The organism is Janthinobacterium sp. TPC_1 (genome assembly GCF_056037845.1).
In genome coordinates, this window is record NZ_CP195157.1 from 3,992,322 (window position 1) to 4,049,992 (window position 57,671).

Sequence of the window (57,671 nt, forward strand, 5' to 3'; positions counted from 1 at the left end):
GGCTGTGCTCATCAGCAAGAGTATTACCAAACCACTGCAGGATGCCGTGAACATTGCCCGCATCGTCGCTTCCGGTGACCTGCGCAGCCATATCGCAACGGACTATCGCGACGAGCCGGGCGAATTGATGCGTGCTCTGAAAAGCATGACGGAGAGCCTGCGTCATACGGTGAGCCGTGTGCGTGGCGGGACTGAAACCATTTCGACTGCCTCGCAGGAAATTGCTGCTGGCAATCTGGACCTCTCGGCCAGAACGGAGGCTCAGGCCGGTGCACTGGAGCAAACGTCGTCGGCGATGCAGCAGCTAACCAGCACGGTGCAGCAGAATGCCGAAAGTGCCCAGCAAGCCAATCAACTGGTTTTGTCGGCTTCAGCGGTCGCGGTGCAGGGCGGGGAGGTGGTCGAGCGTGTCGTCGCGACCATGGGCTCCATCAAGGATAGCTCGAACCGTATCGTCGAGATCATTTCCGTGATCGATGGCATCGCGTTTCAGACCAATATACTGGCCCTGAACGCGGCAGTAGAAGCGGCGCGCGCCGGTGAACTGGGGCGCGGTTTTGCTGTCGTCGCATCGGAGGTGCGCGCCCTGGCGCAACGGTCCGCCAGTGCCGCCAAAGAGATCAAGCAGCTGATTGCCGAATCGGTCGAAAAAGTCGAGCTTGGCAGCAATCTGGCCGATGAAGCGGGCGGCACGATGAAGCAAATCGTCTCATCGGTCCAGCAGGTCGCGGGCATCATGGGCGAAATCGCCGTCGCCAGCCACGAACAAAACGATGGCATCAAACAGGTGAATCAGGCCATCAGTCAGATGGATGCGGTGACCCAGCAGAATGCCGCCCTGGTCGAGCAGGCAGCGGCGGCAGCGGCCAGCATGCAGGAGCAGGCGGACAACATGATGCAGGACGTGCGCGTGTTCAAATTGCTGGCGTGACCTCAGTGTCCGGCCTTGTGCCACCGGACAGGCGGGGGACTCAGGCCGGCGTGCTGGGTGAAGGTTTCGGCACGGCAACAGCAATCGGGTCGCTGGCCGGAAAGCTTTCTTTCAGCGCTTCATCGAGCGCTTCCTCGGCGTGGCTTTCGCCAGCCGGCGTGGGCGAATCGCGCTCCGGTGGCGGGGCGGGCGTGGTGGCGGCGTTGGTGCTCGAATGCATGGTGATCCCCTCGCGGTGGTGCGCCAGGTTGCCGGGAGGCGATGGCGCGGGCTGATGCTTTCAGCCTAGCACATCGCGCAGAAATAGCGCGCCCGCTGCGCCCGCAGCAGGGACGGATGGCAGCGTCTGCTACACTGCGCTCCACTTTGACCGATGGAACCGCCATGACCTCCCTATCCCTGCCATACCGCGCCACCGCAACCGAAGCTTGTGCCTGGCTGGCGCAACAGACGGGCACGCCATGGAGCCTGGCGCGCCTGCTCGAGCAGGGCGGCTTGCCGTACGTCTGGCTCGACTACAGCGAGGCCTGGGCCGAGCTGTTCCATGACGGCGTGACGCGCTATGCGGCGCCCGTCGTGTTTATCGGCGACAAAGAACACCTGGCCTCGGGCGCCGGCGACGTGTGGCTGCGTTTGACGCGCGACTCCGGCAACATCGCCATCGAACTCAAGGCGCCGGGCTTGCGCGTGCCGCTGGACGGCTTGCACTTCCAGGAGCGCGATCTCTTGCGTTTGCTCAAGGAGTTGCAGCATCCGCAGCCGGCAGAAGCGGAAGCGGACAAGGCACCCGTGGTCTTGCCCAGCGCCTTGAAGGGCCTGGGGCGTGAACAGATTCTGACTGCCTTTGCCGGCGTGGGCAAGGTCGACCTGGACAAAGGGATGGCTGGCGGCGTGGGCATCTTTGGCGACGATGGCGCCCGCGTGCGCAAGAATTCGCGCGGCGGCAAGAATAGCCATTTGTGGCATCCGGTGACCTTGGCGTTCGGCTTGCACGATGTGCACCGCGTGCCGATGGCGCACCTGAAGAAGGCGTTCGCCACGCAACCGTTGCTGCGCGAGTGGAAGGCGGACTGGCTGGAATCGCTGCGCTTGCTGGGCGAGTAATTAGATGACTCAAGCGTGCCGCGCGCCGCACGTTGCGCCAGCCGTGCCGGCATCTTGTTCGACGGCATCGGCCTTGCGATCGATTATTCGCTTTCCTCGATCCTGCCGCCGCATTGCGTATAGCAGGCTCTGTAATCTGCCTCGCATTGCCATGTTCCAGATGCGGTTGAGGAGCAATATTGGCGTTTCTTCGAGCACAGTTCCCGCTCCGCATCTGTTTTCGCCACTGCCAGGCAGATGGACACTGTACTGACGTTGCGCATCTCACAAGCTTGTGCCTGCGCCGCAGCAACTTGCTCCTTGCCGGCAATGCATATTTGTTGATTGGTCCCGCAGCTCGTCACGCATTGACGCCCCGCATCGGAGTTCGGGGGAATAAAGCGATAGCTTGTGCAGCCCGCCAATGTGATCGCGAAACAAATCGCAGCGGCAAGGCGGAACAAGAAGGAATGGTGGATTTGCAAGGTACGCATGCTCGAAAAGTGCTTTCTCGTATAGATGAATTGGCTTGAATATCGTAAGTATTGATATTCTGACAGGCGATCATTTCAAGAACAATGCGCTGCAATAATTGTTACATCTTGGCGGGCGGCAGTTTTACAGTTCGATGGGCGCCACGTCGGTGCCGATATCGGGCGCCGCGTAATGCATGCTGAAATACACGAAGGCGCCGATATTGAGGGCGACCGTGATCCAGAACACGATGCGGAACGAGCGCTTGCTCGACTTGTGGCGCAGCCATTGCTGGGCCAGCACGGCGCACGGCGCCCGGCCAGCCGCAAAGCAGCCCCAGCAGCAGCAGGGTGCGCTCCGAGGTGCGCCAGCGCCCTTGTTTTGCGGCCGATTTGTCGATCGCATAGGCAACGAAGCAGCTGAGGCTCAGCACGCCATACACGAGGGCGACCAGGACGGGGATGTGGAAAAAGAAGGTGGCCAGCAAATACAGAACGGCAAAGAACAGGATGACAAGGTAGGGCATAGGATGGGTCGGCTTGAGCGGGGACGTGAGTATCCCACACGGGCAGCGATGCCGCTGGCTAAAATAAACAGCCTTGCGCCATATCAATGTGCACGGCGCGGCGGCGGGCGTGGCCCGTTTTCAGTGCTTCGCGGTCGCTGGACAGGGAAATGCCTTCCAGCGCCAGCAAGGTTTCCTTGGCATGCAAGCCGCCCGCAAAGCCCGTCAACTCGCCGGTGGCGCCGATGACGCGGTGGCAGGGGGCGATGATGGAAATGGGATTCCTGCCATTGGCGGCGCCCACGGCGCGCACGGCGGCGGGGCGGCCGATCTGGCGCGCGATCTCGCCATAGCTGCGCGTCTGGCCGTACGGTATCGTCAGCAGCGCGCGCCACACTTCCTGCTGGAAAGGCGTGCCATCGAAATCGAGCGGCACGTCAAAACGCTGGCGCGTGCCGGCGAAATACTCGCCCAGCTGGCGCGCCGTTTCCTGCAGCACGGCGCAACTGTCATCGACGCGCATCGCGCCCAGGCGCACGCGGTTCGGCTTGTCGTTTTCCCACAGGATGGCCGCCAGCGCCGCGCCGCGCGCCACCAGGGTCAGTTCGCCCACGGGCGAGGGCACCACGATGCAGTCGTATTCCATGTCTGTTCCTTGATCGGAGAGTGCCAGTGTAGCAGGCTGGCGGCCGCTTGCGTATTGCGTGTAGGATAGTGTTTTATCGACATGGAGCACCGGCTTTGACGACGATCCCCACCTACGAGACCATCCGCGCCATTGCCCAGCGGCTGGTACGCGAACGCTATCCCACGGCCGTGGCGGCCATCATCGGCGGCTCGTTCGCCACGGGCCGGCAAACGGCCAGTTCCGATATCGATTTGCTGCTGCTGTTCGAGCACGTCGATTGCGCCTGGCGCGACACCCTCGTTGCCGAAGGCCGCACGGTGGAACTGTTCGCGCACGACCTGGCCACGTTCACGTATTTTTGCAAGGAAATGGATGCACCGGGCGGCACGGTGCCGCTGGCGATGATGGTCGTCGAAGGGGAAAACATCGTCGCTGCAAGCGAACACTACGCGCAACTGCACGCGCTGGCGCACGCCATCGACACGGCCGGGCCGCCCGTGCTCGACGTGGAAAACCTGCAGCGCCGGCGTTACGCCATCACCACCGCGCTGGAAGACCTGGTCGACAGCACGCATCCGGGCGAGGCGCTGGCCGTCGCTTGCCAGCTGTATGCAGCGCTGGCCGACCTGAGCCTGCGCGCCGCAGGGCAGTGGAGCGGCGGCGGCAAGCACCATTCCGCCGCCTGCAGGCGTTCGACGCGGCCATCGCCGCACAGCTCGATGGCGCGCTGCGCCTGGTCGCCAGCGACTTGCCGGCTGGCCAGCGCGCGTTCGAGCAAGTCGCCGCCGCCGTGCTGGCGCCCGTGGGCGGCCCCTTGCTCGATGGCTTTACCTTGCCCGCCCCCGGGCACTGGCGTGCTTAGAACGCCGTGCGCACGGCCAGGCTGATGTTGCGCGGCTCACCCCAGAACACGCCGTCGAAGAAGCCCACGTTGCGGTAGTACTTTTTATCGAGCAAGTTATTCACGTTCAGCTGCACGCTGGCGTGGCGGTTGATGGCATAGCTGGCCATGGCGTTGACCAGCGCATAGCCGGCCTGCGGGATATTCGTCATCTCGTTCGATGGCGGGCGGCCGTACCACGATTCGCTGTAGGTGGCGCTTTGCGCCGTCATGCTGGCGCCCGCTTTCAGGCCGCTCAGGCGGCCGTCGAAGCGGTAGCTGGTGGCCAGGCGCAGCAAGTGGCGCGGCTGCGTGGTGGCGGCGCGACGGCCATCGGCCTCGGCCGCGTGCAGATAGGTATAGCCGCCGCTCGCTTCCCAGCCGGGAGACAACTGGCCGGAGACGTCAAATTCGACGCCCTTGGCCGTCACGCCCGCGCCATTGGCCACCATGGCCTGGCCGCCGTCGGGCAGCAAAAAGCCGGGCGGCACCGTGCGGTCGAGTTCCGCCAGGTTCTTTTTCTTCGTGTGGAACAGGGCGGCCGATGCATTCAGCTTGCCTTCATAAAATTCGCCCTTGATGCCCAGTTCCGCATTGTCGCCTGTTTCCGGCGCCAGGAACTTGTCGTTGCGGTCCTTGCTCGATTGCGGGTTGAATAGTTGCGTGAAGCTGGCGTAGGCCGAATATTGCTTGTTGATATCGAACACGGCGCCCACGTATGGCGTGACTTCATTGCGCGTTTCCACAAAGTCGCCGCTGCCCGTGTACACGCCTTGCGTGTTGTAGTTGCGCGTGTGTCCGTGCGGTAAGTACTGCTGCGCGCGCCGATGATCACATGCAGCGGGTCGACCAGGCTCAAACGCGTGGCCACATAGCCGCCCGCCAGGCGCGTGACTTTTTCCGTATGCGAGCCATCCGGGTGGAATACGGGGCGGGGGATGTTGCCCGTCCAGCTGCGGTAATCAGGGACCAAAGGTTCATAATCGATTTTCGCCTTGCCACCGGGGGAACGCTCCTGGCGGTTGTCGCCATTCCAGCCGATGATGGCCGTGTGTTTGCGTCCCAGCAAGGTAAATGGCCCGCTGGCGTAGACGTCGAAATTGTCGCTGTTCCTTTCTCCCGCGCCCCGTGCGCCCGTCCACAGTTTCATGCCTGTGCCGGTGGCGGGATCGGGATGACCTTCGCCCGCATAGGCGACGGTGGTGCGGTTCGTGCTTTCCGTGCGCGCATAGCCGAGGTGAAGATTCCAGTTGCCCGGCAGGCGCTGGTCCACCGACGTGAATACCGTGTGCTGCTTTTGGGCCCAGGTGCTCCATGGCGTCGTCCAGCTGGTGTTGCGCGGCAAGTTCGCCAGGCTGCCGTCCGCATTCCAGTAGGGCACGGCGCCCCAGGTGGCGCCCGTGGGCTTGTTGTCCTGGAAGTCGACGCCCGCCGTCAGCAGGGTGCCGGGACGCAAGTCCGCCTCGACGATGAGCATGCCGACCGTCTTGCGTTCGTGATACATGTCCAGGTAGGAATCGCGTTTTTGCCAGGCCAGGGCCGTGCGCGCGCGCACGCTGCCCTCCGCGTTCAGCGGCGTGGACAGGTCGGCCTCGATCCTCTGGTCATCCCAGCGGCCCATGATGAGGCCGGCGCTGGCCTGGAATTCCTTCGTCGGGCGCTTGCGTATCATGTTGATGGTGGCCGACGGGTCGCCCGTGCCGCCCATCAGGCCGGTGGCGCCGCGCACGACCTCGATGCGGTCGTACAAAATCGTGTCTTGCAGCGGCGCATTGCCGCCGCGCGCCATGCCGTCGATCTGGATATTGTTGATGCCGAAGCCGCGCGCATAAAAAGTCGTGCGCTCCGTGTCGTTCTGGCCCACCTGGATGCCCGTCGTCTGCGCCAGCGCCTGGTCCAGGCGCACGGCGCCCAGGTCGTCGAGCAACTGGCGCGTGATGACGCTGACCGATTGCGGCGTTTCGCGCAGCGACAGGTCCATGCGCGTGGCGCTGCGCGTTTCGCCTGCCGTGTACGACTGCGTGCCTTCCGTGGTGGCCATTGACTGGCCCAGCACGGTGACGGCCGGCATGGTCACGTCGGCCGGGGCGGCGTCGGCGGCCAGTGCCGGCAGGGCCACGCCGGCGGCAAGACTGAGCAGACTGATGTGTAATAAATGGGGCAGGGGGCGCAGGGCGGGCAGGCGCGAAGAAGATAGGACGGTGGTCGATTGCATTATTTTCCTGGAGTATTTTTAGTCGTGAGGGTTCCTATCTCGTCTGGCGAGTGGCGCAGTAGCTGGGGGATGGCGTGACGCTGGCCCGGGATCTGGCTCGGATAGCAGTTCCACCCGCGCATGGCAGTGGAAAGGGCGTGCATGATTCCGTTCATATTATGTGAATAAGAATCATTATCAATATAAGTGGTATTTGCCAAATAATCAAGCGTGCGCACCAAAGGAGTGCAGGCAGCCGAGTACAGGCCGCCCAAGGGCGGCGCATCGTCCGGCCTTCTGCGATAATGCAGGCGCTGACAAAATATTTTCCTCATTGAAAGAAATGCATGCGTACATGGATCGCTTGTGCCGGATGGTTGTGTGTCGTGTCGCTGGGCCAGGCCCAGGAACACGCGCCGCCGCCGGCTGTTCCCGCGCCGCTGCAGAGTGCCAGCGTGCCGCCCGCCGCCGTATCGTCACCGCTTGCGCCAGCCACCGCCGCGGCGCCAGCGGCGAGCGCGGAGGACGCCTTGCCCTCGCAAACGGTGACGATCACGGCCAGCGGCGACGCCAAGGCGCCGCGCGTGCGCTTCACGGCTTACCGTGAAAGTTATCTGACGGCCAGGAAAGTGTGGCAAGTGTCGAGCGGCAGCGTGGTCATGGCCCTGCGCCTGATTCCGGCCAAGCTCAGCGCCACCATCGACGACGTGCGCGTGGCCTTGCAAGGCAATGGCGCGCCCATGCCGATCAAGGTGTCCGACGGCGGCGTGTTTGTCGTGCCGCTCAACGAGGACATCGCCGCGCAGGACGGCTCCTTCCTGGTGAACAAGGGCAGGGGCGAGCTGACGGCGAATATCGTGTTGCAGCCATCCGTGGCGCGCGATGCCTGGAACGTCACGCGCGTGGGGCAAGTCCTGCACGACGCGCGGCGCGCCGTGCGGGCCATCACGCCATGGTACAAGCGGCCGTTCGCCGACGACGTGCAAGCGCTGGCCTTTTGCGCGGCCGAGCGGGGCAGCGCCTTGCAGTTAATGGATGGCGAGCAACTGATCGCCACCTTGCCCATGAGCGAGCCGGCCGTCAACGACATCCGACAGCCCGTGTTTTGCAAGATTTTCGACGGCGAAGACAAGTATCCGGGACATTACCGCGTGGTCTTGCCCGAGCAGGCGACGGTGCTGTTGCTGTAGAGGCTAGTTGGGCTGGCGCTGCACCAGTTCCAGCGCCGCCGCCAGGGCCAGGTCCATGGTGGCCTGGTGAAAGATCAGCCATTGCGGCAACAGCGACAGCGCATGGCGCCCCTGTTCCAGATCGCCCTCATCGACGGCGGCCCAGGCATGGTGCAAGCCGCTGAGCACGCGCGCATGCTGTTCGCGGTGGTTGGCCAGCGAGGGAAAGGCGATTTGCTCCATCAAATCCTCTTCCTCGCGGAAATCGCGTTCGACGGCCGCAACCAGCTCGCGAAATGCCACACTGAAATGCTGGTCGCTCAATTGCTGCAGCCGCGCCAGCTCCAGAAACAGCGCCTCATGCGCCTCGTCGATGGCGGGAACGCCCAGCGCCATCTCATCCTTCCAATGCGATTTACCCATGCCAATGCTCCAGGTTAAGTCCGTCGCGGTGCGAAGCGGACTGTTCCAGTGTGGGCGCAGCGAAGGGCGAAATCCATGATCTGGATCAAAAGTATGGTGAAGAGGCAAAGAGGAAAACAAGACAAAAACAAATGGACGAAGGGAACAAATTCCCACCCGCAACAAAGCGGTTTTAAACGATGCGCCGTGTTACCGAGCGCCGCTGAAAAACGCCGCTGGCAAGGCGTCTTTGACGCAGACAGTACGCTAGTACGGCAAGTCAAAGCAACGCAGCCAGCGACGTTTTCTCAGCCGCGCGTCTTATTGCCGAGGCCAGTGGGCCCACATGCCTTGCGCATCCACATTCGGCACCTGCAACTGCTGCCCGGCCGACGTCTGCATCGCATCCCTCAGCACGAGGGGCACGAGCAGCAAGGCAAGGCCGACAAGGCGAGACAGAGCAGCACTTTGAGCGTCAACATGGTCGTCTCCCGGTGTCCTGGCGGCGGCGCGGGGATGCGGCGCCTCCGGTCACGTTCTATGTACTACCATGCTTGCAGTTTAGTTCATCTGATTGAAACTTCAACTAGTTGCTGTGATGCACTGCACCAGTTGCCGATCGTGACGGCGCTTATTTTGCCTTGCGGCTGCGCCGGGGCCTGCCTGTTGGCGGAAGAAAGGAATCGAACCACACTTGCGTCAACTGCCGCGTATTTTTCGCCGCTTCGCGCTTGACGGCGGCCGTGGCGTGGCCGCGCGCCGTGTTGGCGATGCGGTTGGCGGCGCTCAGGTACATGCTCATCCAGGGGTTTTTCATGGCTAGCCTCGCAGAGAAGGGGGCGGCGCGGGTTTGCCGCCATGTCCCCACTCTAGTCCGATGGCTGGCGCCGACCGTGCGCCGGCCCACATAGCCGGGCGCTGCCGGGGGCTAGCCTGATGCAGATCAATACACGTCGCGGCGGTAGCGTCCGGCCGCCAGCAGGGCGTCGAGACCGTCCTGGCCCAGCACTTCTTGCAGTACAGCATCGATTCCCGCCGCCATGCCTTGCAAGCTGCCGCACACGTAGACGATGGCGCCTTGCGCCAGCCAGTCGCGCAGTTCGTGGGAGTTGGCGCGCAGGCGGTCCTGCACGTATTCGCGTTTGCCGCCATCGTTGCCATCGCGCGAAAAGACGCGGTCCAGGCGCGCCAGGTGGCCAGCGTCGAGCCAGCCTTGCAACTCTGCGCCGCAGACGCTGTCAAAAGCTTGCTGGCGCTCGCCGAACAGCAGCCAGTTGCGGGCCAGCCCCGCCCGCTGGCGCGCGCGCAGGTGTGCCCGCAGGCCGGCCAGGCCGGAACCGTTGCCGATATAAATGCAGGGCATGTCGACCAGGGCGGGCGCGAAGGCGGGATTGGCTTGCAGGCGCAGGCGGATGGCGGCGCCCACGGGCGCGAAGCGTGTGAGCCAGCCGGAACAGATGCCGTAGCCTTGGTTTTCGCCGCCCGCATGGCGCTCCTGGCGCACCAGCAATTGCAGTTCGCCATCGGAGGGCAGCGACGCGAGCGAATAGCTGCGCGGCGCGTGATGGGCAATGTCTGCATCGCCATCGCTACCGTCCGCGTTGCACCCGATGATTTCCGCCAGCGCACCCGCTTCCCAGCTGGCGCCGGCCGGGCCCGTCAAGGTGATTTCATGCAGTTCGCCACCCAGGCTGCCCGGGTTCAGCAGCACGCGGCGCGCCAGGCGCCACTCGGCGTACGACGCTTCTTCCTGCACGCCGATGGCGTCGATGGCGCTGCCGCTGCAGCGGGCCAGCGCCTGCGACCAGGCGGCCAGGGCGGCGGGATCATGCTTGTCGACCTCGATCAGCGGGAAGAGGGAAGTGGCGCCCAGCGCTTGTAATTGTTGCGCCAGCGCATGGCCGAAGCCGCAGAAGGCGCTGTAATGGCGGTCGCCCAGGGCCAGCATGCCGAAGTCCAGGCCGGCCAGCGGCGTGCCCGCCATTTGGTGCAACAGGCGCGCGAAGCGGCGCGTGCCGTCCGGCGCCTCGCCTTCGCCAAAGGTGCTGGCGACGATCAGGGCCCGTTCGTACTGGCGCAATTGCGCGGGATCAAACTGCTCCAGCGACTGCACGTCGACGGCCACGCCAGCCTGTTGCAAGGCGCGCGCGCTTTCCAGGGCCAGGCGCTCGGCCTGACCCGACTGGCTGGCGTAGGCCACCAGGGTCGGTAAATCTGTGCCCGTCTTGCCCGGTGCGCCGGCACCCAGCAGGGCCCGCTGCGCCTGCACAGCGCGTTTTGCCTTGCGGCGGCCCAGGTACAGCATCCAGCCCGTGACGGCGAACAGGGGCAGGCCCAGGCTGGCGAGCGTCACGATGATGCGGCCCGGCAAGCCAAAATACGTGCCCATGTGCAGCGGATAAATGATGTTGACGAGGCGCGGCCCCAGCGCCTGCTGGCTGTACGGCTCGTTTTCCGTGACCATGCCATCGGCCGGCGCAATGCTCATGCGGCTGCGCGCCCGTTCGTGCGGCGCATCGCTGGCCAGCCACGTGAATTGCACGGCTTCACCGGGGCGCGTGGGCAGGCGCACCGTGGCCAGGGTCCAGCCGGCGGCGTGCTGCTGGAAAGTGCTCCAGGCCAGGCCGATGTCGGCGGCGGGCGATGGCTCCTTCGGCGCGCCTTTTTTGCCCGGTGCTTGCGCCGTGCGGGGCGGCTTGCCGGCCCAGGCGTCGATATTGTCGCGCACCACGTCATAGCTCCAGTAAATGCCCGTCAGGGTCAGCGCCACGTAGACCACCAGGCACCAGGTGCCGGCCACGGCGTGCAGATTCCACAGGAAGGAGCGGCCTTTTAATGCCGGATCGAAGGTCAGCCAGGTGCGCCAGTCCAGCGGACGGCGGGGCCAGCGCAGGTACAGGCCGGACAGTGCCAAGCCCAGCAGGCACAGGGCCAGCGCGCCCGCCACTTGCCGGCCCGGGTCGCGCGGCAGCAGCAGCCAGCGGTGCAGCGATTCCGTCCATTCGAAAAATTCCGTCCCCATCAACGCCGGCTGGGTCGCGCCCGTGTACGGGTGCAGATAAACGGACTCGCCGCGCCGCTGGCCGTTCTTGGGCGCGAAAAACAGCCGGGGCGCCGCGCCCGCCTGCGCATACATGGTGATCGAGGCGACGCGCTGGCCGTGTTCTGCTGCGGCAATGTTGCTCAGCTGTGCCGGCGTCAGCGGCGCGCGTGTTTCCACGGGCACATGACGCACGCCGGGGTTCATGACATCGAGTAGTTCATCCTTGAAGGCCAGGGTGGCGCCGCTCAGGCCGATGATCACCAGCACCGTGCCGGCCGTGATGCCGATAAACCAGTGCAATTGAAACCAGACCTGCTTCCAGCTCCAGCGCCAGCGCCGCGCTTGCGGAGAGGCGGCATGGGCGCGCCGCTGGCGGCTTGCGGACGCGGCGTCGGCATCGGTGCCGGCGCGCAACTGGGGGAGGGAAGAACTGGTCATGGCGGCTTTCGATAGCGCTGCCATGCGGGGCGTCAGGCATGGCAGGGAAGAAGGAAGGCTGACATATTAACGCAAACGAGAATCATTCGCAAATAAGGGCCAGGTCCCGAGGCAGCGAGAATAGCCACGGAATTGAAAAATGCTGACATTGATAATTTACATCACAGTGAAATTATGTAAAAATAAAAATCATTCTCATTCGTAACTATGAGCTGATCCTGAATCGTTGAACATGCGCTGCGGATACAGGCGGACCCGCCTGGCAGGCAAGTCCGGCAGCTCCTTGCTTCGTTTTTCCGTGCAAGCCATTGACGATTTCAGCGACCAGTACGCCAGCCAGCATGGCTGGCTGTCTCACCGGCGCAGGACACTTCCTACAGCAATGACAATATCGCGCTCCACCCGGCTTGCCCCGGGCGCCGCGCATGACGGTGCTGTGGCAGTTTTGTAGTACCCAAGCAAGCATGGCCAGCCAGGCGCTACGGCGCATTCGCCAGCTATATTCAGCCCACTTGATAGATTGAAAGAACACGATGACATTGAAACACACCGCAGGCGCCGCCAAGCCAGCCGCTGCCATCCGCAGCCGCAAGCACCAGATCGCCGCCGCGCCGCGCATGCATGGCACGGCCCTGGCCGCCTTCGCCACCCTGGCCATGCCGCTGGCGCTGCACGCGCAAACGGTGGACAAGCCGCAGCAGTTGCAGGAAGTGAAAGTCATCGGCACGGCTGACCGCCTGATCCAGGCCCCCGTCAAATCGGAGAACGACAAGCTGACGGCGCCGCTGCTGGACACGCCGAAATCCGTGACGGTGATTCCCGCCGAAATCATTTCGCAAACGGGCGCCGTCTCGCTGACGGACGCGCTGCGCACCGTGCCGGGCATCACCATCGGCGCCGGCGAAGGCGGCAACCCTGTGGGCGACAATCTGTTTATCCGCGGCTACAACGCGCAAACGGATACGTATATCGACGGCATCCGCGACACGGGTTCGCAGTCGCGTGAAATCTTTGCGCTGGAACAAATCGAAGTCGTCAAGGGCCCGAACTCGGCCTACGGCGGGCGCTCGTCCGCGGGCGGCGGCGTCAATCTGATCAGCAAGACGCCGAAAGTCGACAATTTCACCAATGCCACCGTGGGCCTGGGCAGCGCCAAGTACCGCCGCGCCACCCTGGATGCGAACCGCGTCGTCAGCGACGACGTGGCCGTGCGCCTCAACGTGATGGCGCATGACGCCCACGTTGCCGGCCGCGACTACATCAATGGCGACCGCTGGGGCATCGCGCCATCCGTCACCTTCGGCCTGAAATCGGCCACGCAGGCGACGCTCAGCTACTACCACATGCAGTCGAGCGAATTGCCGGACACCGGCTTGCCGTTCAACAACCCGTTCTCGTCGGGCGCGAATGTGTCGAAAAACGGCAACGGCACGCCCGTCAACGTGCCGCGCGACACTTTCTATGGCCTCGTGAACCGCGACTTCCGCGACACGCAGAGCGATATCGGCACCATCGACGTGCGCCACGACTTCGGCAACAAATTGATCTTGCGCAACGTGACCCGTTACAGCAAGACCAGCAACGACTACGTGTGGACCCAGCCCGACGATTCCAAGGGCAACACCATGCTGTACGGCACTGTCTGGCGCCGCGCCAACACACGCACGACCGATACGGATGCGCTGGCCAATGCGACCAGCCTGGGCGGCGAATGGCTGGCTGGCGGCGTCAAGCACACGTACACGCTGGGCCTGGAAATCAGCCGCGAAGAAACGGACCGCAGCTCCTACCTGTTCAGCCCGGGGACGAACAATCCGCTGGAAAAAGTCGGCTCCAGTTGCCCGACCTCTGGCGCCGCCACCCTGTACAACTGCGCGCCGTTGCTCAATCCGAACGCCAACGACCCGTGGGTCTACACGCGCTCCGTGTCCCCGGCACGCACGAACATCGTCACCAACACGCGTTCCGTGTACGGTTTCGACACCATCGAGTTCACGCCGCAATGGCTGCTCAACGTGGGCATCCGCTGGGATGACTACAAGAGTTCGCTGAACACGCCGCAATACACGCTCGACGGCAAGACCACTGCCGCCGTCAGCGCCAATGTACATGCCACCTTCGCCAGCTACCAGGCGGGCCTGGTCTACAAGCCATCGAGCAACAGCAGCGTGTATGTGTCGTACGGCACGTCGTCCACGCCACCGGGCAATGACGGCGGCGACGGCATCGACGGCTTGACGGTCGCGATCCAGAACCTGAAACCGCAGGAGAGCAAGAGCTTCGAACTGGGCACGAAATGGGAAGTGCTGCCGGGCGGCCGTTTGTCCGTGAGCGGCGCCTACTTCCATAGCGATATGAGCAATGCGCGCGTGACGGCACCGGACGGCAGCACGCAAAACGTGGGCGACAAGCAAGTCAAGGGCATCGAACTGGGCGTGAGCGGCAATATCACGAAGGCATGGTCGGTCTTCGGCGGCTACACGCACCTGAACGCCATCGTGGAAAACAATGGCTATCTCAACACGGGCACGACGGCTGCGCCTGTGTATGTGCCGTCGCCCTACAACGGCAACCAGTTCCCCACCACACCGAAAAACAGCGCCTCGCTGTGGACGTCCTACCTGCTCACGCCTGCCATCACCGTGGGCGGCGGCGTGAACTACGTCGACAAGGTCTACGCCAACGTGGCCAACAATAAATATGCACCGGCCTACACGCGCTTCGACGCCATGGCCAGCTATGTCGTCAGCCGCAACGTGACCCTGCAGCTGAACATCCAGAACCTGACGAACAAGCTGTACTTCGACAAGGTTTCCTCGCCGCATTACGCTGGCGTGGCGCCGGGCCGCTCGGCTACCCTGACGGCCAACATGAAGTTCTGATGCAGTGATTTTGCTGTAATGCAAAAGCGCCGTTTCCACCGTAAGGTGGACGGCGCTTTTTTTTGCAGCCGGATTGACACGGGGCGGGGCGCAGTCCCGGCCATCCTCGTTTGCCTGATTAGGCGCTACAATAGGGATACTGTTCACTAGTTCCCATTGCCGCCATGACCACTTCCACACCGAATCTCGTCGTCACCCCGTCCGCCCACCCCCTGTCCGATGCCGAGCGCGCCGCGCGCATGGTCAACCCGGCCTTCGGCCGCATCTTCACCGACCACATGGTGGTGATTCCTTACCGCGACGGCAAATGGCAACAGGGCGAACTGAAGGCTTACGGCCCTTTGACGCTGGACCCGTCCGCCTCGTCGCTGCATTACGGCCAGGCCATCTTCGAAGGCTATAAAGCGTTTGCCCAGCCCGATGGCAGCATCAAGACTTTCCGTCCGGAACAAAATGCCGAGCGCTTCAACCGCAGCGCCGCGCGCCTGGCCATGCCGGCCATTCCCGTCGAGCTGTTCCTGGAAGCGGGCGATGCGCTGATCGCGCAAGACCGCAACTGGGTGCCGAAGAACACGGGCGAGAGCCTGTACATGCGTCCGCTGATGATCGCCACCGACCCCTACCTGGGCGTGCGTCCATCGGAAGAATACCTGTTCGTGCTGTTCGCCTCGCCGGCCGGCGCCTATTTCCCGAAAGGCGTGAAACCCGTCACCGTGTGGATCAGCGAAGACTTCGTGCGCGCCGCACCGGGCGGCACGGGTGAAGCCAAGTGCGCGGGCAACTACGCGGCCAGCCTGATGGCCCAGTCGCAAGCGCAAGAAAAGGGTTGCGACCAGGTCGTGTGGCTGGACGCCGTGCACCGCGAATTCATCGAAGAGATGGGCGGCATGAATTTGTTCTTTGTCTACAAGGATGGCGAAAAGGTCACCGTCGTGACGCCGGAGCTGACGGGCACCTTGCTGCCAGGCATCACCCGCCGCAGCCTGCTGGAAATGGCGAAAGACCTCGGCTACGCGACGGAAGAGCGTAAATTGTCCGTCCAGCAATGGCGCGACGATATCGCCTCGGGCCGCATGACCGAAGTGTTCGCCTGCGGCACGGCCGCCGTCATCACGCCCGTGGGCGTGGCCAAGGCCAACGGCTTTGAAATGACCATCAACAACAATGAAAACGGCGCCGTCACCCTGGCCCTGCGCGAAGCGCTGCTGGGCTTGCAGCATGGCACGGCCGCAGACACCCACGGCTGGATGCACAAGGTTTGCTGATCAGCTTGCTTGATTGATACCGCGCCGGCACTCAGTTGCCGGCGTTTTTATATCTTGAAGGAAATACGATGAAAATTCGCTCTATCCTGCCTGCCTTGGCCGCCGTTTTCCTCAGCCTGTCGGCCGGCGCCGTCCACGCGGCCGATGCCAGTTGCGCCATTCCCCGCAACGTCAGTTACTACGATTATGACGTCAAGCCGTCGGACGAGAAAAACACGTGCTACAAGCAAAGCACCAACGTGCCCACCGATTACTTCATGCTGGCGCTGTCGTGGTCGCCAGGCTTTTGCGACAGCCAGCGCCGCCGCGGCGCCGTGTCGAAGAAGGCCGCCTTCCAGTGCGCCGAGAGCAACCACTTCGGCTGGATCGTGCATGGCCTGTGGGCGCAGTCGAACAATCCGGCCAGCTGCGACGACATTTCCGCGACGCCGCCGCGCAAGACGGAACTGCACCCGCGCTATTGCAAGGGCAACTTGCCGAAGCTGGCGTCGTCGGAGATTTTGCCGTACATGTGCATGCAGCCCGGCGAAGCCTTGCTGCAGGGCGAATGGGAAAAGCATGGCGCCTGCGATTTCGATACGGCCAAGCAGTATTTCGAGAAGGAACGCGAGCTGTTCCAGGCCTTGAAGTTGCCGGACTCCACCATGCCAAAGAACGAGCTGTTCCAGTGGATGAAGCAGCACAACCCGCAGCTGAAGGGCCGCTGGCTCGGCTATGAAAAGCACTCGGGCGAGTTGCGCATCTGTTATTCGAAAGATTTTAAAGTGATCGACTGCCAGAAGTAAGCTTGCCTGTCCTGCAGCTTTCCGTCATACATGCTAGTGTATTGCCCGGATCAGCAAGATGAACAGGTAGTGTATTTATGCAGCAGCAGCACACGCAACCCGTCATGGTGGGCGGACGACGGCTTGCCGCCGAATGCCCGTTTATGGGCCATGCTGGCGCTGGCCATCGGCGTGGGCATGGCCTCGCTCGATACGGCGATCGCCAACACGGCCTTGCCGGCCATCGCCAGCGAGCTGCACACGACGCCGGCCGCTTCCGTATGGATCGTCAACGTGTATCAGCTGGCCATGGTGGCGACCCTGCTGCCGTTTTCCGCCCTCGGCGAAATCGCCGGCTACCGCCGCGTGTTTATCTCCGGCATGTTTTTATTTACTTTGGCGTCGCTCGCCTGCGCATTGGCCTGGTCCTTGCCCTCGCTGGTGGTGGCGCGCCTGTTTCAGGGCGTCGGCGCAAGCGCCATGATGAGCGTCAATACGGCGCTGCTGCGCGCCCTGTACCCTAAACATTTGCTGGGCCGCGCGTTCGGCAACAATGCGCTGGTGGTGGCCGTCGCGTTCGCCATCGGGCCCACGGCCGCCTCGCTGATCCTGGCGACGGCGTCGTGGCCGTGGCTGTTCGCCATCAATGTGCCGCTGGGCGTGGGCGGCTTTTTCCTGGCCAGCCGCATGCTGCCGGCGACAAGACTGTCCGGCCACACGCTCGATGCGCGCACGGCGCTGTACAACGTGGGCGCCTTCGGCTTGCTCATTTTGCTGTTCGGCGACGCGGCCCATCACGCGGATCTGTCGACCTTGCTGCCGGAACTGGTGGCCGTGGTGGTCTTTTTTATGTTGCTGCTGCGCCGCCAGGCGGGACATGCGGCACCGATGCTGCCGATCGACCTGTTCCGCCGCCCCCTGTTCCTGCTGTCGTCGCTGACGGCCATCTGCACGTTTGCCGCGCAGGGGCTGGCCTTCGTCTCGCTGCCGTTTTATTTTGAAGTCACGCTGGGCCGCTCTCCCGTCGAGACGGGATTCTTGATGACGCCGTGGGCCGTGCTGGTGGCCGTGATGGCGCCCGTAGCGGGGCGTTTGAGCGACCGTTATTCGCCGGGCGTGCTGGGCGGCATCGGCCTGGCGGCGCTGGCGGGCGGCTTGCTGACGCTGGTGTGGATCCCGGCGCACCCGAGCGTGTTCGACATCGGCTGGCGCATGGCCTTGTGCGGCATCGGTTTCGGCTTTTTCCAGGCGCCCAATCTGAAGGCCATCATGGGCAGCGCGCCGCCCGAGCGGGCCGGCGGCGCCAGCGGCGTGGTGGCCACCTCGCGCCTGATCGGCCAGGCGACGGGCGCGGCGCTCGTCGCGTATTGTTTTACTGTTTCCGCCAGCCGGGGCACGACCTATGCGCTGTGCCTGGCGGCAGGGTTCGCCGCCGTGGCCAGCATCGCCAGCCTGGCGCGCCTGGCGGTGGCGCAGCCGGCGTGGCTGGCCGGCAAGCGCGATTGATTTATCACAAGAATCAGACGTCGATGGCCTTGTCCGAGTGCATGCGCTTGCGCAATTCGAACTTCTGGATCTTGCCCGTCGAGGTGCGGGGCAGGGGGCCGAAATAAATGGCTTTCGGCACCTTGAGCCCGCCAGGTTGTTCTTGCAGAAGGCGATCAATTCCGCTTCCGTCACCGTCGCCCCTTCGCGCAGTTCGACGAAGGCGCACGGCGTCTCGCCCCACTTCTCGTCCGGCTGGGCGATGACGGCGGCGGCCAGCACTTGCGGGTGATGGTACAGCGCGTCTTCCACTTCCACGCTGGAAATATTCTCGCCGCCGGAAATGATGATGTCCTTGCTGCGGTCCTTCAGCTTGATGTAGCCGTCCGGATACATGACACCGAGGTCGCCCGTGTGGAACCAGCCGCCCGCGAACGCTTCCTGCGTCGCCTTTTCATTTTTCAGGTAACCCTTCATGCAGATGTTGCCGCGGAACATGATCTCGCCGATCTGTTCGCCGTCGGCCGCCACGGGCTGCATGGTTTCCGGGTCCAGCACGGCCACGGCGCTTTGCAAGTGGTAGCGCACGCCCTGGCGCGATTTCAATACGGCGCGCTCTTCCTGGCTCAGGGCGGCCCACTCGTCCTGCTCGGCGCAGATGGCGGCCGGGCCATACACTTCCGTCAAGCCATACGAGTGGATCAAATCAAAACCCATGGCTTCGATCTTCGCCACCATGGCCGCCGGCGGCGGCGCACCGGCCACCATGCCGCGCACGGTCCAGTCTATACCGTCGCGCCAGTTGGCGGGCGCGTTGGCCAGCGCCGCGTGCACAATGGGTGCCGCGCAATAGTGGGTGATGCGCAATTCGCGCATCAGGTCGAACACGAGCTTGGGTTCAAACTTGCGCAGGCACACGTTGACGCCCGCGCGCGCGGCCACGGTCCACGGGAAGCACCAGCCATTGCAGTGGAACATCGGCAAGGTCCACAGGTAGACGGCGTGCTTGGGCATGTCCCACTCTAAGATGTTCGACAGGGCATTCAGGGCCGCGCCCCGGTGGTGGTAGACGACGCCTTTCGGGTCGCCCGTGGTGCCGGACGTGTAGTTGAGGGCGATGGCGTCCCACTCATCGGCCGGCGGCTGCCAGTCGTACTCGGGGTCGCCGCTGGCCAGCAAGGCTTCATAGTCGAGGTCGGAAAACGCGTCCACTTCGGGCCCCAGCAAGTCATTGACCTGGATCACGCGCAAGCCGGGAATCTGCGCCGCCATCTGGCGCGCCAGTTCGGCAAATTCCGTGTCGGCCAGCAGTACCTTGGCCTGGCCATGGCGCAGCATGAAGGTCAGCGAGGCCAGGTCGAGGCGGATATTCAGCGCGTTGAGGACGGCGCCAGCCATGGGGACGCCAAAGCTCGCTTCCACCATGGCGGGCGTGTTCGGCAGCATCACGGCCACCGTATCGCCCGTGCCCACGCCCAGTTTGATGAGGCCGGAGGCCAGGCGGCGCGTGCGCGCATACGTTTCGCGCCAGGTCTGGCGGATGGCGCCATGTGCAATTGCCAGGCGATTGCCATATACTGCGGCTGCCCTGGCGATATAGTCGAGCGGGGTGAGGGCGGCGTAGTTGGCGCTGTTTTTGCCGAGCCCGGTGTTGAAATCAGCAGTCATGCTTGTCTCCTGTTAAATAAAATTCTGTAGCTCCCTGTTTCGGGATTGATACCGGTGAGCATAGCACCGGTGCTGGAAAATCACTGTCATCTTAGTGACAGGTCTGAAGGATGGAATGGATAGCAACGATAGTGTAGACCTTGCGATGCCCGAGCTCGACAGCCACGACTGGTTCACGGCCCTCGATGCGCGGCATCAGACCCTGTTGCGCGCCGGCAGCGTGCTGCGGCACTATGAAGCGGGCGCCTTCGTCACGCGGCGCGGCGAACCGTCGGCGCACTGGATTGGCGTGCACACGGGCTTGATCAAGCTGGCCGTCTACAATGCCGATGGGCGCGGCGCCACGTTTTCCGGCGTGCCGGCCGGCGGCTGGTGCGGCGAGGGCAGCGTGCTCAAGCGCGAACTGCGCCGCTACGACGTGGTGGCCGTGCGCGCCGCCGACATCATCCTCGTGCCCGTGGATCTGTTTCATCTGTTGCTGGCCGAGAGCCTTTCCTTCAATGCCTTCGTCATCCGCCAGCTGAACGAGCGCATGGGCCAATTCATCGCCACCATCCAGAACCAGCGCCTGCTGGCCGTCGATGCGCAGGTGGCGCAAGCGATCGCGCAACTGTTCCACCCCATGTTATACCCGCGCACGTCCAGCGTGCTTGAGCTGTCGCAGGAAGAAATCGGCTTGTTGACGGGTATTTCGCGCCAGCGCGTGAACCAGGCGCTGGGCCATCTGGCCGAGCTGAACCTGATCAGCATCGCGTATCAATCGATCCGCGTGGTAGACCTCGACGGCTTGCGCCGCTATGGCGTGGCGTCGCTGTGATGACAGACTGGGCGCGCGATGTGTGGCATGCTGGCGGCTGGCTTATGACATTGAATTGACGCATGGCACTCGTTTCCGATCATCCTCTGCACTTGCTGGGCTTGCGCTTTCCGCTCCGGCTGCGCGTTACCGTGCGCCAGGGTTTTGTCACCTTGCACAATGAAATCGCCACCAAGAAACTGGCCAGCGGCGACAGCTTCGTCGTGCCCGCCTTCTTGCGCTTCGCCTGCGACGTGATGCCGGGACGGGGCAAGCCGGCCGTCTTCACCCTGGCGCTGGAAGGCGATGAGCCCGAAGGCGGCCACGGCGGCGGCAAGCGCTGGAGCCAGGCGTTGGCGCAGCATATCTTTGATACGCCGCAAGGCAAATGGACGTCGGCGCGTCTGGCGGCCCTGTGGCAAGTGACGCCGCACAAGGCACGGGCGCGCCTGTTTGCAGAAGGCGAGGCATTGCTCAGCCTGGTGCGCGAACAGCGTCTGGCGCACGCGCTGCACACGGCGGCGCAAGCGGACGCCGAGGGCGGGCACGGCGAGCGCGACCTGGCGCAAGTGGCGGCCGGCTCCGGCTTTGCCTCGATCCCCGCGTTTTGCGACGCCTGCGTGGATGTGGCCGGCGTGCGCCCCAGCCTGTTCCTGCGGGGCCAGGCGCCCGGATAGCCAGACTCCGTTATAATCGGGGCCATGGGATCTTTATTGAAACGCAAACAGTGGCATATGTGGTTCGCCTGCCTGGCGATACTGCTCAATGCGCTGTCGCCGTCCCTGTCGTATGCGTTTGCCTCGAGGCATGCGAACGCGAACAATGCGGCCGTCGAGATATGCTCGGCCAGCGGCGCCGTCTACACGCAAGCGGATCTGGCGCCAGCCGCCAGATCCACCACCGATTCCGTACTGCACCACATCGAACATTGCCCGTTCTGCATGAGCCATGCGGGCAGCGTGGGCTTGCCGCCGTCCTCATCCTCGCCGCTGGCCGTCGTCACGGGCCACGACCACTATCCGCCATTGTTTTACCAGGCGCCCAAAGCGCCGTTCGCGTGGCTGGCCGCCAGCCCGCGCGGCCCGCCTCTGGCTGCCTGAATACACCAGTCACGCCTTCCACGTCTTAACTGTATCCACTACGCCCATCGGGCCAGAATGCCATGAAACGTCGTTTATTCCTTCTCGCCGGCACGGCGGGATTGTTCACGCTTGCCGCTTGCGAACAAGCACCGAAACCCCATTACAACGGCCTCGACCTGACGGGAGGCGATTACAAGCCCGACTTCAAGTTGAGCGGCCCCGACGGCAAGGTGTACACCCTGGCCGACTTCAAGGGCAAGTATGTGATGGTCTTCTTTGGCTTCACGCAATGCCCGGACGTGTGCCCGACGGCCCTGTCGCGCGCGCTGGAAATCCGCCAGAAGCTGGGCGCCGATGCCGACAAGCTGCAAGTGCTCTTCATCAGCATCGACCCCGAGCGCGATACGCCCGAGTTGCTGGGCGAGTACATGCGCGCCTTCGACCCCAGCTTCCTCGGCTTGCGCACGGACCCGCAGGCGACGGCGCAGACGGCCTTCAATTACAAGGTCTTCTACCGCCGCGTGCCGAGCGGCAGCTCATACACGATGGACCACACGGCCATCAGCTATGTGCTCGATAACGAGGGGCGCATGCGCCTGGGCTTGAAGCACCAGTTGACGGGCGACGAGTGCGTGCAAGACATCAAGACCTTGATGAAATCGAAATACACCTTGTAACTATCACGAAAGGAATAATCATGACCCATCTGAAAACCCTGCTGGCCACGGCCCTGACCGTGCTGTCCTTCTCCGCCGCTGCCCAGACTTCCGTGCAGATCACCGACCCGTGGGTGCGCGCCACCGTGCCGCAGCAGAAAGCCACGGGCGCCTTCATGCAGATCACGGCGCCGAAAGCCATGCGCTTGCTGGAAGTGCGCTCGCCCGTGGCGGGCGTGGCGGAAATCCATGAAATGAGCATGACGGACAATATGATGCGCATGCGCCAGGTCAAGGAAATCGCCTTGCCAGCCGGCAAAGCCGTCGAACTGAAGCCGGGCGGCTACCACGTCATGCTGCTGGAACTCAAAGGGCAGGTGAAGGCGGGCGACAAGATCCCGCTGACCCTGGTCGTCGAAGGCGAGGACAAGCGCCGCGAAACCATCGAAGTCAATGCCGTGGCGCGTCCGCTGGGCACCGCCTCGGCCCCGATGCCGGCGATGAAGCATTAAGCTGCCGATACGCCCTTGAAAAGCCCGGTTCGCCGGGCTTTTTTACGTCCGCCTGAAAGTTAAACGGCTGTTTGATATAATTCCGTACAATATTAAACAGTTGTTTAAATGATGGGAATGGCATGACGGAAGATAAAGAAAACGAACCGGCGCGCGCACGCATCCTGCAGGCGGCGGTGCAGCTGTTTGCCGACGAAGGCTACCGGCTCGCGTCCGTGCGCCGGATTTGCGAAGCGGCCCACGTCAACGTGGCGATGGTCAATTATTATTTTCATGGCAAGGAAGAGCTGTACCTGGCCGCCTTCGACCATGCGCGCGCGCTGGCGCGTGCCTCGGCCGCTGCCGCGGCGGATGCCGGCCCTGTGGTGGCCGTGGCACCCGTGGAACAGCTGCGCCTGGCAATAGAAGCGATGGTATTCGACATGCTGCGCCCGGGACCGTCTTCGCTGTTCAGCCGCCTGGTGGCGCGCGAACTGATCGAGCCGACGGCCGCCATCCACATGCTGGCAGACCGCGATGTGCGCGCGCACCATGCGCTGTTCACTAGCTTGATCCGCGGCGTGGTGGGCGCGGCCATGCCGGACGACGTGGTGCAGAAATGCGTGTTCAGCGTGATCGGCCAGGCCGTGTTCTACGCCCGGTCGCGCATCGTGCATGAATTGGTGGCGCCGGAAATCACCTATGACGAGGCGGGCACCGCCCGCATTGCGCAGCATGTCGCCGCGTTCTCGCTGGCAGCCCTCGATGGCATGCGCCTTCAATATGCCGTGCAGGCGGGCGCATGAAGGCGCGCAACCTGACCCTGGTGCTGGCCGGGCTGGCCATGCTGGGCCCGTTCGCCACGGATACCTTTCTGCCATCGTTTCCCGCGATCGGCACGCATTTCGACGTCAGCAGCGTGCTGGTGCAGCAGACCCTGAGCGTCTACCTGGCCGCCTATGCGTTCATGACCTTGTTCTACGGCACCTTGTCCGACTCGTTCGGCCGCCGTCCCGTGATCCTGGCCTCCTTGCTGATCTTTGCCGCCGGCTCCATCGGCGCCGCGTTTGCCCCGAGCTTTGGCTGGCTGCTGTTCTTCCGCGGCATGCAGGGCGCCTCGGCCGGAGCGGGCAGGGTGATCGGGCAAGCCATCGTGCGCGACAGTTTAGCTGGCGCGGCCGCGCAAAAGATGCTGGCCAACATCATGATGGTGTTCGGCATCGCGCCCGCCATCGCGCCCATCATCGGCGGCTGGCTGCACGTGGCCTATGGCTGGCAATCCACGTTCGTGTTCACCTTTTCCGTCACCGTGCTGCTGGCGCTTGCCTGCCTGAAAGGCTTGCCGGAAAGTTTAGCCGTCGAGCATCGCCAACCCTTCCACCCGGCCAACATCGCGCGCAATTACTGGCTGGCCTTGCGCCACCGGGCGTTCCTGCTGCGTTCGCTGGCGTGGCCTTCGCCTTTGGCGGCTTTGCCCTGTACATTGCCTCGGCCCCGCATTTCATCCTGGAATTGCTGCATTTGCCGGAAACGGCGTTTGGCTGGATGTTCATCCCCATGGTGGCGGGCCTGGTGGGCGGCTCGGCGCTGTCGGGCAAGCTGGCCCACGTGGTGAAAAGTACCGTGCTGGTGCGCTGGGGCTTGCTGGCCATGGCGGCCACGGGCGCGCTCAATATCGCTTACAACCACTGGTTCGTGGCCTGCATCCCGTTCGCCGTCGTGCCCGTGATGCTGTACGCGTTCGGCATGTCGCTGGCCTTGCCGGGCATGACCATGTCGACGCTCGACATTTTCCCGCAGATGCGGGGCCTGGCCGCGTCTTTGCAGAACTTCGTGCAAATGCTGGTGTTTGCGCTGGTGTCCGGTTTTGTCGCACCTTTGCTGTTCGACAGCGCTTTTAAATTGGCGCTGGGACAGGCGTCGGCCGTGGCGCTGGCCGCCGCATTCTGGTGGCTGGGCAGCCGGCAAGGGGCGGAGCAGGGTGTAACCGGGCTTGTCAAAACAACATGACCGGCCCTGAAAAAAGATGGCATGCTTTCTGCTTTGTTACACTGTGACAATCAGACCCCCGCTGCGGGCAGCACAGCACGCGCGCGGTTCTAAGCAGTTTTGCAACTTTACCTTTGGCTATCATGCACTTGATTAACTCCAGTTTGAACCACGCCTTGCGCGTGCCGCTGGCTGCGGAAATCCACTCGCGGCCGTTTTTGCAGCTCGATGCCCCCGAGCTGATCACCCATCTGGCCGTCTATAAAGATGACAGCGCGGCGCCCGGTGCGTCGAATATGGCGGCCCAGCACGCCACCCTGGCGGCCCTGTGCACGCATTTCGGCGTCACGCCGCCAAACGCTGAAGCCAAGTATTTCTATTACGACTTTGGCCGCTTCCGCCTGAAATGGGAATGCCACACGGAATTTGCCACGTTTACCTTCGCCGAGCATCCGGGCGCGGCCTTGCCGCTGGAACAGGCGTTCGAACGCATGCCCCTGGAACAGTTGCCGCAGCAATGGCTGGTGGGCTTGAAGGGCAAGCTGATGGTGGCGGCCCACGTGGTGCTGGAACAGGCAACGGAGCCGGCCGAAATCTTCATGCAGGGCTTGTCGCGCGTGTTCGAGGGCAATACCCTGGCCGGCAGCAAGGTGCTGCAGGGCGGCGAATTGTGGACGGATTTCACGATCCAGTCCGACGGTTTCAGCCGTTTCGTCATCCGCGACGCAGGCATGCGCTCGCAGCAGTCGGGCCGATTGGTGCAGCGCGTGCTGGAAATCGAAACCTACCGCATGATGGCCTTGTTGGGCTTGCCCTACGCCATGCAGGCGGCGCCATCCTTGAATGCCATCGAGAACGAACTGGCCACCCTGGCCGCCGCCATGGTCGACACGGACGACGCGCCGGGCCTGGTCAAGGCCGACGAGGGCGTGGCCGAGCAAACCTTGCTCGACCGCATCACGCGCTTGGCGGCCCGCATAGAAAAGCTGTCACTCGACAATAGCTACCGTTTTTCTGCCTCGAAAGCCTACATGGGCCTCGTCAAGGCGCGCATCGACGAGTTGCGCGAAGTGCGCATCGAGGGCATTCCGACGGTCGAGGAATTCATGGACCGCCGTTTGACGCCCGCCATGAACACGTGCGAAGCGATGGCCAGCCGCCAGGAAGCGATGGCGCAGCGCATTGCCAACACGAACGATTTGCTGCGCACGCGCGTGGGCATCGTGCAGGAGTTGCAAAACCGGCAAATCCTGCAATCGATGAACGCCCGCGCGGCGCAGCAGCTGCGCTTGCAGCAAGCGGTGGAAGGCTTGTCCGTGGCCGCCATTTCGTATTACGTGATCGGCCTGTTCAGCTACACGGGCAAGGCGGCCAAGGTAATGGGCTTGCCCGTGAACCCGGAAATCCTCGTCGGCGCCCTGGTGCCGTTCGTGGCGGCCGGCGTCTGGCTGGGCTTGCGCCGCATGCACCACAAGCTGCACGCCGACTGAGCCGTGTAAGCACCTTTGCGGCTCCGGCGGCGCGTACGCCGCGCGCCGCCAATTTTTGCTATCGTGCTGGCCTCATTGTTTGCTACAAGGAAATCAGCGTGCTTGCCAAGGTTGGAGATATCTATAGTGTGTTTTCGCACAGGCTGCAGCAGTATGTGGCTTGCCAGGTCACGGCCATCGACGATGCGGCGTCCGGCAGCGCCCCGCTGGCCGCCATTTTGCAGCTGGACTGGACGGGCGACGCCTTGCCCGATGCCGCAGCCGTGCAGGCGATGCGCCCGCTGGTGTGCGATTACTATTTCTGGAACAGGCGTCACGACCACAGCTTTGCCAGCGCGAAGGTGCCGCGCCACTACAGCCTGGTGGCCAATGTCGCGCCGCTGGTCGAGACGGCAGTGAAAAGCTACAGCGGCGGCTGGCACATGGGCGACAGTGTGTACCGCCAGCGCCGCTGGGAGCAGGTCGACCCGGCCAGGCGCCAGCGCTTCAAGGCGGCATCGAGCGAGGAAGTGATGGTCGGCGGCCAGGCCGTGCGCCAGAAGACAAGCCGCATCGGCGACGACATCCTGCAGGCGCTCGGCGACCTGTCCGAACTGGACCAGCTGCCTTGCCTGACGACCATCGAGACGCGCCACGGCAGCGCGGCGCTGGCCGCCTACATCAACGGCAACCCCATCATCAACGAAGTGCACTGGCAATCCTCGACGGAGGGCGAACTCGACTTGCGCAACAGCAATGTCAGCCGCCTCGTCGTGCATGGCGCAGGCTTGCGCTCGCTGCGCCTGAACGAGGGTTTGAGCACCCTGATACTGAATGGCGCGCCGTCGTCCGCGCTGCGTATCGACGACCCGCATGCGGGGCGCTTCCTGCGCCTGCAGTTGTCCGGCGCCCTGGCGTCATTCCATGGCCTCGACCAGCTGGCGCGCCTGTCGCTGAGCGCTATGCCGGCTGTGGATTTCGATACCGTGGCGCAACGCTTCCCCGTGCTGACGGACCTGACGGTATGGGGCAAGCCGGGCGTGGCGTCGAACCTGGCCAGCATCGCCAGACTGGACCGTTTGCAGGATTTCACCGCGTATGAACTGTTCGGTTACGGTGCCGACGACTTCCCCGCGCCGGCGCAGTTGCCGGCTTTGTCCAGCCTGTGCCTGACCAGCCTGCCGGCCGACGCCGCCAAGGCCATCAAGGCCCGCTATAAAAAGGCGGCGGCGCTGGGTCTGGACTTGTCCGTGACGCGGCCGCGCAAGCCGGAATGGCTGGCGGAAAACCTGCATAACGCGTTCCGCGACTGGGATGGCCGCGCACATATTTCGGCGGCGTATGCCAAAAAGGCCGCGCAGGCGTACAAGAAGCTGCTGGCCACGGCGCGCACGCTGGACGGCGCGAACGATGCCGGGACGGTGCAAGCCATGGCGCAGGAGATGGTCACTGCCTATGTCGGCGTATTCAACCAGATCGAGCGGCGTTCCAGCGTCATCGAGACGGTGGAGCGCGATGAAATCTATGTGGCGCTGGAGCAGGTGCTGGCACAGGTGGCGCTGCCGGATGTGGCGGCGCTGTATGCCTTGTTCGACCGCTTGCGCGATTTTTAGTGACGCATGTATTAGAAAAAAAGTTCTAGACAGGGCATTCTAGAATCGGTATTCTAGCGGCATGTTAAAAAATACCTCCACTCCCCATCCCACGGCCGCCGAACTGGACCTGCTGCGCATCCTGTGGCAGCGCGGTCCGTCCGACGCGCGCGCCGTGTACGACGCTCTGGCCGCAGAGCGTGCCGACGCCAGCTACGCCACCGTGCTGCGCCAGTTGCAATTGATGCATGGCAAGGGCTTGCTGAGCCGCGACGAAAGCCAGCGGCCGCAGCTGTATGCGGCCGTCGAAGCGCAGGAAAAGCTGCAGACGAGTCTGCTCAAGGACTTGATCGGCAAGGTGTTTTCCGGTTCCGGCAAGGCGCTCGTGCTGACGGCGCTGCGCGAGCACGTGAGCGACGCGGAACGCCTGGAAATTGAAAAAATCCTGCGCAGCAAGGATGGCAAACAGCCATGAATGTGGACATGCGCCTGGGCATCGAGTTGGGCAAGCTGGTCCCTGCGCTGGGCTGGGTCTTGCTGTATTTCGTCTGGCAGGGCTTGATCGTCGGTGCCGTGTCCGCCGTCCTGCTCTGGCTGCTGCGTCGTGCCAGCGCGCGCTGGCGCTATGCCGTCTGCGCGCTGGCGCTGCTGCTGTGCCTGTGTATTCCTTTTGTGCACCTGCTGTCCCTGCTGTCGGGCACATCGCCGGCCCGGCTGACGGTGGACGCGCCGCCCGCCTGGCGCGCCGCGCTGCAAGCGTGGATGCCGGCCCTGGTGCTGGCCTGGAGCGCCGGTGTCGCCCTGATGAGCTTGCGCCTGTGCCTGGGCCTGGCCTGGGTCGGCAAGCTGCGCCGCCAGGCAGTGGCCGCGCCCGCCATCTGGCAGGCGCGCCTCGATGCGCTGGCGCAGCGCATGGGCTTGCACGGCAGTCGGAAAGTGCCGCTGAAGCTGCACGGAGGATTGTCCAGCCCCGTCACGGTGGGATTCTGGCGCCCCGTCATCCTGCTGCCGGCCGCCTTGCTGAGCGGCATGCCCGTCGCCTTGCTCGAGGCCTTGCTGGCGCATGAACTGGCGCACGTGCGGCGCTGGGATTACCTGGTCAACCTGCTGCAAAGCGTGGCCGAGGCGCTGCTGTTTTTTCACCCCGTCGTCTGGTGGCTGTCGGCGCGCATGCGGGCCGAACGGGAACAGGTGGCCGACGCGCTGGCCGCGCAAGCGCTGCAAGACCCGCAGCAGCTGGCCACGGCGCTGCATGCCTTGTCCCTGCACGCTGCCGCGCCGCAACATGCCGGCTTGCTGATGTCGGCCAGGGGCGGGGCGCTGCTGACGCGCATCGAACGCCTGATGGCGCCCGGGCTTGATACGGCCGGCTGGAAACTGGCCGTGCCCGCCTTGCTGCTGGCCTGCGCCACCCTGCTGCTGCAGGTGCAGGGCAAGCCTGCCGTCAACGGGACGATGCTGGCCGACGCTGCCTCCGCCATGCTGGACTTGCCCGTCAGCGCGAAACACATGCTGGTATTTGACGACAGCACGGGCCAGGTGCTGATGGCGAAAGACGCGGACGCCGTCGTGCCCATCGCCTCGATCACCAAGCTGATGACGGCCATGGTGGTGCTGGACGCGGGCCTTGACCCGGACGAACAGCTGCGCATCGTGCGCGCCGATGGCGATGCGTCCTTGCAGCGCCACAGCCTGCTTGCCGATGGCGTGGCCGTGTCGCGCGGCGCGCTGTTGCAACTGGCGCTGCTGCCATCCGAAAACCGCGCCGCCGCCGCGCTGGCGCGCACTTATCCAGGCGGCAACGCGGCTTTTCAGCAAGCCTTGCAGGCGAAGATCCGCCAGCTGGGCTTGCGTCGCACCAACCTGACGGACCCCGTCGGCAGTTCGCCCGCGAATATACGTCGACGGCCAGCGAGGTGGCGAGAATCGTCGCGGCGGCCGCGCGCTATCCGGACATTGCGCGCATCACCAGCCACCCGCAAGCGAGCGTGGCCGTCAATGGCAAGGTCCGCACCCTGCGCAACACCAACCCGCTCGTCGGCGGCAAGGGCTGGGACATTTTATTGTCGAAGACGGGCAGCAGCCACGCGGCGGGCAGCTGCCTGACCATGCGCATGCGCAGCGGCGGCAAGCACGTCACCGTAGTGCTGCTCGACGCCGACGGCGCGCAGCGGCGCTCGCTAGACGCCGGACACATCCGCGACACCCTGGCCGGGAGCCCAGGCCGCATGCATTGATACCCCCCCCCCCGGGCGCGCCAGTGCGGGCGCCCATCTTTTTTACACTCTGGAGATGAAGATGACACTATTGGCGAAGTTGATGCTGGCTACGGTTGCGACCATGGCGGCAGGCACGGTGCAGGCGAAGACCCCCGCGCCGGTGCAGGATAAACCGGTTAATTGCGACAATTGCAAGGAATGGAACGCGCCCGTCAAGCCGTTCAATATCTATGGCAATAGCTGGTATGTGGGCACGGCGGGCTTGTCCGCCGTGCTGGTGACGAGTCCGCAGGGCCATATCCTGCTCGACGGCGCGCTGCCGCAATCGGCGCCCTTGATCATCGACAATATCAAGGCGCTGGGCTTTCGCATCGAGGATGTGAAATATATCCTCAATTCGCACGCCCATTGGGACCATGCGGGCGGCATCGCCGCGCTGCAACGGGCCAGCGGCGCCACCGTGATGGCCAGCGCCTCGGGCGCCCTGGGGCTGCAAAGCGGCACGAATGGCAAGGATGACCCGCAATACCAGGCCAATCCCGTCGTGCATGTGGCCAAGGTGCGCAAGGTCAGCCTGGTGGGCGAGGGCGATACCGTCAAGGTGGGTCCTTTGGCGCTGACGGCCCACATGACGCCGGGCCACACGCCCGGCGGCACGACGTGGACCTGGACCTCGTGCGAAGGCCAGCGCTGCCTGGACGTGGTGTATGCGGACAGCCTGAACCCGTATGCGAGCGGCGATTTCCGCTACACAGGCAAAGGCAAGGGCAAGGGAGGTTCGCCAGATATTTCGGCTTCGTTCGAAGCGAGCATCGCCAAGGTGGCCGCCTTGCCATGCGACATCATCATTCCCGTGCATCCGGGTACGACGGACGTGCTGGGCAAGGCGGCCAGGCGCAGCGGCACGGACAATCCCCTGATCGACGCCAGCGCCTGCCGCGCCTATGCGGCCGAAGCGGGCGGCTTGCTGGCCAAGCGCCTGGCGAAGGAACGGGACGTCGCCTTGCCTCTTGACGCGAAGGGCGCTGCGCACGCGCACTAAGCCGTTTTTACTGTGCCGCCTGCCGCTGTTTTTGCAGGCGTTTGACGAACACCGTCATTTCCTTGACGGCTTGCAAGTCGCCTTGCTGCTGGGCCACCGTCACGCCCGTGGTCCAGGCGGCTTGCGCTTCGTCCCAGCCGTCCCAGCTGGTGCAAGGCCTTGCCCAGCAGTTTCCAGGCGGCGGAATAGCCGGGCTGCTGCGCGGTGGCTTGCGCCAGGTGCAGGGCCGCTTGCTCGGCGTCATGGTCTTTCAGGCAGGCATCGCCCAGGCCAAAGCGCAGCAGGGCGTTGTCGCGCCCCTGCGCCAGCAGTTTTTCAAGTTGTTCACGCATTGCCGGCCTCATCTTAATATGCAAGTTAATTCTTGCATATTAGCGCTTGGGCGTGCAAGAAACAAGCCGGATGCCATTCTCTTGCGGGCGCTGTTCCACCCGCGCCGCATTATGATAATATAAATGAGAATTATTCTCATATGGAGTATGGCGTGGTATCGACTGCCTGGACGCGGCAACTGTCTTCCGAACTGACCTTGTCGGCCGGTTCCGTGCTGTCGCCCACTCCCATCACCGTCAATACGCCCGTGTTCGAGGGTTTGCAAGTCATCGTCTCGCTGAACGGCAAGTTGAGCGGCAGCGTGGATGGCCGTGCGCCGTTCGCCATCACCGATGCGGGCGTCTACCTGGTGCTGGCGCGGGGCCGCCACGAAGGCTGCGACCGCTTTGCGGCGAATACCTTGCAGCGCTACGTGAAAGTGGGACTCGACGCGGGCCATGCGCAGCGCAGCGGCTTCGACCTGGAGCGTCTGGCCGTCACGGGCGGCCAGCAGCTGCACCGTGATGGCGTGCTGGTGATGCGCCAGGCGCTCACGCCGGCCCTGCGGGCCATCGCCACGCAGATCCTGATGTGCCCCTTCGACGGCGCCGTGCGCGACATGTACATGGCGGGCAAGGCGCTGGAGATGGCGGCCGTGGCCAGCGACCGGGTACTGGGGCGGGCGCGGGGCGGCGCTGGCGGCGCCGATTTGAGCGCCTTCGAAATCGAGCGCCTGCAGCAGGCGCGCGAGCTGGCCGAGCAGCATTTCCAGCAGCCGCTGGGGTTGCCGGAAATAGCCAGATTAAGCGGCTTGAACGTGAAGAAGCTGACGGCCGGCCGGCTTTCGCCAGCTGTTTGGCGTCAGCGTGTTCGAGTACGTACAGGATTACCGTCTGCAGGAAGCCTATCGCATGCTCAGCGCGGGCGGCTATACGGTGACGCAGGTGGCGTGCTTTGTCGGCTATGCCATTCCGCATTTCTCCACCTTGTTTCGCCAGCGTTTCGGCATGCCGCCCAGCCAGCTGGCGCGTGCCTAAGTAACCCCCAATAAATTATTGTGATTTCTGACTGCCATAACCAGCGCTCTGCAAGGTGGCCGACGAGGCTTGCTCACTGCTAGCAGTGCCCGCACTGCGTCGCAGCGAGCGCCTTGCATAGCATCCGGTTCTGTTCGTTATAAATTCACACTAATTTCCCGAGGATTACTTAGCCGGCTGCATCTTTTCCGTCTTTCGTAAGGTGAAGGCCCGATAACGAAAGCAAGCGGAGCTTCCGGATTCTATGATGAATGATATTCATTCTCATTTAAAGCCTGGAAGGATTTACGTATGTCACGTTCGCAGCCCCACCGTTTGCCGCGCCTTGTGCGCGTCGTTCCCCTTCCTCTCGTGCTGGTCCTGGCTTGCCGCGCCGCCTATGCCGCTGCAGCACCTGATGCGCCGCAAGCCATGCAAGGCGTGACGATCGAAGCGCAGCGCCTGAAAATCGCCACGCAAAGCACGACATCGAGCAAGACCGATACGGCGCTGATCGAAACGCCCGCCTCCGTTTCCGTCATCACGCGCGACCAGATGGATGCGCAGGGCATCCAGTCTGTCGGCGAGGCGCTGCGTTACTCGGCCGGCGTGCAGGCCAGTCCGTCGATGGCCGCGTCGCAGCGTTATGATCGTTTCGATAACGTCAAGATCCGCGGCTTCGACGTGGGCAGCAACGGCATGCTGCGCGACGGCTTGCGCGGCACCACCGTGCAAGCCTGGCCCAAGGTCGAGCCGTATGGCCTGGAAGCGGTGGAAGTGTTGCGGGGACCCAGTTCCGTGCTGTATGGCCAGAATTCGCCGGGCGGCATCGTCAATCAGATCAGCAAACAGCCGCTGTTCCAGCCCTACCGGGAATTGCAACTGCAGACGGGCAACTTCCACCGCAAGCAGGTGCAGGGCGATGTGAGTGGCCCCGTGGGCGAGGGCAGCGACTGGGCTTACCGCATGACGGGCTTGCTGCGCGATAGCGATTCGCAATTCACAGGCGTGCCGGACGACAAGGTGTATATCGCGCCCGCCCTGAGCTGGCGTCCCGGCGCGGCCACCAGCCTGACCTTGCTGGCCGACTACACGCGCGACAAGTTCGGTCCGCCCGCCGTGGTGGCGCCCATCCAGGGCACCCTGTTGCCGAACCGCCATGGCCGACTTCCCTACAACCAGATGCTCAACGAAAAGGGCCTGGACAATCACCGCGTGCAGTATTCGCTCGCCTATCTGCTGGAGCACCGCATCGACGACGTGTGGAGCGTCCATTCCAAGGCCCGCTACGGGCGGGTCAACCTGATCACGGAAACCATCCAGGGCCGCCTGCTGGCCGACCAGCGCACTTTGCGCCGCACGCCCTATTTCTTCGATATCGATGGCGAGAGCTGGTCGCTGGATAACAATGCCAAGGCCAGTTGGCGCAGCGGCGGCGCCGAATTCGAGACGCTGGTGGGCCTCGACTACCGCCACACGAAAGAGGATTATGTGCTCAATGGCGGTCCGGCCGGCGCCGAGATTGATATGTATCAGCCCGTCTACCTGGGCCATATGCTGCCCACGCCCGAACGCTATGCCAGCACCGTGCAAAGCTCGGACCAGTACGGCCTGTACGCGCAGCAACAGATCAAGCTGGCGCGGCAATGGGTGCTCAGCGCGGGCGTGCGCAAGGATTGGTCGGACACGTCCACGCGCGACCGGCTGGACGGCGTCACGCCGCCGTCGCAAAAGGATGATGCGCTGACGTGGAAGGCGGGCGCCGTGTATCTGGCCGAGAATGGCCTGGCACCTTACGTCAGCCTGATGACCTCGTTCAACCCCGTGCTGGGCAACGATTTCTATGGCAAATCCTACGACCCCACCAAGGGCAAGCAGGCGGAAGTGGGCGTGAAATACCAGCCGCCCGGTTTCGACGGATTTTTCACGGCCTCCGTGTTTGACCTGCGCCAGGAAAACGTGCAGACCCTGGACCCGAACAACTCGCTGAACCGTTTGCAGACGGGCGAAATCAAATCGCATGGCGTGGAACTCGATGCGCTGGCCAATCTCACGCGCAATTTCAACGTGGCGGCCAACGTCACGTGGAACCGCCTGGAAGTGAGTAAAAGCAATAACGTCAATGAAGTGGGCAAGCGCCCCGTCGGCATGCCCGAAACCATGGCCAGCGTATGGGGCAAGTACAAACTGGTGCAAGGCCCGCTGGCGGGACTGGGCATCGGCCTGGGCTTGCGCTACACGGGCGCCACCAAGGCCGACTCCGCCAACCGTATCGACGTGCCGTCCTACCTGCTGACGGACCTGGCGCTGCTGACCTGGATCTGCTGCGGCTGTCGCCATCCCTGCGGGGCACGCAGCTGGCGCTGAACGTGACGAATCTGAGCAACAAGCATTACTACGATAGTTGTTCATCGAGCAATTGCAGCACGGGCGATGCGCGCCGCTTGCTGCTGACCGTCAAGCATGCGTGGTGATGCCATGAGAAAAATTGTATCCGTGCTGGCCGCCGCGCTGTTGTCCTGCATCAGTTTGTCAGTTGAAGCCGTCACCGTCACCGACCTGGCGGGACGCACGGTGAACGTACCCGGCCAGGTGCGGCGCATCGTGCTGGGTGAAGGCCGCCTGATCTACACCTTGTCCATGCTGGAAGGAAAAAATCCCTTTGCCCGCCTGGCGGGTTGGCAGGGCGATTTCCGTCATCTCGATGTGCAGGGCTACGCGGCCTACCGCAAGGTCTTCCCGCAAGCGGAGCGGGTGCCCCTGGTGGGCGCCACCTCGGCCGACAGTTTTAGCGTGGAAAAAGCCCTGTCCTTGCGGCCCGACCTGGCCATCCTGGCCCTGTCGGGCGGCCACGGCCCCGCGCCGGGCAGTGATGCCGTGCGCCAGCTGGAAGCGGCCGGCGTGCCCGTGATCTTTGTCGACTTCAGCAACCATCCGCTGGCCAATACCGTGCCCAGCATGCGCCTGATGGGCAAGGCGCTGGACCGCCAGGCGCAGGCCGCCGCCTTCATCGCCTTTTACGAAGAGCAAGTGGGTAAAGTCGCGCGCGCCGTGCAAGCGGCGCAGGCCAGGCCGGGCTTTCGCCGTCCCAGCATCTTCGTCGACATGCTGGCGGGCTTGCAGGGCTGTTGCGGTTCTCCCGGCACGGGCAATTTCGGCGAGATGATTGCCCTGGCCGGTGGCGAGAATATCGGCGCCGGCAAGATCCCCGGTCCCATCGGTACCCTGAACCCGGAATACATCCTGTCGCGCGATCCCGACGTGTATGTGGCGACGGGCGTGTTTGCCAGCGGACAGGGGGGCGTGACCCTCGGTTACCAGGCCACCTTGGCGCAGGCGCGCGGCAGCCTGCGTGCCGTGGCTTCGCGCACGGAAACGGCCCAGCTGAGCGCCGTGCGCGAAAAGAACGGCAGGCGTGCGCACGGTCTGTGGCATGTGTTCTATGACTCGCCCGAACACCTGGTGGCCGTGCAGGCGCTGGCCAAGTGGCTGCATCCGCAGCTGTTTGCGGACCTGGACCCGGTCCGCACGCGCCTGGAAATGTATCACCGTTTCATGCCGATTCCCGCCACGGGCGTACTGTTCGTGGACCTGCAGCCGTGAGCGCCGTGCTGACACAGGCGCTGCCTGCCATGGCGGCGGGCAGGGCGTACCGCCAGCGCCATGTGCGCCGCGTCCTGCTGGTGGGCGCGCTGCTGTGCGCGCTGGCCGTCTCGCTGGCGATAGACATCGCCACGGGGCCGTCCGGCATGGGCATGTCCCGCCTGTTCCAGGTGCTGCTGCAGCCCGATGGCGTGCCGCGCATGGAGAGCAGGCATCGTGTGGGACGTGCGCCTGCCATATGCGCTGATGGCCGTGCTGGTGGGCGCCGCGCTGGCGCTGGCGGGCGCCGAGATGCAGACTATCCTCGTCAATCCGCTGGCCAGCCCGTTCACCCTCGGCGTGTCGGCCGCCGCCTCGTTCGGCGCCGCGCTGGCCATCGTCCTGAACTGGAGCTTGCCCGGGGTGCCGCCCCAGTACGTGGTGTCGGCGAATGCCTTCCTGTTCGCGTTTGCGTCCGTCGGCCTGCTGCACCTGCTGACGCGCTGGCGCGGCTTCGGCGTGGAAAGCCTGGTGCTGTTCGGCATTGCGCTGGTGTTTGCCTTCAATGCGCTGGTGGCGCTGCTGCAGTTTGTCGCCAGCCAGGACAGCTTGCAGCAGCTGGTGTTCTGGACCATGGGCAGCCTGTCGCGCTCTTCGTGGGACAAGATCGCCATCCTGGCCGCGGCGCTGGCCGTGATCGCGCCATGGGCCGTGCGCGACAGCTGGGCCATGACGGCGCTGACCATGGGCGAGGACCGCGCGCGCAGCTTCGGCGTCGACGTGCGCCGCCTGCGCATGCTGTCCCTGCTGCGTATCAGCCTGCTGTCGGCGCTGGCCGTGTCCTTTGTCGGCACCATCGGTTTCATCGGCCTGGTGGCGCCGCATATCGCGCGCCTGCTGGTGGGCGAGGATCACCGCCTGCTGTTGCCCGCGTCCGCGCTGGCCGGCGCGCTGATCCTGTCGCTGGCCTCGATTTGCAGCAAGACGCTGATCGACGGCGTGCTGATCCCCGTCGGCATCGTCACGGCGCTGGTCGGCATCCCGTTTTTCATGCTCATCGTCATGCGCCAGCGCGGAGGTGCGGCATGAGCGGCCTGCTGGTGCGCAATGCCTGCGTGGCGTATGGACGGCGCGAGGTGCTGCGCGGCGTCAGCCTGCCGCCCTTGTTGCCGGGTAGCGTGACTGCGCTGATCGGCCCGAACGGGGCCGGCAAGTCGACCCTGTTGCGCGGCATCGCCGGCTTGCAATCGATGCAGGGCGCCGTGCTGCTCGATGGCGTGGACCTGGCCTGCGGGCCGCAAGCCCGGCGCGCGCAGAGCATGGTGTACCTGCCGCAAAGCCTGCCCTCGCGCACGCGGCTGGGCGTGTTCGAGGCTGTGCTCAGCGCCGCGATGGCGGGGCGCAGCGAAGGCTGGCTGGGCGCCAGGGTCGATGCGGGCGCTGTGGCCAGGGTGGAGGCCGTGCTGGCGCGCCTCGACTTGCTGCCCCTGGCCAGTCGCCAGGTCGAGGCGCTGTCGGGCGGCCAGCGCCAACTGGTGGGCCTGGCCCAGGCGCTGGTGCGCCAGCCGAGGGTGCTGCTGCTGGACGAGCCCACCAGCGCGCTGGACCTGTATCACCAGTTCCAGGTGATCGAGGCGATACGGCGCGCCACGCGCGAACATAGTTTGATTACCGTCATCGTCCTGCACGACATAAACCTGGCGCTGGGCTGTGCCGATCAGGTGATGGTGCTGCACGATGGCGTGCTGGCGGCGTCGGGCGCGCCGCATGCCGTGATTGACGCCGCCCTGATCGCGCGCGTCTACCGGGTACGGGCCACGGTACGCCAGCTCGATACGGCTGCCGTCGTCTGCGTGGAGGGAACATTGTGAGCGACTGGCGCGATTTATCGGCCTTGCTGGCGCCCGTGCGGGGCCGCTTGCTGGGCGCTGGCGCGCTGCAGGCGCTGGCCGCCCTGTGCGGCGTACTGCCGTACATCGCCATGGCGCAATTGGGCGCCTTGCTATTGGCCTCGGATGTCGATGCCGGCCGTGCCTGGAATGTGCTGTGGCTGGCACTGGCGGCGCTGTGCCTGCGTCAACTGACGACGGCGCTGGGCCTGCACCTGACGCACCTGGCCGATGCACACTTGCAGTGCCAGTTGCGCCTGCAATTGGCGCGCCAGTTGTCCAGGGTGCCGCTGGGCTGGTACGCGGGCAGCAATGCGGCCAAGGTCAATGAAATCGTGCAGCGTGATGTGGCGGCGCTGCACCGCCTGGTGGCGCATGCGCCGTCCGACCTGGCCGCCGTGGTCGTCGCGCCCGTGGCATGCCTGGCCTGGCTGCTGCAGACGGACTGGCGCATGACGGCCGTCACCCTGGTCGCGCCAGCCCTGGCCTGGTGGCGCTACCGGGGCATGGCCGCGCCAGCCTTCCGTGCGGGACAGGCGCAGTTGCAGCGCACTGGCGGCGCACTGGCCGCTGCGATGGTGGAACTGGTGCAGGGCATGGCCGTCTTCAAGACGTATGCGCAGGAGACACTGCCGCAAGCACGCTTCCAAGCCGTGGCGGCGCGCCATGCGCGGCAGTTTTTGGCCTGGGTGCGGCGCTGGGGCGGCATGGGCGCGCTGGTCGATGTGCTGCTGTCGCCGCCCGTCGTGCTGGCTTTTGTCGTGAGTGGCGCCTGGCTGGGTGCGCAAACGGGGGCGATGGCGCCCGCGCAGATGCTGCCGTTTGCCTTGCTGGGCATGGCCTTGTGCGCGCCCGTGGCCGCGCTGGGGCACGGCGCCGATGACTTGAAGGGAGGTTTGGCGGCGGCGCGCAGGATCGGCGCCTTGCTGGCCGAGGCGCCGATGCCGCAGGCGCAGACGCCGTTGCTGCCTGCTGGCGACGATGTGCGTTTTGAACAGCTGCGGTTCGCCTACCCGGGCGGCGCCGACGTCTTGCACGGCATCGATTTATGCCTGCCTGCGGGCAGCGTGACAGCCCTGGTGGGGCCGTCGGGCGGCGGCAAGTCGACCCTGGCCATGCTGTTGCCGCGCCTGTGGGACGCGACGGGCGGCGCCGTGCGCATCGGCGGCGTCGACGTGCGCCAGATCGATCCCGCCGTGCTGTATGCGCGTGTGGGGTTTGTCTTGCAGCACACGCAAGTGCTGCGCCTGTCCGCGCGCGACAACATCCGCCTGGGGCGGCCGGAGGCCAGCGACGTCCAGCTGGAAGCGGCGGCGCGCGCCGCGCACATCCATGACCGCATCACGGCCTTGCCGCAAGGGTATGACACCTTGCTGGGCGAAGGCCTGGCGCTGTCGGGCGGCGAGGCGCAGCGCCTGGCGATCGCCCGCACCCTGCTGGCAGATCCGCGTATCGTCGTGCTGGACGAGGCGATGGCGGCCCTCGACCCCGAGTCGGAAGCGCTGGTGCAGGCTGGCCTGTCGGCCTTGCTGGCGGGACGCACGGTGCTGGTGGTGGCGCACCGGCTGCGCACCATCGTGCAGGCCGACCAGATCGCCTTGCTCGATGGCGGACGCCTGCGTGAGCTGGGCACGCATGCGCAGCTGCTGGCCGCGCGGGGCGCGTATGCGGCCCTATGGGAGGCGCAAAGCCGGGTTGGCGAGGTGACAGCATGATCGCCACCGTGCGTTTGCTGTTGCGCCTGCTTGATGGCGCGGCCGCCGGCAAGTTGCGCCTTACGCTGGCGCTGATGGCGGCCAACAGTATCCTCGGTGCGCTGGCCCTGTGCATGCTGCTGCCGCTGCTGCGCGCGCGCTGGCTGGCGCCGCAGCCGGGGCAAGCGCAAGGTGCATGGCTGCTACTGTTCCTGCTGCTGGCAGCGGCCAGCGCCGCGCTGCGCCATGTCACTCGATTGCAAGGCTATGCTGCCGGTGCCCACTGCGCGCATGCGCTGCACCGGCGGCTGGCCGATAAAATCGTGCGCCTGCCGCTGGCCTGGTGCACGCCGCGCCGCGCCGGCGATATGCGCCAGCTGGCCTCTGGCGGCGTGATGGCCGTGATGGGCGCGCCCGCGCACCTGCTGCAGCCCCTGTTTGATGCCGTGCTGGCGCCGCTGGTGCTAGGACTGCTCTGGCTGGCCGTCGACTGGCGCCTTGGTGCGGTGCTGCTGCTGGCCATGCCACCCTTGTTATTCGTGTATCGCTGGGCGCTGGCCTGTGGCAGCCGGGCCGAGACGGCGCTGGCGGCCAGCAGCGCCGAGGCGAATGGCCGCGTGCTGGAATATGTCGCGGCGCAACCCGTGCTGCGCGCCGCGGGCCGGTCCGCGTTGGGCAGCGCCATGCTGGAACAGTCGCTCAAGGAACAGCGCCAGGCGGAACGGCGTTCGCAGCATTTGCTGTTCCCCGCCGCCCTCGGTTTTACCGTGGCGGCGCAGCTGGCATATGCACTCTTGCTGGCTATCGGCTTGCACCAGGTGTTGGCTGGCGCACTTGATGTGCCGGCGCTGCTGGCGACATTGATCGTCGCCACCGTGCTGGCCGAGGCAATGGCCGCCGTCGTGCACACGGGCGCCGCCCTGCAACAAGTGGCCCACACCCTGCGCCAGTTTGATGGCGTGCTGGCGGAGCGGGAATTGCCCGTGCTGGCGTCGCCTTGCCGCGTGCCGGAACAGGACGCGCCAGCCGTCGAGGCGCGCCATGTCTGTGTGCGGCGCGATGGACGCCCCATCGTCGATGCCGTCTCGCTGGAGATTGCTCCGCGCTCCCTGACGGTGCTGGCGGGCGCCTCCGGCTCGGGCAAGACGACCTTGCTGCAATTGCTGTGCCGTCAGATGGATCCCGACAGCGGCGTGCTGCTGGCCAGCGGCGTCGATATGCGGACCAATGACGACGCCGCGCTGGCCCAACTGGCAACACCGATGTTCCAGCATGCCTGGCTGCTGCCGGCCAGCTTGCGCGACAATCTGAGCCTGGGCCGGCAGGTCCAGGCGCAGGATCTGCTGGCGGCCCTGTCGGCGGCTGGCCTGGCATCGCTGGCGCAGTCCATGCCGCAGGGCCTGGACACGGTGGTGGGCGAAGGCGGCTGGGCCTTGTCGGGTGGGGAGCGCCAGCGGCTGGCGTTCGCCCGCGCGTTGTTGAAACCCGCGCCCTTGATGCTGTTCGACGAACCGCTGTCGGCGCTAGACGCCATCAGCGAACGGCGCGCCATCGCCACCCTGGCCGGCCTGGCGCGCGCCCATGCCGTGGTGGTCGCCACGCACCGGCTGGCGATTGCCGCTCAGGCCGACCAGATCCTGGTGATGCAGACAGGGCGCATCGTCGAACGGGGCACGCATGCGCAATTGCTGCGGCAGGGCGGCGTGTACAGCGGCATGCAGCGCCAGGCGGGCCAGGCACCGGGATGGCACTTGGAGGGGTAGGTCTTTATTGAGAGTGAATTATCATTTATAATGCAATTCATTTGCATTTAATTCTCTTTCAGGAATCCCCATGTGCCTCTTTTTACAGCGCCCGATGGCGCTGCTGCTGGCCGCTGCCAGTCCGCTGGCACTGGCGGACGGACCCGCTGTGCAGGACGTCGTCACTGTCAGCGCCGAGCGCCAGCATTACCGCAGCCTGTCCGCCACGGGCGCCACCAAGACGGACGCTTTATTGATGGACTTGCCGCAAAGCGTGCGCGTGCTCACGGGCGACCTGCTGCGCGATGCGGGCGTGACGACCCTGGCCGGCGCGCTGGACCTGGCCAGCGGCATTGCCAGGCAAAGTCCGCTGGGCGGCTTGTGGGACAGCTACGCCATGCGCGGTTTCACGGGCGACCCGAATTTCGGCTCCGACTACATGGTCAACGGCTTCAGTTCCAGCCGCGGCTACAACGGCCTGCGCGACGGCGGCAATACGCAGAACGTGGAAGTGCTCAAAGGCCCCGCGTCGGCCCTGTACGGCCGGGGCGAGCCGGGCGGCACGGTGAACATCACGACGAAAAAGCCGAAATTCGCGCCCGAGTACGGCGCCGATGTATCGCTGGGCGGTTTTCAGACGCGCCGCGCCGCCCTGGACTTGACGGGACCGTTGAGTGAGACCGTCGCCTACCGCCTGAACGCCGCGCATGAGGAAGGGCACAGCTTCCGCGATACGGTGAAGGTCGAGCGCAGCCTGTTTTCGCCTTCGTTTCTCTGGCTGGCGGGCGAGCATACGACCGTGTCCTACGAGATCGAAGCCGTGCGCCAGCGCGCGCCGTTCGACCGGGGCGTAGTGGCGGTGAACGGCAAGCTGGGAGCCGTGCCTGTCTCGCGCTTCCTGGGCGAACCGGGCGACGACGGCCCCATGACGGTCAAGTCGCTGGGCCAGCAGCTGTTTATCCACCATGCGCTGTCCGATGACTGGACGCTGCAGGCGGGCGTTTCCTACCGCGACAGTGCATTGCGCGGCTATTCGACCGAGGCGAACAAGCTGCTGGCCGATGGCCGCACCCTGAACCGCCAGCGCCGCCACCGCGATTTCTCGGCCACCGACGTCTCCGCCCGCGTCGAGGTGCTGGGCAAGTTCAAAACGGGCGCGCTGGCGCACGAAGTGCTGGCCGGCGTGGATGCCTATCATTTCGACGACCATCGGGTGCAGCTGCGGCGCAATCCATCGGCCGCGAATGCCTATGCCATCGATATTTTCAATCCCGTGTATGGCGGCAAGGCCGCTCCGCTGGCCCTGTCCATCGACACGCAGGAAGGGCAACGGGCGCGCGGCCTGTATGCGCAAGATCAACTGGAGCTGGGCGCGCAATGGAAGGCGCTGGTCGGCGTGCGCCACGATACATACACGCAGGACGTGACGAACAATCGCCTGAATGTCAGCAGTCGCCAGTCGCTGTCGGCCACCAGCCCCCGCGCGGGGCTCGTCTATCAGCCATCGAAGGCATGGTCGCTGTACGCGAGCGCGGCGAAAGGCTTCCGGCCCAACAGCGGCATCAGCATCGCCAACCAGGCGTTCCCGGCCGAGCGCAGCCGTTCGTATGAGCTGGGCGCGAAGCTGGAAACGGGCAAGCTGACGGGCACCGTGGCCGTGTACGACATCCGCAAGCGCAATGTGCTGACGACCAATCCCGCCAACACGGACTTCGCCATCGCGGCGGGCGAGGTGGGCAGCCGGGGCCTGGAGCTGGACGTGTCGGGCGAAGTGGCGCGCGGCTTGCGCGTCTCGGGCGCGTATGCCTACACCAGCGCCACCGTCACACGCGGCGACAATACGATCGTGACGGGCAGCCGCTTCGCCAACGTGCCGCGCCACAGCGCCAACGTGATCGCCACGCAGCAGTTGCGCGCTGGGTACGGGCACGGCCAGCGTGGGCGGCGGCGTGCAGTATGTGGGCGAGCGCCTGGGCGACGTGGCCGTCAGCAGCCAATTTACCCTGCCGGCCTACGCGACGGCCAGGTTGCTGGCGTCATATGCGCCCAACGCCAGACTGCGATTGGCCTTGAACTTGGAAAACCTGTTCAACCGCAGCTACTATGCGAGTTCCTACAGCCAGCTGTGGGTGGCGCCGGGGGCCGAGCGCACGCTGACCCTGAATGCCCATTACCGTTTTTAAGGGATGACGATGACCTTGACTACTCCCGCCACCCTGCGCACCCGCATCGCCGTCATCGACGTGCTGCGCGGCCTCGTCATGCTGATCATGCTGTTCGACCATGTGCGCGAGACCGTCTTTTTACACCATCAGGTCAGCGACCCGATGGATGCGGCCAGCGTCGATCCGGCCCTGTTCTTCACGCGCCTGGCCGCCCATGTCTGCGCGCCGATGTTCGTTTTCCTGACGGGCCTGTCGGCCTGGCTGTACGCGCATCCGGCCGCCGGTCCGCGCAGCGCCAGCGGCTTTTTGTTCAAGCGGGGCTTGCTGCTGGTCGTACTGGAGCTGGTGTTCGTCAATTTCGCGTGGAGCGGGGCGTTTCCGCCGGCCGTGCTGTATCTGCAGGTGATCTGGGTCATCGGCCTGGCCATGATGGCGCTGGCCGTGCTGCACAAGCTGCCTTTGAACGTGCTGCTCGTGCTGGGCGTGGCGATTGTCGCGGGACAACATTTGATGACTGGCTTGTGCGCGCAAGAGGGCACCTTTGCCTATTACGCTCTGACGGTGCTGCTGCAACGCGGTTACCTGGTGGCGGATGGCGCCATGCAGATCAAGGTCAGCTATCCGCTGCTGCCGTGGATAGGCGTGATCGTGCTCGGCTATGCGGCCGGCCCCCTGTATGCGCGGGAGCGTTCCGCCACGGCACGGCGGCGCTGGCTGCTGGCGCTGGGCGCGGGCAGCTTGCTGCTGCTGGGCCTGCTGCGCGGTTTCAATCTGTATGGCGAAACCCTGCCGTGGGTGGCGGGCGACACGGCCTTGCGCACGGCCATGAGCGTGCTGAACTTCACCAAGTATCCGCCGTCGCTGGACTTTTTGCTGTTCACCCTGGGCCTGGGGATGCTGGGCCTGGCCTGGCTGGAAAGCGTCGATAACGGGTTCACGCGGGCTTGCGCCACCTTTGGCGGCGCGCCCATGTTCTATTACTTGCTGCACCTGTATCTGCTGCTGGCCATCGGCCTGACCTTGACGGCCGTGCTGGGCGCCAATCACGGTGCCCGTTATGGCGTCGGGCACATCTGGCAAGTCTGGCTGATCGCGCTGGCCCTGATGCCCGTGCTGTACTTTCCCTGCCGCGCGTTTGCCAATTACAAACGCACCTCAACACAGGCCTGGGTGCGTTATTTCTGAGTCAATCCTATTCTATTTGCAATACAGCCTGTCAATGCTGTGGCTGGATGCCAGGTAATGCCGCGTCTGCCACGCGATGGCCACGCGGTAGGCGCACGGCGGGTCCAGCGCCACGTTGACGGGAAAACCGCCATTGTTGCCCGATAAGTGGGGGCCGCCCGCGCCGCCGCGGAACAGATAATTGCTGGGCGGTGGCGGTGGCGTGAAACTGGCGGCCGGCAGCGGTGGCGGCGGGTGCTGGATGCCGTTGTTGTTGGAAATCGTGATATTGAAAAAACGCAAATGCGGGTGGTCGATCGTGTACAGGATATGCACGAGGCCGCCCGCGATGGGGTTGCAGGCATTGCTGCGCAACTCTTCCAGGTCCAGCGCCACGATGACGGGCGAGTTGTCGAAGACGATGGAGTCGAGCCCGTCCGTGGCCACCAGTGCCAGGGTATTTCCATCGCGCACCTCGAAGCCCATGCGGTAGCGGCGTATCGGTTCGCTCTCGGCCGCCGTCAGGCTGCGGCCCGCGTCGAGGATGGGCAAGCCGCCCGGCAGCTTGGCCGGATGCAGGCTGGGATGGCGGGCGTATTCACGGTAAGCAAGTCGAACGTGCGCAGGAAGATGTTGGGTGCCACGTTGACGACGGCCGTCGTGCCGTCGCGCATGTCCACCGTGACGGGCTTGCCGTCCACGCGTATCCAGCCGCCCGGTTTCAAGTCGCCCGCGTCGACGATCACTTGCGCCGAGTCGGCCAGGCCCAGTCCATTCGTATAAAACACATAGCCGACGAGGGTGCCGAGCACTTGCGTCAACGGCACCAGGCTGGCGGGCGGCACCGTCGGGATGGCCGTCGGGTCGTCCGTGCCGCCGGGCCAGGACCATTCGCCGATGAGGAAACGGTATTCGAGCGGGTTGGCGGGGATGGCGCTGTTGCGCAGCGGGCAATTGCCTTTCAATGTGACGCCGCCGGCGAACACGTACGAGGCGCCGGCGCCGCCCGCATAGCCTTGCGCGGAAAAGCCCGCCAGCGAGGGAAACGGGTGGATGTCGAACACTTCCACCTGCTGCCAGTGGGCACGCCTTCCACGTCGGGCGGCAAGACATCTTTCGAACACAATTCCACGCAGAAACAGTGGCCCACGTTTTCGCGCCCCGGCTGGCGGCCGTTGGCTTGCGTTTCCGACAGGATGGTCACGCTGCCCAGCTGCGCCGTGAAATACACGTCGGGGCCGCTGGCAAATTCCACGTTGATGAACGGCGAAAACGGCGTCAGCGTGAAGTCGGACGTCAGGTAATCGATGCGGAAGCGCCCCGTGGCATCGGTGACGGCAACGCCCAGCGCATCGTCCTGCAGCCAGTCCGCGTCAAAGGCCCGCACGGTGGCGCCCGCGATCGGCGCATGGGGCGCATCGCAGGTGCGCAGCCGGCCGCAGATGGTCCAGGCGCCGAAGCGGGCGCGCACCAGGCACCAGAAGCGTTGCGGCAGGCAATAGTCCCAGACGGCGACGAAATCGTTGTCGGCCTGGCGCCAGCGGGGCTGGAGGGTGGTGATGGAAAATTGCAGCGGCACGGGCTCTTTCGGCCCCGGTTTCAAATGCGGCACGGTGGGGCACAGGATATCGACTTCGACGGCCTCTCCCTGGTAATCGCCTTCCAGGGTGAAACTGTAGTTGCCGTCGTCATCCGTGCGCGCTTCGGCCAGCAGGAAGGGGGCTTTCGCCTGCACTTCCTCGTCCGTGAGGATGGCGAAGGTTTCCTTGGCGCTGGCCACGGCCAGGGCCGTGACGTTTTGCGTGTCGCGCGGCCGGTACAGGCGCACGATCACGTGCGACAGCGGTTCCGGACATTCGGCACAGATCAAGCCGCACAGCTTGCCCCGCAGGATATAGGCCATGATGGTTCTCCAGCTCGGTTGGACAGTTGCGCCGCTCGCAATGGCGGCGCTGTTACCAAGCTAGCAAATGGGTGGCCGAGGGGCTTGATCCTGCTTAAACCTTGCGTGTTATTTGATGAGCGCCAATACCTCGCGGAAGCGCGGGTGCTTGCAGTCGCGCAACCATTCAAAGGCCAGCCTCGACCGTCACCAGCTGGGCGCCCAGCCTGTCCAGGCGGGCCAGCGCCGCGTCGCGGCTGGCGGCCTGGCGCGAGCCGACGGCGTCGATGGCGATGATGACGTCATACCCGAGTTCCAGCAGGCCGATGGCCGTCTGCAGCATGCACACATGGGCTTCGCAACCCGTGACGACGATCTGTTTGCGTCCGGCGGGCAGCATGTCCTGCAAGCCGTCGGCACAGGCGCCGAAATGCGTCTTGTGCAAGGTGCGTTCGCACAGCGCGGCGATCTCTTCCACGTTCGGCCCCAGCCCCTGGCGGTTCTGTTCCGTGCCCAGCACGGGCACGCCGAGCAGGCGGGCAATCTTCGCCAGGCGCAGGTTTTGCGCCAGCACCAGGCCGGCGTCGTGGATGGCCGGCATCAAACGGCCTTGCAGGTCGACAATGACCAGTACGGCCTGGTTCGCATCCATCAGCATGGCGTTCTCCTTATTAATATGTGGCGACAGTGTAGCGCGCAGTCAGCTTGGCCAGCTGGGCACGGCCGTTTCGCCCATCAGGTAGGCATGATTGAGCTCGATGGCGCCGCGCAGGTAGTTCCACAGGGCGCTGACCCGGGCGATGTTGCGCCGCTCGCTGGGCGAAACCATCCAGAAGGCGCGCAGCAGGTCGATCTCGCCGTCGAGCACGGGCACCAGCTCGTTCGACTGCTGGGCCACGAAGCAGGGCAGGATCGCCAGCGCCTGGCCCGCGCGCGCCGCGTGGTACTGGGCGATCACGCTGGTGCTGCGGAATGCGCGCAGGGAATCGGGCGCCACGTTGTCCATGTAGCGCAGCTCCGAACTGAAGACCAGGTCGTCCACGTAGCCGATGATGGGGTGCTGCGCCAGCTGCGCCACGCTGGTGATGGCCGCGTGGCGCGCCAGGTAGCCTGGCGTGGCGTATAGTTTCAGCCGGTAGTCGGACAGCTTCGTCACGACATACGGGCCGGACAGGGGCCGCTCGATGGAAATGGCCACGTCCGCCTCGCGCTTGGACAGGCTGACGAAACGGGGCACGGCGATCAGGTCCACGCTGATGTGCGGGTAGCGGCCGCAAAACTGCGCCAGGTGGGGCGCCAGCACGATGGCGCCGAAGCCCTCCGTGGCGCCCAGGCGCACCTGGCCCGACAGCAATCGGTTGTGTTCGCCCAGCTCCTCGGTGGCGGCAAACACCGTGCTTTCCATGGTTTCCGCGTATTCCATCAGGCGGTGGCCCTCGGGCGTCAGCTGGTAGCCCACGTAGTTCCGGTCGAACAGCTGCGTGCCCACCTGCTCCTCGAACTTGCGCATGCGCCGCGACACGGTGGAATGGTCGATGCCCAGCTTTTTCGCCGCATCGACGAGTCCCGCGCTGCGCGTCAGTTCCAGGAAGACCCGTACATTGTCCCAATCGAGCATGGCTTATCCTCTTTGTGCATTTTTGCAAAGGAATTATGCATTAATTCCACTTGAACGCATATTTTTACACATGCAGAATGCATCTAAACATATAAGAAAACCCGTTCACCTGGAGACACGCATGAAAAAAACCGTTCTGGCCATGGGCGCGCTGGCGCTTTCCCTGTCTTTCACCGGCGCGCACGCGCAGATTTCCGATGGCGTCGTCAAGGTCGGCATCCTGACCGACATGTCCGGCCCGTATTCGGCCATGGGCGGGCGCGGCTCCGTCGTCGCCAGCCAGATGGCCGTCGAGGATTGCCTGAAAGCCGAATGCAAGGGCATGAAGATCGAAATCCTCTCCGCCGACCACCTGAACAAGGCTGATATTGCCGCCTCCAAGGCGCGCGAATGGCTGGACCGCGACAAGGTTGACGCCATCGCCGATCTGACCAATTCCTCGGTGGCCCTGTCCGTGCAAAAGCTGATGAAAGAGAAGGGCGGCATCGCCATGTTCAGCGGCCCGGCCACGGGACGCCTGACGAATGAAGATTGCTCGCCGAACGGCTTCCACTGGATGTTCGACACGTATTCGCAGGCGGCCGGCACGGCGGCGGCGCTGACCAAGCTGGGGCAGAAATCCTGGTATTTCGTCACCGTCGATTATGCGTTCGGCCATTCGCTGGAAAAAGACGCCAGCGAAGTCGTCAAGCGCAACGGCGGCACGGTGCTGGGCGCCGTGCGCCATCCGCTGAACGCGTCCGATTTCTCGTCCTTCCTGGTGCAGGCGCAAGGGTCGAAAGCGCAGGTGATCGGCCTGGCCAACGGCGGCGCCGACACCGTCTCGGCCATCAAGCAGGCGCGCGAATTCCGCATCGGCAGCGGCAAGGACCAGCGCCTGGCCGCCTTGCTCGTGTTCCTGTCCGACGTGCACGCGCTGGGACTGGAAACGGCCCAGGGCCTCGTCTACGCGGACGGTTTTTACTGGGATTACGATGACCGCAGCCGCGCGTTCGCCAAGCGCTTCGAAGCGCTCAACAAGGGCGCCAAGCCGACCATGGTGCAGGCGGGCGTGTATTCGAGCGTCTACCACTACCTGAAATCGGTGGCGGCCGCGAAGAGCGACGACTCGAAGATCGTCGCCCAGAAAATGCGCGAGCTGCCCATCAAGGATGCCGTCATGAACAACGCCTCGATCCGCCCCGACGGCCGCGTCATCCACGACATGTACCTGGTGCAGGTCAAGACCCCGGCCGAATCGAAGGGCGCGTGGGACTACCTGAAAGTGCTGTCCACCATTCCCGCCGACCAGGCGTTCAAGCCGATGGATGGGGCGGCGTGCAATCTCGTTAAAAAATAATCACGGAGCCAAACAAATGAACCAAGCCCTCACCTCAGTCCCCGCCGTCCCCCTGCACATCGCCGGCAAGCATCACGCCTCGACCAGCACGGAATGGCGCGACGTCGTCAACCCGGCCACGCAGGAAATCGTCGCCAGGGTGCCGTTTTCCACGCCCGACGAAGTCAATCTGGCCGTCGCCACGGCCAAGGAAGCCTTTAAAACGTGGCGCAACATCCCGCTGGCGGCGCGCATGCGCATCATGCTCAAGTACCAGCATTTGATCCGCGACAATATCGGCGCCCTGGCCGAACTGATCACGCGCGAACACGGCAAGACCCTGCCCGATGCGGAAGGGGAAGTGATGCGCGGCCTGGAAGTGGTGGAGCACGCGTGCTCGATCGCCACCCTGCAGCTGGGCGAAATCGCGGAAAACGCGGCCACGGGCGTCGATGTCTACAATATCTATCAGCCGCTGGGCGTGGGCGCCGGCATCACGGCGTTCAATTTCCCCGTCATGCTGCCGTGCTTCATGTTCCCGATTGCCATCGCCTGCGGCAATACGTTTGTGCTGAAACCGTCGGAACAGGATCCGTCTTCGAGCATGTACCTGGTGGAACTGATGTACCAGGCGGGCTTGCCGGCGGGCGTGCTGAACGTCGTGCATGGCGGCGCGGACGTCGTCAACATGCTGTGCGACCATCCGGACATCAAGGCCGTCTCCTTCATCGGCTCCACCCACGTGGGCACGCATGTGTACCGCCGCGCCAGCGAATCGGGCAAGCGCGCGCAATCGATGATGGGCGCGAAAAACCATTGCGTGGTGCTGGCCGACGCCAACAAGGAGCAGGCGATCAATAACCTGATCGGCGCCGCCTTTGGCGCGGCCGGCCAGCGCTGCATGGCCAATTCCGTCGTCGTGCTGGTGGGCGAGGCGCGTTCCTGGCTGCCGGAAATCGTCGCCCGTTCGCAAGCGCTGAAAGTGGGGCCGGGCAGCGACCGCACGGCCGACCTGGGTCCGATGGTGTCCAAGGCCGCCATGCAGCGGGCGGAAAAACTGATACAGGCGGGCGTGGACGAAGGCGCGCAGCTGCTGCTCGACGGCCGTGGCCACAAGGTGGCCGGCTATGAGGGCGGCAATTTCATGGGGCCGACGATTTTCTCGAAGGTGGCCGCGTCGAACTCCGTCTACACGCAGGAAATCTTCGGCCCCGCCATGTGCGTGGTGGAGACGGACACCCTGGACCAGGCCATCGCCTTCATCAACGCCAACCCGAACGGCAACGGCACGTCGATCTTCACCTCGTCCGGCTGGGCGGGGCGCAAGTTCCAGAACGAGATCGACGTGGGGCAGGTGGGCATCAACGTGGCCATCCCCGTGCCCGTCGCCTATTTCAGCTTTACGGGCTCGCGCGCGTCGAAACTGGGCGACCTGGGCCCGAACGGCAAGCAAGCCTTGTACTTCTGGACGCAGACCAAGACCGTCACGGCGCGCTGGTTCGCCCCGGACGATGGCGGCAGCGGCGTCAATACCACCATTGCGATGAAATAAGGAGGCGGCGATGAGTACCAATATCGTTTTTATCGGCCTGGGGAACATGGGGCTGCCCATGGCGCAAAACCTGGTGCGTGCCGGCCATGCGGTGACGGGTTTCGACTTGCTGCCTGCCAGCGTGCGGCAATTTGCCGATGGCGGCGGCCTGGTCGCCGACGACCAGGCGGCGGCGATAGGCCAGGCCGACATCGTCATCACCATGCTGCCGGCCAGCCGCCACGTGCTGGGTGCTTATTTGGGTAACCCTTTGGGGGACTCCGGCATCCTGGCGCAGGCGCGGCCCGGCACCCTGCTGATCGACTGTTCGACGATTTCCACCGAGGCGGCGCGCCAGGTGGGCCGCGCGGCCGAGGAAAAGGGCATGCCCATGCTGGACGCGCCCGTCTCAGGCGGCACGGCGGGCGCCACCAACGGCACCCTGACGTTCATGGTGGGCGGCGAAGAATCCGCGCTGGCGGCGGCGCGGCCCTACCTGGACGTCATGGGCAAGGCGATCTTCCATGCGGGCGGCTCCGGTTGCGGGCAGACGGTCAAGATCTGCAACAACATGCTGCTGGGGATACTCATGATCGGCACCAGCGAAGCGATCCGCCTGGGCGTGGCCAATGGCCTCGATCCGAAAGTGGTGTCGGACGTGATGGCGAAAAGCTCGGGCCGCAACTGGACCCTGGAGGTGTACAACCCGTGCCCCGGCGTGGCCGAGAACGTGCCCGCGTCGCGCGCGGCTACACGGGCGGCTTCGGCGTCGATTTGATGCTGAAAGACCTGGGCCTGGCTATGGAAAGCGCCGAGGCCTCGGGCGCCAGCGTACCCCTGGGCGCGCTGGCGCGCACGCTGTATGACATGCACAGCAAGGCAGGATCGGGCGGGCTCGATTTCTCCAGCATCTACCGGCTGCAGGATACGCCGGCATAAGGCCGCTGTCGTGGCGATGGCGCTCCTGCGGGAGCGCTTTTTTTTTATTTGACGCAATCCAAACGTACATGCTATCAGGAGGATAAGAATATACAATCAGCAACTTGTGATCTAGGGCAAGATCGGGGATGCGCATGAACGACACGGGAAAGCATGTGCCTGGCGCAGGCCGGGCGGCCCTGGAACGGGGATTGAAGGGACTCGCCAACATCGACAGGATGCTGTGGCAGGATAGCTGCGCCTTTGTCCTTGGCGGTGAGCACTCGGCCACGTTGCAGAAACTGCGGCAAGGTGGTGCGCGCACTGCTGCCGTGCTTGGCCATCCGGGCCGCCTGAGCCACAGTTTTTTCGCCACCGGCACCAGCGACGGGGACGCGCAGCAGGCACGCGCGGGCCTGGTCGCGCGCGACGCATTGTATGCGGCGCCCGATGCCGGCGCGCTGTCGCCGGCATGCCTGGTCAGGCTGGGCAAGGTGCTGGAGGCGGCCGACCATGGCCTGTCGTTCGCACCGACGGGCGCAGATGTACCCGACTGGCTGCATTACCTGGTCAACGACGCCCTGTTCGCCACCCGCAGCCAGACGCGCGACGAAGCCACGGCCGACAACCGTCCCGCCTGGGATGTGCGACTGGTGGCACGCCTGCTGGAAGCGGACGGCCTGTCCCCCGGCCCTGCGCTGGAACTGGTGTTTGAGCGCAGGCGGATCGCCGAGCATCAGCTGGAAGGCTGCCTGCGGCGCCTGTTGGCGCCGGGCGCGCTCGATGACTACATGCAGGAGCGGCCGGAGCAGGTACGCGCGCTGGCGTCACGCCTGTCGGCGCAGGGGCGGCGTATGCTGGCCGCCCGCCTGGGCAGTGCCCCCAGGCTGGCGGGTGTTTTTGACGATGTGCTGGTGCGTTTGGCCGTCGACGGCAGCAAGGCCGTGCGCGCGGCGGCCGCGCCGTTTGTCAGCGCGATGGCCGGGGAGCGGCAACTGGCCTTGCTCGGACACTGGCTCCTGGACGGCAAGCTCGATGAGCGCGCGCGCGCGGCTGAACTGCTGGGCACTGATGCCACGCCGGCGCTGCTCAAACGGGCGCTGCTCGAACGGGCGCTGCCGCAGGAGTCGGGCAAGGCCGCCAGGCAGGCGATTGCCGCTGCGCTGGCGCGCATGGACGGGCCGCCCGCTGCCGCGGACGCGCCGCCGCCTGCGCCGCAGGCGCCCCACACGGTGCTGGGCGAGGAGGCGCTGCGGATCCTGCTGGAAAACCATGGCGAACTGCTCAAGGAATGCGATGCCGCTGCGCGCAAGGAAGAAGCGGAGAATCGTCGCCAGCATGGGCAGAATGACTACTGGCAGCGCCGCGAGCAGCAGCAACTGGCTTGCGGAGAAGCCAGCTTGCGTGGAGTGCTCCGCGCCTTGAATGGGCAGGGCGATGCGGCGGACCGGCTGCTGTTGCACGACGAAGCCATGCGCGACACGATTTGCCTGCACGGGCAGCTGTTTGACCTGGCCGATTTCGGCCTGCGTCAGCTGGCGCTGTGGTATGGCCCGCTGCGCGAGCAGCGCTTCTCGCTGTGGAATGATCAGCCATTCCAGGTCTGGCTGGCGCGTCAGGACCCGGCAGGCGTCGATCTGCGCACCATCGATGCCCTGCTGCGCGACGCCGGCGCGATGCCCGACCTCGTGGCGCTGGCCTGGCTGGCGCCCGGCTGGCACGGCCCGCCGCAGGCGCAGCACATGCTGCCGGCCGACGCCATATGGCCCCTGTTTTTCGAACAGCCGGCACTGGTCGAGCAGGCCCTGGGCCTGTCGGTGGCGCGTGGCGATATCACGCTGGAACTGGCATGGACCCTGGAGCTGCTCGAATTGTTCCCCGCGCTACCCGTGCGCTGGCGTCCGCGCCTGATGGAGCTGGCGCTGGGCGAGGGCAAGACCTATCGCCTCAGCGCCCAGCGCTTGCTGGCCAGGGTGCCCGGTATCGGCCAGCAGGTGAGCGACAATCTGGATTCCGGCAAGCAGGAAGTGCGCAGCATCGCCGCGCGCTGGCTGGCGGAACTTGGCTGCCGCGCGGCCGTGCCGTCGCTGTACCAGGCGCTGGAACGGGAAAGCCGCGCGACTGTCGGCGCGGTGCTGATGGCGGCGCTGGAAACGCTGGGTGAAGACCTGTCGCCGCGCCTGTCGCCCGAGCTGCTGCTGGCGCAGGCGCGGGAGGGATTGCGCGGCAAGGCGCCGGCTGGCCTTTCGTGGTTCCCGTTCTCGATGCTGCCAGCCTGCGCATGGCGCAATGGCCAGGCGGTCGAGGCGGGTATCGTGCGTTGGTGGCTGGTGCTGGCCTGTCAATTGAAGCAGCCGGGCGGCAATGGCTTGCTGGCGCGTTACCTGTGTTTGCTGGCGCCTGCCAGCCGGGCGGCGCTCGGCGGCATGGTGCTGCGCACGTTTATCGCCCATGACGAGAGCCGCGGCAGCGCGATCGGCGAGAAAGGCATGCTGGCGCTGGCCGCCCATGCGCCCGGCAGCGAAGCGGTCAGCCTGCTGCAGGCGTATATGCGCGATTCCCATGCAAGCCGCGCGCAGATCGAGGCCATGCTGGAAGCCCTGGCCGGCGGCGATGATCCGGCCGTGGTCCAGTTCCTGCTGGGCGTGGCGCACCGTTACCGCAACGCTGGCGTGCAAGGCAGGGCGCGTGAGCTGGTCGGACAGATCGCGCAACGGCGGGGCTGGAGCGAAGAGCAACTGGCCGATCGCACGGTAGCCATGGCCGGCCTCGATGCTGCGGGCCGGCTCGAACTCGACTACGGCGGACGGCGGTTTTATGCCACGCTGGACCCTGCCTTGAAGCCCGTGCTGCAGCGTGCCGATGGTGGCGAAATCAAGACCTTGCCCGCAGCATGCCTGGGTGATGACGAGCGCCTCGTCCAGGAATCCAGGCAGGCGCTGGCCGCTTGCAGGAAAGAGGTCAGGCAGGTGGCCGAGACGCAGGCGGCGCGGCTGTACTGCGCCATGTGCACGGGCCGCGTCTGGCCGCTGGAAGAGTGGCAGCGCCATCTGCTTGGCCATCCCGTCGTCGGGCGCCTGGCGCAGCGGCTGGTATGGCAGGCGCAGGATGATGGCGGCGTGCCGCTGCAACTGCTGCGTCCCACGGAAGATGGCAGCCTGATCGGCGCGGATGACGCGGAGCTGGTGCTGGCGCCAGGCAGCGCCTTGCGCCTGGCCCATGCCGCCATCTTGAGCGGGCCGCAGATCGGCGACTGGCAGCGGCACCTCATCGACTACAAGATCACGCCGCTGTTCGAACAATTGCAGCGTTCGTCACCCGATGCGGCCTTGCTCGGCGGCGTGGCCATCAGCGACCGTCTGGGCTGGGTCAGCGATGCCCGTGCATTGCACGCCGCGTTCGGCAAGCTCGGATACCAGCGCACACCGGCCGACGACGGCGGCCTGTGCGACAGTTACTACAAGGACTTTGGCGCCGCCGACCTGCGCGTCGCGATCGATTTCTCGGGCAATGTGCAGCCGGAGAAAAACCTGCCCGCCGCCTTGAAAAGCCTGCGCTTCGAGCGCCTGTCCGGCCCCCGGCGCCAGCACGCCGTAGTGCCGGCCGAGGTGCCGGGCGTGCTGCTGGCCGAGGCCTATGGCGACTACCTGGCGGTGGCGGCGCAGTGTGCGGGTTTTGATGCCGCATGGGAGGAACGGATGCCATGGCAATGATTTCAATGACTATTCACGATGGAACGACGCATGTTTAAAAAAATACTGGAACTGGCGCAGGGCGTAGCGGGTATGGCAGGCCCGGATGAGCATGCGCATTGAAGAAGGGCTTGCGCGGCCTGGCGCAGATATCGCCTGCGCTGTGGGAGCGCGCCTGCGAGTTCGTCTGCGAAGGGCGCCAGGAAGGCGTGCTGCTCGATGTGCAGGCGGCGGCGCCGCGCGGCGGCACCTTGCTGGGCAAGCCCGGGCGCCTGTACTCCCACTTTTATACCCATAACATGAGTAGCAAGGATGGCGCGCTGGCCAACGAAAGCCTGCGCCACCGGCACCAGTTCTATGCCCAGTCCGATGCGGCGGCGCTGGACGCGGCGCTGCTGGTGCGCCTGGGCAAGCTGCTACAGGCCGCCGACGGGGGCGATACGCTGGAGCGCACTGGCGCCGCGGTGCCGCAGTGGCTCGACTATCTGCTCGGCGATGCGCTGTTCGCCAGCTTTTCCGAGACGCGCGCACAGGCGACCACGGTCAACCGGCGCGGCTGGGACGTGGCGCTGCTGGCGCGCCTGCTGGCAGCCGATGGCGAAGCGGAAGACGGCGCGCTGCAACTGGTGTTCGAACGGCGCGAATTGAGCGAATACGTGCGCGACAACTGCCTGCAGCGCCTGCTGGCGCCGGGCGCGCTTGACGTTTACATGCTCGCGCATGCCGCGCAGGTGGAGCAATTGCCGGCGCTGCTGTCGGCCAGCGGCAAGGCGCAGCTGGCCCGGCGTCTGGGCGCCGCGCCCGCGCTGGCCGACGCCTATGCCGCCATCCTGGTGCGCCTGGCCGTCGACGGCGGCAAGAGCGTGCGCATCGAAGCGGCTCCGCATCTGGCCGCCATTCCCGTGGAACGCAGGGCCGTCTTGCTGCAGCAGTGCCTGTTGACGGGCAAGACGGAAGAGCGCGTGCAGGCGGCCGAGCTGCTGGGCCGCAGCCTGGGGCCGCAGCAGGGTGCGCTGCTGGAACAGGCGCTGGCGCAGGAGGCGAGCAAACCGGTGCAGGCGGCCATCCGCAATGCCTTGTCGTGGCTGGGCGCGGCCAGCGATGCCGGCGCGGCGGAACAGCCCGTGCCGCCGCTGCCGCCCGCGCCGCCGGCGGCGCGCCTGGGCGACGCCGCGCTGCAACTGCTGCAGGCCAATCATACGGCGTTGTTGGAAAAGTACCGCGCCGAAGCACGGCAGGAGCGCGAAGACAACCAGCACGCCAAGCTCAAGTACGAATGGAAGCAGGAGCGCCTGAAGCGCTATGAGGCGTTCAAGCCGGTCTGGCTGGAAACGGCCATCCGCGTGTTCAATGGCGAGGCGGCGAAGGGCGACGAGCGGCCCTTGCAAAATAACCTGGCGCGCGAACCCGTCGAACTGCAGGGCAAGCTGGCTGCCTTGCCGGATTTTGGCGTGGCGCACATGGCACGCTGGCTGCAGGCCACGCGGCGCAATAGTTTTCACTTCTGGCACGATGACTTCTTCCAGAAATGGCTGGCGCGGCAGGACCTGTCCACGTTTGACCTGCGCCTGCTGGCGCGCGCCATGCGCGAGGCCGGCGACGAGCATGACAGCGTGGCCATGGCCTGCATGGCCAGCAACTGGTGGGGCGCCAAGCCGCAGCAGGTGCTGGCGGCGGACATGGTCTGGCCGCTGTTCGCGGAACGCCCCGAACTGGTCGAGCAGGGCCTGGGCTTGCGCGCCGTCGAAAGGCGCCAGGGCGTGACGCCCGAGCTGGGTCCCACCCTGGAAGTGCTGGCTACCTTTCCGATGCTGCCGGCGCAATGGCTGCCGCGCGTGATGGAGCTCGCGTTGGGAGAGGGCAAGCAGCACCGCGCCAGCGCGCAGCAGGTGCTGGCCAGCCTGCCCGATATCGGCAAGCGCGTGGCCGAGGCACTGGGATCGAGCAAGCAGGACATGCGCATCGGCGCCGCGCGCTGGCTGGCCGACCTCGATTACCGTG

At 65.0% G+C, this 57,671-nt stretch carries 47 protein-coding genes and 5 pseudogenes (2 of these 52 cut by a window edge); 36 read left to right on the forward strand and 16 right to left on the reverse strand.

The genetic code is table 11. The features are described from left to right. Window positions 1–931 carry the 3' portion of a methyl-accepting chemotaxis protein gene (locus ACQVLG_RS19640; protein ID WP_474290698.1) on the forward strand. It extends 587 nt beyond the left edge of the window, so only the last 931 of its 1,518 coding nucleotides appear in the window; its start codon lies off the left edge, out of view; the stop codon is at window positions 929–931. Between the two features lie 40 nt (window positions 932–971). Here the strand turns inward: ACQVLG_RS19640 and ACQVLG_RS19645 are convergent, their stop codons facing one another. Further along, window positions 972–1,151: a hypothetical protein gene (locus tag ACQVLG_RS19645; RefSeq protein WP_230540800.1), complete on the reverse strand. Its 180-nt coding sequence runs from the start codon at window positions 1,149–1,151 to the stop codon at window positions 972–974. Window positions 1,152–1,315: 164 nt separating this feature from the next. On the opposite strand from ACQVLG_RS19645, the gene ACQVLG_RS19650 reads away from it, so the two are divergent. Beyond that, entirely contained in the window at window positions 1,316–2,035 is a 720-nt protein-coding gene (locus ACQVLG_RS19650; protein WP_474290699.1) for a hypothetical protein, read from the forward strand. An 83-nt stretch (window positions 2,036–2,118) separates the two neighbouring features. On the opposite strand, the gene ACQVLG_RS19655 is transcribed toward ACQVLG_RS19650, so the two are convergent. The 3 genes from ACQVLG_RS19655 to ACQVLG_RS19665 all read right to left on the reverse strand — a co-directional run bounded on the left by ACQVLG_RS19655 (window position 2,119) and on the right by ACQVLG_RS19665 (window position 3,639). Next, window positions 2,119–2,508, reverse strand: coding sequence for a hypothetical protein (locus ACQVLG_RS19655; protein ID WP_230540798.1), 390 nt, complete (start codon window positions 2,506–2,508; stop codon window positions 2,119–2,121). Window positions 2,509–2,609: 101 nt separating this feature from the next. Continuing rightward, entirely contained in the window at window positions 2,610–3,014 is a 405-nt protein-coding gene (locus ACQVLG_RS19660; protein ID WP_474290700.1) for a DUF1294 domain-containing protein, read from the reverse strand. Window positions 3,015–3,072: 58 nt separating this feature from the next. Beyond that, window positions 3,073–3,639, reverse strand: coding sequence for a methylated-DNA--[protein]-cysteine S-methyltransferase (locus ACQVLG_RS19665; protein ID WP_474290701.1), 567 nt, complete (start codon window positions 3,637–3,639; stop codon window positions 3,073–3,075). Window positions 3,640–3,734: 95 nt separating this feature from the next. On the opposite strand from ACQVLG_RS19665, the gene ACQVLG_RS19670 reads away from it, so the two are divergent. Next, on the forward strand, window positions 3,735–4,508 hold the full coding sequence (locus tag ACQVLG_RS19670; protein ID WP_474290702.1) for a nucleotidyltransferase domain-containing protein: 774 nt from the start codon (window positions 3,735–3,737) through the stop codon (window positions 4,506–4,508). Here ACQVLG_RS19670 and ACQVLG_RS19675 read toward each other — a convergent pair. Then, on the reverse strand, window positions 4,480–5,271 hold the full coding sequence (locus tag ACQVLG_RS19675) for a TonB-dependent siderophore receptor (protein ID WP_474290703.1): 792 nt from the start codon (window positions 5,269–5,271) through the stop codon (window positions 4,480–4,482). The two genes, ACQVLG_RS19670 and ACQVLG_RS19675, sit on opposite strands and share 29 nt — an antisense overlap. Before the next feature lie 926 nt (window positions 5,272–6,197). After that, a pseudogene (locus ACQVLG_RS19680) lies at window positions 6,198–6,716 on the reverse strand (TonB-dependent receptor plug domain-containing protein); the annotation flags it as partial. Between the two features lie 326 nt (window positions 6,717–7,042). Here ACQVLG_RS19680 and ACQVLG_RS19685 point away from each other — a divergent pair. Beyond that, on the forward strand, window positions 7,043–7,885 hold the full coding sequence (locus tag ACQVLG_RS19685) for a hypothetical protein (RefSeq protein ID WP_230540793.1): 843 nt from the start codon (window positions 7,043–7,045) through the stop codon (window positions 7,883–7,885). A 3-nt stretch (window positions 7,886–7,888) separates the two neighbouring features. Here ACQVLG_RS19685 and ACQVLG_RS19690 read toward each other — a convergent pair whose 3' ends face one another. The 3 genes from ACQVLG_RS19690 to ACQVLG_RS19700 all read right to left on the reverse strand — a co-directional run bounded on the left by ACQVLG_RS19690 (window position 7,889) and on the right by ACQVLG_RS19700 (window position 11,747). Then, entirely contained in the window at window positions 7,889–8,287 is a 399-nt protein-coding gene (locus ACQVLG_RS19690; RefSeq protein WP_230540792.1) for a bacteriohemerythrin, read from the reverse strand. A 610-nt stretch (window positions 8,288–8,897) separates the two neighbouring features. Next, window positions 8,898–9,083 carry a hypothetical protein gene (locus ACQVLG_RS19695; protein WP_474290704.1) on the reverse strand — a complete coding sequence of 62 codons (186 nt, stop codon included), beginning with the start codon at window positions 9,081–9,083 and terminating at the stop codon, window positions 8,898–8,900. A 126-nt stretch (window positions 9,084–9,209) separates the two neighbouring features. Then, window positions 9,210–11,747 (reverse strand): PepSY domain-containing protein, encoded by a 2,538-nt coding sequence (locus ACQVLG_RS19700; RefSeq protein WP_474290705.1) that lies wholly within the window; start codon window positions 11,745–11,747, stop codon window positions 9,210–9,212. Between the two features lie 533 nt (window positions 11,748–12,280). On the opposite strand from ACQVLG_RS19700, the gene ACQVLG_RS19705 reads away from it, so the two are divergent. The 4 genes from ACQVLG_RS19705 (at window position 12,281) to ACQVLG_RS19720 (ending at window position 18,164) form a co-directional block, all read left to right on the forward strand. Further along, on the forward strand, window positions 12,281–14,629 hold the full coding sequence (locus ACQVLG_RS19705; protein WP_474290706.1) for a TonB-dependent receptor: 2,349 nt from the start codon (window positions 12,281–12,283) through the stop codon (window positions 14,627–14,629). Between the two features lie 164 nt (window positions 14,630–14,793). Continuing rightward, complete coding sequence (locus ACQVLG_RS19710) at window positions 14,794–15,894, forward strand: branched-chain amino acid aminotransferase (RefSeq protein WP_077402890.1); 1,101 nt, start codon at window positions 14,794–14,796, stop codon at window positions 15,892–15,894. A 68-nt stretch (window positions 15,895–15,962) separates the two neighbouring features. Then, window positions 15,963–16,679 (forward strand): ribonuclease T2 family protein, encoded by a 717-nt coding sequence (locus ACQVLG_RS19715; protein WP_474290707.1) that lies wholly within the window; start codon window positions 15,963–15,965, stop codon window positions 16,677–16,679. 150 nt (window positions 16,680–16,829) lie between these two features. Next, entirely contained in the window at window positions 16,830–18,164 is a 1,335-nt protein-coding gene (locus ACQVLG_RS19720; RefSeq protein ID WP_474295727.1) for an MFS transporter, read from the forward strand. A gap of 13 nt (window positions 18,165–18,177) precedes the next feature. On the opposite strand, the pseudogene ACQVLG_RS19725 reads toward ACQVLG_RS19720, so the two are convergent. Then, window positions 18,178–19,811, reverse strand: a pseudogene (locus ACQVLG_RS19725) (acyl-CoA synthetase). A gap of 115 nt (window positions 19,812–19,926) precedes the next feature. Here ACQVLG_RS19725 and ACQVLG_RS19730 point away from each other — a divergent pair. From ACQVLG_RS19730 to bla, 14 genes are all read left to right on the forward strand, one after another. Next, window positions 19,927–20,628: a Crp/Fnr family transcriptional regulator gene (locus ACQVLG_RS19730; protein WP_474290708.1), complete on the forward strand. Its 702-nt coding sequence runs from the start codon at window positions 19,927–19,929 to the stop codon at window positions 20,626–20,628. 62 nt (window positions 20,629–20,690) lie between these two features. Then, window positions 20,691–21,284: a helix-turn-helix domain-containing protein gene (locus ACQVLG_RS19735; RefSeq protein WP_474290709.1), complete on the forward strand. Its 594-nt coding sequence runs from the start codon at window positions 20,691–20,693 to the stop codon at window positions 21,282–21,284. Between the two features lie 36 nt (window positions 21,285–21,320). Further along, the gene (locus tag ACQVLG_RS19740) at window positions 21,321–21,707 is read left to right on the forward strand and encodes a DUF2946 domain-containing protein (RefSeq protein ID WP_474290710.1); all 387 of its coding nucleotides are present in this window, start codon (window positions 21,321–21,323) and stop codon (window positions 21,705–21,707) included. A 62-nt stretch (window positions 21,708–21,769) separates the two neighbouring features. Next, window positions 21,770–22,366: an SCO family protein gene (locus ACQVLG_RS19745; RefSeq protein WP_474290711.1), complete on the forward strand. Its 597-nt coding sequence runs from the start codon at window positions 21,770–21,772 to the stop codon at window positions 22,364–22,366. A 20-nt stretch (window positions 22,367–22,386) separates the two neighbouring features. Further along, on the forward strand, window positions 22,387–22,857 hold the full coding sequence (locus ACQVLG_RS19750) for a copper chaperone PCu(A)C (protein WP_474290712.1): 471 nt from the start codon (window positions 22,387–22,389) through the stop codon (window positions 22,855–22,857). A gap of 122 nt (window positions 22,858–22,979) precedes the next feature. Then, a complete protein-coding gene (locus tag ACQVLG_RS19755; RefSeq protein ID WP_474290713.1) occupies window positions 22,980–23,642 on the forward strand; it encodes a CerR family C-terminal domain-containing protein in 663 nt (220 codons plus the stop codon). After that, complete coding sequence (locus tag ACQVLG_RS19760) at window positions 23,639–24,451, forward strand: MFS transporter (RefSeq protein WP_474290714.1); 813 nt, start codon at window positions 23,639–23,641, stop codon at window positions 24,449–24,451. Before ACQVLG_RS19755 ends, ACQVLG_RS19760 begins: the two co-directional genes overlap by 4 nt. After that, window positions 24,382–24,846 (forward strand): MFS transporter, encoded by a 465-nt coding sequence (locus ACQVLG_RS19765; protein WP_474290715.1) that lies wholly within the window; start codon window positions 24,382–24,384, stop codon window positions 24,844–24,846. Before ACQVLG_RS19760 ends, ACQVLG_RS19765 begins: the two co-directional genes overlap by 70 nt. A gap of 122 nt (window positions 24,847–24,968) precedes the next feature. Further along, window positions 24,969–26,315 (forward strand): DUF3422 family protein, encoded by a 1,347-nt coding sequence (locus ACQVLG_RS19770; RefSeq protein WP_474290716.1) that lies wholly within the window; start codon window positions 24,969–24,971, stop codon window positions 26,313–26,315. Window positions 26,316–26,413: 98 nt separating this feature from the next. Continuing rightward, window positions 26,414–27,907: a hypothetical protein gene (locus ACQVLG_RS19775; RefSeq protein WP_474290717.1), complete on the forward strand. Its 1,494-nt coding sequence runs from the start codon at window positions 26,414–26,416 to the stop codon at window positions 27,905–27,907. 61 nt (window positions 27,908–27,968) lie between these two features. Further along, the gene (locus ACQVLG_RS19780) at window positions 27,969–28,361 is read left to right on the forward strand and encodes a BlaI/MecI/CopY family transcriptional regulator (RefSeq protein ID WP_077402930.1); all 393 of its coding nucleotides are present in this window, start codon (window positions 27,969–27,971) and stop codon (window positions 28,359–28,361) included. Continuing rightward, window positions 28,358–29,992 carry a M56 family metallopeptidase gene (locus ACQVLG_RS19785; RefSeq protein WP_474290718.1) on the forward strand — a complete coding sequence of 545 codons (1,635 nt, stop codon included), beginning with the start codon at window positions 28,358–28,360 and terminating at the stop codon, window positions 29,990–29,992. The genes ACQVLG_RS19780 and ACQVLG_RS19785 overlap by 4 nt, the downstream gene beginning before the upstream one ends. Beyond that, the gene (locus ACQVLG_RS19790; protein ID WP_474290719.1) at window positions 29,950–30,123 is read left to right on the forward strand and encodes a hypothetical protein; all 174 of its coding nucleotides are present in this window, start codon (window positions 29,950–29,952) and stop codon (window positions 30,121–30,123) included. Before ACQVLG_RS19785 ends, ACQVLG_RS19790 begins: the two co-directional genes overlap by 43 nt. Window positions 30,124–30,184: 61 nt before the next feature. After that, entirely contained in the window at window positions 30,185–31,147 is a 963-nt protein-coding gene (gene bla / locus ACQVLG_RS19795; protein ID WP_230540776.1) for a subclass B3 metallo-beta-lactamase, read from the forward strand. Here bla and ACQVLG_RS19800 read toward each other — a convergent pair. After that, the gene (locus ACQVLG_RS19800; protein ID WP_474290720.1) at window positions 31,144–31,479 is read right to left on the reverse strand and encodes a tetratricopeptide repeat protein; all 336 of its coding nucleotides are present in this window, start codon (window positions 31,477–31,479) and stop codon (window positions 31,144–31,146) included. The two genes, bla and ACQVLG_RS19800, sit on opposite strands and share 4 nt — an antisense overlap. Before the next feature lie 152 nt (window positions 31,480–31,631). Here ACQVLG_RS19800 and ACQVLG_RS19805 point away from each other — a divergent pair, with 152 nt between their 5' ends. From ACQVLG_RS19805 to ACQVLG_RS19845, 9 genes and pseudogenes are all read left to right on the forward strand, one after another. Further along, window positions 31,632–32,510: a hypothetical protein gene (locus ACQVLG_RS19805; protein ID WP_474290721.1), complete on the forward strand. Its 879-nt coding sequence runs from the start codon at window positions 31,632–31,634 to the stop codon at window positions 32,508–32,510. A 277-nt stretch (window positions 32,511–32,787) separates the two neighbouring features. Continuing rightward, a complete protein-coding gene (locus ACQVLG_RS19810) occupies window positions 32,788–34,842 on the forward strand; it encodes a TonB-dependent siderophore receptor (RefSeq protein ID WP_474290722.1) in 2,055 nt (684 codons plus the stop codon). Window positions 34,843–34,953: 111 nt separating this feature from the next. After that, window positions 34,954–36,078, forward strand: a complete 1,125-nt coding sequence (locus ACQVLG_RS19815) for an ABC transporter substrate-binding protein (protein WP_230540773.1) — start codon at window positions 34,954–34,956, stop codon at window positions 36,076–36,078. Window positions 36,079–36,294: 216 nt separating this feature from the next. Beyond that, on the forward strand, window positions 36,295–37,146 hold the full coding sequence (locus ACQVLG_RS19820) for a FecCD family ABC transporter permease (RefSeq protein WP_474290723.1): 852 nt from the start codon (window positions 36,295–36,297) through the stop codon (window positions 37,144–37,146). Next, complete coding sequence (locus tag ACQVLG_RS19825; RefSeq protein WP_474290724.1) at window positions 37,143–37,928, forward strand: ABC transporter ATP-binding protein; 786 nt, start codon at window positions 37,143–37,145, stop codon at window positions 37,926–37,928. The genes ACQVLG_RS19820 and ACQVLG_RS19825 overlap by 4 nt, the downstream gene beginning before the upstream one ends. After that, window positions 37,925–39,661 carry an ABC transporter ATP-binding protein gene (locus ACQVLG_RS19830; RefSeq protein WP_474290725.1) on the forward strand — a complete coding sequence of 579 codons (1,737 nt, stop codon included), beginning with the start codon at window positions 37,925–37,927 and terminating at the stop codon, window positions 39,659–39,661. Before ACQVLG_RS19825 ends, ACQVLG_RS19830 begins: the two co-directional genes overlap by 4 nt. Then, complete coding sequence (locus tag ACQVLG_RS19835) at window positions 39,658–41,403, forward strand: ABC transporter ATP-binding protein (RefSeq protein WP_474290726.1); 1,746 nt, start codon at window positions 39,658–39,660, stop codon at window positions 41,401–41,403. Before ACQVLG_RS19830 ends, ACQVLG_RS19835 begins: the two co-directional genes overlap by 4 nt. A 94-nt stretch (window positions 41,404–41,497) precedes the next feature. Continuing rightward, window positions 41,498–43,565 (forward strand): annotated as a pseudogene (locus ACQVLG_RS19840) (TonB-dependent siderophore receptor). A gap of 3 nt (window positions 43,566–43,568) precedes the next feature. Further along, window positions 43,569–44,732 (forward strand): acetyltransferase domain-containing protein, encoded by a 1,164-nt coding sequence (locus ACQVLG_RS19845; protein ID WP_474290727.1) that lies wholly within the window; start codon window positions 43,569–43,571, stop codon window positions 44,730–44,732. Between the two features lie 12 nt (window positions 44,733–44,744). Here the strand turns inward: ACQVLG_RS19845 and ACQVLG_RS19850 are convergent, their stop codons facing one another. The 5 genes and pseudogenes from ACQVLG_RS19850 to ACQVLG_RS19870 all read right to left on the reverse strand — a co-directional run bounded on the left by ACQVLG_RS19850 (window position 44,745) and on the right by ACQVLG_RS19870 (window position 48,211). Beyond that, window positions 44,745–45,263: a hypothetical protein gene (locus ACQVLG_RS19850; RefSeq protein ID WP_474290728.1), complete on the reverse strand. Its 519-nt coding sequence runs from the start codon at window positions 45,261–45,263 to the stop codon at window positions 44,745–44,747. Continuing rightward, complete coding sequence (locus ACQVLG_RS19855; protein WP_474290729.1) at window positions 45,233–45,775, reverse strand: hypothetical protein; 543 nt, start codon at window positions 45,773–45,775, stop codon at window positions 45,233–45,235. The genes ACQVLG_RS19850 and ACQVLG_RS19855 overlap by 31 nt, the downstream gene beginning before the upstream one ends. Next, window positions 45,673–46,614: a carboxypeptidase-like regulatory domain-containing protein gene (locus ACQVLG_RS19860; RefSeq protein ID WP_474290730.1), complete on the reverse strand. Its 942-nt coding sequence runs from the start codon at window positions 46,612–46,614 to the stop codon at window positions 45,673–45,675. The genes ACQVLG_RS19855 and ACQVLG_RS19860 overlap by 103 nt, the downstream gene beginning before the upstream one ends. Before the next feature lie 108 nt (window positions 46,615–46,722). After that, window positions 46,723–47,251 (reverse strand): annotated as a pseudogene (locus tag ACQVLG_RS19865) (isochorismatase family protein). A gap of 42 nt (window positions 47,252–47,293) precedes the next feature. Further along, on the reverse strand, window positions 47,294–48,211 hold the full coding sequence (locus tag ACQVLG_RS19870) for a LysR family transcriptional regulator (protein ID WP_474290731.1): 918 nt from the start codon (window positions 48,209–48,211) through the stop codon (window positions 47,294–47,296). Window positions 48,212–48,353: 142 nt separating this feature from the next. Here ACQVLG_RS19870 and ACQVLG_RS19875 point away from each other — a divergent pair, with 142 nt between their 5' ends. From ACQVLG_RS19875 to ACQVLG_RS19895, 5 genes and pseudogenes are all read left to right on the forward strand, one after another. Further along, the gene (locus ACQVLG_RS19875; RefSeq protein WP_474295729.1) at window positions 48,354–49,550 is read left to right on the forward strand and encodes an ABC transporter substrate-binding protein; all 1,197 of its coding nucleotides are present in this window, start codon (window positions 48,354–48,356) and stop codon (window positions 49,548–49,550) included. Window positions 49,551–49,566: 16 nt separating this feature from the next. After that, window positions 49,567–51,081 (forward strand): CoA-acylating methylmalonate-semialdehyde dehydrogenase, encoded by a 1,515-nt coding sequence (locus ACQVLG_RS19880; RefSeq protein WP_474290732.1) that lies wholly within the window; start codon window positions 49,567–49,569, stop codon window positions 51,079–51,081. A gap of 10 nt (window positions 51,082–51,091) precedes the next feature. Beyond that, window positions 51,092–51,999, forward strand: a pseudogene (gene mmsB, locus ACQVLG_RS19885) (3-hydroxyisobutyrate dehydrogenase). 134 nt (window positions 52,000–52,133) lie between these two features. Then, window positions 52,134–55,691, forward strand: coding sequence for a DUF4132 domain-containing protein (locus tag ACQVLG_RS19890; protein ID WP_474290733.1), 3,558 nt, complete (start codon window positions 52,134–52,136; stop codon window positions 55,689–55,691). Window positions 55,692–55,789: 98 nt separating this feature from the next. After that, a protein-coding gene (locus tag ACQVLG_RS19895; protein WP_474290734.1) for a hypothetical protein crosses the window boundary here: on the forward strand, window positions 55,790–57,671 show its 5' portion. It continues 917 nt past the right edge of the window; 1,882 of the gene's 2,799 nt are visible here — the first part of the coding sequence; the start codon lies at window positions 55,790–55,792; the stop codon falls past the right edge of the window.

Bases quoted from the DNA above. Each gene is read 5' to 3' on its own strand.
- ACQVLG_RS19845 (WP_474290727.1), top strand. From the start codon at position 43,569: ATGACGATGACCTTGACTACTCCCGCCACCCTGCGCACCCGCATCGCC.
- ACQVLG_RS19750 (WP_474290712.1), top strand. From the start codon at position 22,387: ATGACCCATCTGAAAACCCTGCTGGCCACGGCCCTGACCGTGCTGTCC.
- ACQVLG_RS19890 (WP_474290733.1), top strand. From the start codon at position 52,134: ATGAACGACACGGGAAAGCATGTGCCTGGCGCAGGCCGGGCGGCCCTG.
- ACQVLG_RS19880 (WP_474290732.1), top strand. From the start codon at position 49,567: ATGAACCAAGCCCTCACCTCAGTCCCCGCCGTCCCCCTGCACATCGCC.
- ACQVLG_RS19810 (WP_474290722.1), top strand. From the start codon at position 32,788: ATGTCACGTTCGCAGCCCCACCGTTTGCCGCGCCTTGTGCGCGTCGTT.
- ACQVLG_RS19720 (WP_474295727.1), top strand. From the start codon at position 16,830: ATGCTGGCGCTGGCCATCGGCGTGGGCATGGCCTCGCTCGATACGGCG.
- bla (WP_230540776.1), top strand. From the start codon at position 30,185: ATGACACTATTGGCGAAGTTGATGCTGGCTACGGTTGCGACCATGGCG.
- ACQVLG_RS19645 (WP_230540800.1), bottom strand. From the start codon at position 1,151: ATGCATTCGAGCACCAACGCCGCCACCACGCCCGCCCCGCCACCGGAG.
- ACQVLG_RS19770 (WP_474290716.1), top strand. From the start codon at position 24,969: ATGCACTTGATTAACTCCAGTTTGAACCACGCCTTGCGCGTGCCGCTG.
- ACQVLG_RS19870 (WP_474290731.1), bottom strand. From the start codon at position 48,211: ATGCTCGATTGGGACAATGTACGGGTCTTCCTGGAACTGACGCGCAGC.
- ACQVLG_RS19715 (WP_474290707.1), top strand. From the start codon at position 15,963: ATGAAAATTCGCTCTATCCTGCCTGCCTTGGCCGCCGTTTTCCTCAGC.
- ACQVLG_RS19755 (WP_474290713.1), top strand. From the start codon at position 22,980: ATGACGGAAGATAAAGAAAACGAACCGGCGCGCGCACGCATCCTGCAG.
- ACQVLG_RS19875 (WP_474295729.1), top strand. From the start codon at position 48,354: ATGGGCGCGCTGGCGCTTTCCCTGTCTTTCACCGGCGCGCACGCGCAG.
- ACQVLG_RS19785 (WP_474290718.1), top strand. From the start codon at position 28,358: ATGAATGTGGACATGCGCCTGGGCATCGAGTTGGGCAAGCTGGTCCCT.
- ACQVLG_RS19705 (WP_474290706.1), top strand. From the start codon at position 12,281: ATGACATTGAAACACACCGCAGGCGCCGCCAAGCCAGCCGCTGCCATC.
- ACQVLG_RS19800 (WP_474290720.1), bottom strand. From the start codon at position 31,479: ATGCGTGAACAACTTGAAAAACTGCTGGCGCAGGGGCGCGACAACGCC.
- ACQVLG_RS19650 (WP_474290699.1), top strand. From the start codon at position 1,316: ATGACCTCCCTATCCCTGCCATACCGCGCCACCGCAACCGAAGCTTGT.
- ACQVLG_RS19685 (WP_230540793.1), top strand. From the start codon at position 7,043: ATGCGTACATGGATCGCTTGTGCCGGATGGTTGTGTGTCGTGTCGCTG.
- ACQVLG_RS19825 (WP_474290724.1), top strand. From the start codon at position 37,143: ATGAGCGGCCTGCTGGTGCGCAATGCCTGCGTGGCGTATGGACGGCGC.
- ACQVLG_RS19665 (WP_474290701.1), bottom strand. From the start codon at position 3,639: ATGGAATACGACTGCATCGTGGTGCCCTCGCCCGTGGGCGAACTGACC.
- ACQVLG_RS19660 (WP_474290700.1), bottom strand. From the start codon at position 3,014: ATGCCCTACCTTGTCATCCTGTTCTTTGCCGTTCTGTATTTGCTGGCC.
- ACQVLG_RS19760 (WP_474290714.1), top strand. From the start codon at position 23,639: ATGAAGGCGCGCAACCTGACCCTGGTGCTGGCCGGGCTGGCCATGCTG.
- ACQVLG_RS19765 (WP_474290715.1), top strand. From the start codon at position 24,382: ATGTTCATCCCCATGGTGGCGGGCCTGGTGGGCGGCTCGGCGCTGTCG.
- ACQVLG_RS19655 (WP_230540798.1), bottom strand. From the start codon at position 2,508: ATGCGTACCTTGCAAATCCACCATTCCTTCTTGTTCCGCCTTGCCGCT.
- ACQVLG_RS19735 (WP_474290709.1), top strand. From the start codon at position 20,691: ATGGCACTCGTTTCCGATCATCCTCTGCACTTGCTGGGCTTGCGCTTT.
- ACQVLG_RS19695 (WP_474290704.1), bottom strand. From the start codon at position 9,083: ATGAAAAACCCCTGGATGAGCATGTACCTGAGCGCCGCCAACCGCATC.
- ACQVLG_RS19690 (WP_230540792.1), bottom strand. From the start codon at position 8,287: ATGGGTAAATCGCATTGGAAGGATGAGATGGCGCTGGGCGTTCCCGCC.
- ACQVLG_RS19815 (WP_230540773.1), top strand. From the start codon at position 34,954: ATGAGAAAAATTGTATCCGTGCTGGCCGCCGCGCTGTTGTCCTGCATC.
- ACQVLG_RS19780 (WP_077402930.1), top strand. From the start codon at position 27,969: ATGTTAAAAAATACCTCCACTCCCCATCCCACGGCCGCCGAACTGGAC.
- ACQVLG_RS19730 (WP_474290708.1), top strand. From the start codon at position 19,927: ATGGATAGCAACGATAGTGTAGACCTTGCGATGCCCGAGCTCGACAGC.
- ACQVLG_RS19700 (WP_474290705.1), bottom strand. From the start codon at position 11,747: ATGACCAGTTCTTCCCTCCCCCAGTTGCGCGCCGGCACCGATGCCGAC.
- ACQVLG_RS19835 (WP_474290726.1), top strand. From the start codon at position 39,658: ATGATCGCCACCGTGCGTTTGCTGTTGCGCCTGCTTGATGGCGCGGCC.
- ACQVLG_RS19710 (WP_077402890.1), top strand. From the start codon at position 14,794: ATGACCACTTCCACACCGAATCTCGTCGTCACCCCGTCCGCCCACCCC.
- ACQVLG_RS19745 (WP_474290711.1), top strand. From the start codon at position 21,770: ATGAAACGTCGTTTATTCCTTCTCGCCGGCACGGCGGGATTGTTCACG.
- ACQVLG_RS19860 (WP_474290730.1), bottom strand. From the start codon at position 46,614: ATGGCCTATATCCTGCGGGGCAAGCTGTGCGGCTTGATCTGTGCCGAA.